The organism is Micromonospora sp. NPDC048999 (genome assembly GCF_040649295.1).
Lineage (GTDB): Bacteria > Actinomycetota > Actinomycetes > Mycobacteriales > Micromonosporaceae > Micromonospora.
On record NZ_JBEZFI010000025.1, the window covers coordinates 1 to 56,283 of the forward strand.

The 56,283-nt window shown below is 70.9% G+C and carries 52 protein-coding genes, 2 pseudogenes and 3 riboswitches (1 of these 57 only partly in view); of the genes and pseudogenes, 27 read left to right on the forward strand and 27 right to left on the reverse strand.

Features of this window, described 5'->3' with window-relative positions; all coding sequences use genetic code 11:
- Positions 1-90: 90 nt before the first annotated feature.
- Together AB0C02_RS22555 and AB0C02_RS22560 are read right to left on the reverse strand one after the other, a co-directional pair.
- Positions 91-876 (reverse strand): annotated as a pseudogene (locus AB0C02_RS22555) (FAD-dependent monooxygenase); the annotation flags it as partial.
- 403 nt (positions 877-1,279) lie between these two features.
- Positions 1,280-2,275 carry a GNAT family N-acetyltransferase gene (locus AB0C02_RS22560; protein WP_357550662.1) on the reverse strand — a complete coding sequence of 332 codons (996 nt, stop codon included), beginning with the start codon at positions 2,273-2,275 and terminating at the stop codon, positions 1,280-1,282.
- A 290-nt stretch (positions 2,276-2,565) separates the two neighbouring features.
- Between AB0C02_RS22560 and AB0C02_RS22565 the strand changes: the two genes are divergently transcribed.
- Together AB0C02_RS22565 and AB0C02_RS22570 are read left to right on the forward strand one after the other, a co-directional pair.
- Positions 2,566-2,724 (forward strand): hypothetical protein, encoded by a 159-nt coding sequence (locus AB0C02_RS22565; protein ID WP_357550663.1) that lies wholly within the window; start codon positions 2,566-2,568, stop codon positions 2,722-2,724.
- Between the two features lie 903 nt (positions 2,725-3,627).
- Positions 3,628-4,233, forward strand: coding sequence for a hypothetical protein (locus AB0C02_RS22570; protein WP_357550664.1), 606 nt, complete (start codon positions 3,628-3,630; stop codon positions 4,231-4,233).
- Between the two features lie 233 nt (positions 4,234-4,466).
- Here AB0C02_RS22570 and AB0C02_RS22575 read toward each other — a convergent pair whose 3' ends face one another.
- The 3 genes from AB0C02_RS22575 to AB0C02_RS22585 all read right to left on the reverse strand — a co-directional run bounded on the left by AB0C02_RS22575 (position 4,467) and on the right by AB0C02_RS22585 (position 8,098).
- Positions 4,467-5,330 (reverse strand): hypothetical protein, encoded by an 864-nt coding sequence (locus AB0C02_RS22575; RefSeq protein WP_357550665.1) that lies wholly within the window; start codon positions 5,328-5,330, stop codon positions 4,467-4,469.
- Complete coding sequence (locus tag AB0C02_RS22580) at positions 5,327-6,502, reverse strand: DUF916 domain-containing protein (protein ID WP_357550666.1); 1,176 nt, start codon at positions 6,500-6,502, stop codon at positions 5,327-5,329. Before AB0C02_RS22580 ends, AB0C02_RS22575 begins: the two co-directional genes overlap by 4 nt.
- Before the next feature lie 90 nt (positions 6,503-6,592).
- Complete coding sequence (locus AB0C02_RS22585; protein ID WP_357550667.1) at positions 6,593-8,098, reverse strand: HtaA domain-containing protein; 1,506 nt, start codon at positions 8,096-8,098, stop codon at positions 6,593-6,595.
- A gap of 196 nt (positions 8,099-8,294) precedes the next feature.
- Here AB0C02_RS22585 and AB0C02_RS22590 point away from each other — a divergent pair, with 196 nt between their 5' ends.
- The 10 genes from AB0C02_RS22590 (at position 8,295) to AB0C02_RS22635 (ending at position 16,954) form a co-directional block, all read left to right on the forward strand.
- A complete protein-coding gene (locus AB0C02_RS22590; RefSeq protein ID WP_357550668.1) occupies positions 8,295-9,119 on the forward strand; it encodes a hypothetical protein in 825 nt (274 codons plus the stop codon).
- Positions 9,116-10,174, forward strand: a complete 1,059-nt coding sequence (locus AB0C02_RS22595) for an ABC transporter substrate-binding protein (RefSeq protein WP_357550669.1) — start codon at positions 9,116-9,118, stop codon at positions 10,172-10,174. Before AB0C02_RS22590 ends, AB0C02_RS22595 begins: the two co-directional genes overlap by 4 nt.
- Complete coding sequence (locus AB0C02_RS22600; RefSeq protein WP_357550670.1) at positions 10,171-11,256, forward strand: iron ABC transporter permease; 1,086 nt, start codon at positions 10,171-10,173, stop codon at positions 11,254-11,256. Before AB0C02_RS22595 ends, AB0C02_RS22600 begins: the two co-directional genes overlap by 4 nt.
- Positions 11,253-12,137 (forward strand): heme ABC transporter ATP-binding protein, encoded by an 885-nt coding sequence (locus AB0C02_RS22605; protein WP_357550671.1) that lies wholly within the window; start codon positions 11,253-11,255, stop codon positions 12,135-12,137. The genes AB0C02_RS22600 and AB0C02_RS22605 overlap by 4 nt, the downstream gene beginning before the upstream one ends.
- Before the next feature lie 3 nt (positions 12,138-12,140).
- Positions 12,141-12,815 carry a biliverdin-producing heme oxygenase gene (locus tag AB0C02_RS22610; protein ID WP_357550672.1) on the forward strand — a complete coding sequence of 225 codons (675 nt, stop codon included), beginning with the start codon at positions 12,141-12,143 and terminating at the stop codon, positions 12,813-12,815.
- Positions 12,812-13,117, forward strand: a complete 306-nt coding sequence (locus AB0C02_RS22615) for a DUF2470 domain-containing protein (RefSeq protein WP_357550673.1) — start codon at positions 12,812-12,814, stop codon at positions 13,115-13,117. The genes AB0C02_RS22610 and AB0C02_RS22615 overlap by 4 nt, the downstream gene beginning before the upstream one ends.
- 129 nt (positions 13,118-13,246) lie before the next feature.
- Positions 13,247-13,420: riboswitch (cobalamin riboswitch) on the forward strand.
- Positions 13,421-13,450: 30 nt separating this feature from the next.
- Positions 13,451-14,437, forward strand: coding sequence for an ABC transporter substrate-binding protein (locus AB0C02_RS22620; RefSeq protein WP_357550674.1), 987 nt, complete (start codon positions 13,451-13,453; stop codon positions 14,435-14,437).
- 56 nt (positions 14,438-14,493) lie between these two features.
- Positions 14,494-15,498 carry an iron chelate uptake ABC transporter family permease subunit gene (locus AB0C02_RS22625; protein ID WP_357550675.1) on the forward strand — a complete coding sequence of 335 codons (1,005 nt, stop codon included), beginning with the start codon at positions 14,494-14,496 and terminating at the stop codon, positions 15,496-15,498.
- Entirely contained in the window at positions 15,498-16,259 is a 762-nt protein-coding gene (locus AB0C02_RS22630; RefSeq protein ID WP_357550676.1) for an ABC transporter ATP-binding protein, read from the forward strand. The genes AB0C02_RS22625 and AB0C02_RS22630 overlap by 1 nt, the downstream gene beginning before the upstream one ends.
- Positions 16,256-16,954 carry a (2Fe-2S) ferredoxin domain-containing protein gene (locus AB0C02_RS22635; protein WP_357550677.1) on the forward strand — a complete coding sequence of 233 codons (699 nt, stop codon included), beginning with the start codon at positions 16,256-16,258 and terminating at the stop codon, positions 16,952-16,954. The genes AB0C02_RS22630 and AB0C02_RS22635 overlap by 4 nt, the downstream gene beginning before the upstream one ends.
- 50 nt (positions 16,955-17,004) lie before the next feature.
- On the opposite strand, the gene AB0C02_RS22640 is transcribed toward AB0C02_RS22635, so the two are convergent.
- Positions 17,005-17,580 carry a histidine phosphatase family protein gene (locus tag AB0C02_RS22640; protein WP_357550678.1) on the reverse strand — a complete coding sequence of 192 codons (576 nt, stop codon included), beginning with the start codon at positions 17,578-17,580 and terminating at the stop codon, positions 17,005-17,007.
- A gap of 17 nt (positions 17,581-17,597) precedes the next feature.
- A riboswitch (cobalamin riboswitch) is annotated at positions 17,598-17,735 on the forward strand.
- A gap of 32 nt (positions 17,736-17,767) precedes the next feature.
- Between AB0C02_RS22640 and AB0C02_RS22645 the strand changes: the two genes are divergently transcribed.
- From AB0C02_RS22645 to AB0C02_RS22655, 3 genes are all read left to right on the forward strand, one after another.
- Entirely contained in the window at positions 17,768-17,986 is a 219-nt protein-coding gene (locus tag AB0C02_RS22645) for a CbtB domain-containing protein (protein ID WP_357550679.1), read from the forward strand.
- Positions 17,987-18,003: 17 nt separating this feature from the next.
- Complete coding sequence (locus AB0C02_RS22650) at positions 18,004-18,759, forward strand: CbtA family protein (RefSeq protein ID WP_357550680.1); 756 nt, start codon at positions 18,004-18,006, stop codon at positions 18,757-18,759.
- Positions 18,760-18,852: 93 nt separating this feature from the next.
- The gene (locus tag AB0C02_RS22655; protein WP_357550681.1) at positions 18,853-19,632 is read left to right on the forward strand and encodes a cobalt-precorrin-6A reductase; all 780 of its coding nucleotides are present in this window, start codon (positions 18,853-18,855) and stop codon (positions 19,630-19,632) included.
- Here AB0C02_RS22655 and AB0C02_RS22660 read toward each other — a convergent pair.
- From AB0C02_RS22660 to AB0C02_RS22670, 3 genes are read right to left on the reverse strand one after another with little or no spacing between them, the layout of a single operon-like run.
- Positions 19,620-21,134, reverse strand: a complete 1,515-nt coding sequence (locus tag AB0C02_RS22660; RefSeq protein WP_357550682.1) for a precorrin-2 C(20)-methyltransferase — start codon at positions 21,132-21,134, stop codon at positions 19,620-19,622. The genes AB0C02_RS22655 and AB0C02_RS22660 overlap by 13 nt on opposite strands.
- A gap of 2 nt (positions 21,135-21,136) precedes the next feature.
- Positions 21,137-21,766 carry a precorrin-8X methylmutase gene (locus AB0C02_RS22665; protein ID WP_357550683.1) on the reverse strand — a complete coding sequence of 210 codons (630 nt, stop codon included), beginning with the start codon at positions 21,764-21,766 and terminating at the stop codon, positions 21,137-21,139.
- Positions 21,763-22,962: a precorrin-3B synthase gene (locus tag AB0C02_RS22670; RefSeq protein ID WP_357550684.1), complete on the reverse strand. Its 1,200-nt coding sequence runs from the start codon at positions 22,960-22,962 to the stop codon at positions 21,763-21,765. Before AB0C02_RS22670 ends, AB0C02_RS22665 begins: the two co-directional genes overlap by 4 nt.
- Positions 22,963-23,029: 67 nt before the next feature.
- Positions 23,030-23,112, forward strand: a riboswitch (cobalamin riboswitch).
- A 51-nt stretch (positions 23,113-23,163) separates the two neighbouring features.
- Between AB0C02_RS22670 and cobN the strand changes: the two genes are divergently transcribed.
- Positions 23,164-26,802 (forward strand): cobaltochelatase subunit CobN, encoded by a 3,639-nt coding sequence (cobN, locus tag AB0C02_RS22675; protein WP_357550685.1) that lies wholly within the window; start codon positions 23,164-23,166, stop codon positions 26,800-26,802.
- 93 nt (positions 26,803-26,895) lie between these two features.
- Here cobN and AB0C02_RS22680 read toward each other — a convergent pair whose 3' ends face one another.
- From AB0C02_RS22680 to AB0C02_RS22700, 5 genes and pseudogenes are all read right to left on the reverse strand, one after another.
- Positions 26,896-27,720 carry a GNAT family N-acetyltransferase gene (locus tag AB0C02_RS22680; RefSeq protein ID WP_357550686.1) on the reverse strand — a complete coding sequence of 275 codons (825 nt, stop codon included), beginning with the start codon at positions 27,718-27,720 and terminating at the stop codon, positions 26,896-26,898.
- A 38-nt stretch (positions 27,721-27,758) separates the two neighbouring features.
- Positions 27,759-28,484 (reverse strand): uroporphyrinogen-III C-methyltransferase, encoded by a 726-nt coding sequence (cobA, locus tag AB0C02_RS22685; protein ID WP_357550774.1) that lies wholly within the window; start codon positions 28,482-28,484, stop codon positions 27,759-27,761.
- A 171-nt stretch (positions 28,485-28,655) separates the two neighbouring features.
- Positions 28,656-30,041 (reverse strand): annotated as a pseudogene (locus AB0C02_RS22690) (cobyrinate a,c-diamide synthase); the annotation flags it as partial.
- Positions 30,035-30,649 carry a cob(I)yrinic acid a,c-diamide adenosyltransferase gene (gene cobO, locus AB0C02_RS22695; RefSeq protein WP_357550687.1) on the reverse strand — a complete coding sequence of 205 codons (615 nt, stop codon included), beginning with the start codon at positions 30,647-30,649 and terminating at the stop codon, positions 30,035-30,037. The pseudogene AB0C02_RS22690 and the gene cobO, both read right to left, overlap by 7 nt.
- A complete protein-coding gene (locus tag AB0C02_RS22700; RefSeq protein WP_357550776.1) occupies positions 30,649-32,691 on the reverse strand; it encodes a magnesium chelatase subunit D family protein in 2,043 nt (680 codons plus the stop codon). Before AB0C02_RS22700 ends, cobO begins: the two co-directional genes overlap by 1 nt.
- 306 nt (positions 32,692-32,997) lie before the next feature.
- Here AB0C02_RS22700 and cbiE point away from each other — a divergent pair, with 306 nt between their 5' ends.
- The 5 genes from cbiE (at position 32,998) to AB0C02_RS22725 (ending at position 37,227) form a co-directional block, all read left to right on the forward strand.
- Positions 32,998-34,215 carry a precorrin-6y C5,15-methyltransferase (decarboxylating) subunit CbiE gene (gene cbiE, locus AB0C02_RS22705; protein ID WP_357550779.1) on the forward strand — a complete coding sequence of 406 codons (1,218 nt, stop codon included), beginning with the start codon at positions 32,998-33,000 and terminating at the stop codon, positions 34,213-34,215.
- Positions 34,212-34,982 carry a precorrin-4 C(11)-methyltransferase gene (cobM, locus tag AB0C02_RS22710; protein ID WP_357550688.1) on the forward strand — a complete coding sequence of 257 codons (771 nt, stop codon included), beginning with the start codon at positions 34,212-34,214 and terminating at the stop codon, positions 34,980-34,982. Before cbiE ends, cobM begins: the two co-directional genes overlap by 4 nt.
- A gap of 5 nt (positions 34,983-34,987) precedes the next feature.
- Complete coding sequence (cobF, locus tag AB0C02_RS22715) at positions 34,988-35,758, forward strand: precorrin-6A synthase (deacetylating) (RefSeq protein WP_357550689.1); 771 nt, start codon at positions 34,988-34,990, stop codon at positions 35,756-35,758.
- Positions 35,759-35,994: 236 nt separating this feature from the next.
- Positions 35,995-36,732 (forward strand): hypothetical protein, encoded by a 738-nt coding sequence (locus AB0C02_RS22720; RefSeq protein ID WP_357550690.1) that lies wholly within the window; start codon positions 35,995-35,997, stop codon positions 36,730-36,732.
- A gap of 159 nt (positions 36,733-36,891) precedes the next feature.
- Entirely contained in the window at positions 36,892-37,227 is a 336-nt protein-coding gene (locus AB0C02_RS22725; protein ID WP_357550691.1) for a hypothetical protein, read from the forward strand.
- On the opposite strand, the gene AB0C02_RS22730 is transcribed toward AB0C02_RS22725, so the two are convergent.
- Both AB0C02_RS22730 and AB0C02_RS22735 read right to left on the reverse strand, forming a co-directional pair.
- Entirely contained in the window at positions 37,208-38,497 is a 1,290-nt protein-coding gene (locus tag AB0C02_RS22730) for an MFS transporter (RefSeq protein WP_357550692.1), read from the reverse strand. The genes AB0C02_RS22725 and AB0C02_RS22730 overlap by 20 nt on opposite strands.
- Positions 38,498-38,518: 21 nt before the next feature.
- Positions 38,519-39,514, reverse strand: a complete 996-nt coding sequence (locus AB0C02_RS22735; RefSeq protein ID WP_357550693.1) for a LacI family DNA-binding transcriptional regulator — start codon at positions 39,512-39,514, stop codon at positions 38,519-38,521.
- A 207-nt stretch (positions 39,515-39,721) separates the two neighbouring features.
- On the opposite strand from AB0C02_RS22735, the gene AB0C02_RS22740 reads away from it, so the two are divergent.
- Positions 39,722-40,378, forward strand: coding sequence for an NAD(P)H-dependent oxidoreductase (locus AB0C02_RS22740; protein ID WP_357550694.1), 657 nt, complete (start codon positions 39,722-39,724; stop codon positions 40,376-40,378).
- Here the strand turns inward: AB0C02_RS22740 and AB0C02_RS22745 are convergent.
- Genes AB0C02_RS22745 through AB0C02_RS22770 form a run of 6 tightly spaced genes read right to left on the reverse strand, consistent with a single transcriptional unit; the run spans position 40,321 to position 45,448 of the window.
- Positions 40,321-40,857 carry a hypothetical protein gene (locus tag AB0C02_RS22745; RefSeq protein WP_357550695.1) on the reverse strand — a complete coding sequence of 179 codons (537 nt, stop codon included), beginning with the start codon at positions 40,855-40,857 and terminating at the stop codon, positions 40,321-40,323. The genes AB0C02_RS22740 and AB0C02_RS22745 overlap by 58 nt on opposite strands.
- Entirely contained in the window at positions 40,847-41,239 is a 393-nt protein-coding gene (locus AB0C02_RS22750) for a carboxymuconolactone decarboxylase family protein (protein ID WP_357550696.1), read from the reverse strand. The genes AB0C02_RS22745 and AB0C02_RS22750 overlap by 11 nt, the downstream gene beginning before the upstream one ends.
- Before the next feature lie 3 nt (positions 41,240-41,242).
- Positions 41,243-42,460, reverse strand: a complete 1,218-nt coding sequence (locus AB0C02_RS22755) for an MFS transporter (protein WP_357550697.1) — start codon at positions 42,458-42,460, stop codon at positions 41,243-41,245.
- On the reverse strand, positions 42,457-42,969 hold the full coding sequence (locus tag AB0C02_RS22760; protein WP_357550698.1) for an aromatic-ring-hydroxylating dioxygenase subunit beta: 513 nt from the start codon (positions 42,967-42,969) through the stop codon (positions 42,457-42,459). Before AB0C02_RS22760 ends, AB0C02_RS22755 begins: the two co-directional genes overlap by 4 nt.
- Entirely contained in the window at positions 42,966-44,285 is a 1,320-nt protein-coding gene (locus tag AB0C02_RS22765; protein WP_357550699.1) for an aromatic ring-hydroxylating dioxygenase subunit alpha, read from the reverse strand. Before AB0C02_RS22765 ends, AB0C02_RS22760 begins: the two co-directional genes overlap by 4 nt.
- Positions 44,282-45,448 carry a glycosyltransferase gene (locus AB0C02_RS22770; RefSeq protein ID WP_357550702.1) on the reverse strand — a complete coding sequence of 389 codons (1,167 nt, stop codon included), beginning with the start codon at positions 45,446-45,448 and terminating at the stop codon, positions 44,282-44,284. Before AB0C02_RS22770 ends, AB0C02_RS22765 begins: the two co-directional genes overlap by 4 nt.
- Positions 45,449-46,070: 622 nt before the next feature.
- Between AB0C02_RS22770 and AB0C02_RS22775 the strand changes: the two genes are divergently transcribed.
- The gene (locus tag AB0C02_RS22775; RefSeq protein ID WP_357550703.1) at positions 46,071-47,321 is read left to right on the forward strand and encodes a DUF6271 family protein; all 1,251 of its coding nucleotides are present in this window, start codon (positions 46,071-46,073) and stop codon (positions 47,319-47,321) included.
- A gap of 99 nt (positions 47,322-47,420) precedes the next feature.
- On the forward strand, positions 47,421-48,662 hold the full coding sequence (locus AB0C02_RS22780) for an MFS transporter (RefSeq protein WP_357550705.1): 1,242 nt from the start codon (positions 47,421-47,423) through the stop codon (positions 48,660-48,662).
- Between the two features lie 48 nt (positions 48,663-48,710).
- Here the strand turns inward: AB0C02_RS22780 and AB0C02_RS22785 are convergent, their stop codons facing one another.
- The 5 genes from AB0C02_RS22785 to AB0C02_RS22805 all read right to left on the reverse strand — a co-directional run bounded on the left by AB0C02_RS22785 (position 48,711) and on the right by AB0C02_RS22805 (position 54,241).
- On the reverse strand, positions 48,711-50,339 hold the full coding sequence (locus tag AB0C02_RS22785) for a GNAT family N-acetyltransferase (RefSeq protein WP_357550706.1): 1,629 nt from the start codon (positions 50,337-50,339) through the stop codon (positions 48,711-48,713).
- Between the two features lie 95 nt (positions 50,340-50,434).
- Positions 50,435-51,235: an ABC-2 family transporter protein gene (locus AB0C02_RS22790; RefSeq protein ID WP_357550707.1), complete on the reverse strand. Its 801-nt coding sequence runs from the start codon at positions 51,233-51,235 to the stop codon at positions 50,435-50,437.
- Positions 51,236-51,240: 5 nt separating this feature from the next.
- A complete protein-coding gene (locus AB0C02_RS22795) occupies positions 51,241-51,999 on the reverse strand; it encodes an ABC-2 family transporter protein (RefSeq protein ID WP_357550711.1) in 759 nt (252 codons plus the stop codon).
- A gap of 77 nt (positions 52,000-52,076) precedes the next feature.
- Positions 52,077-53,093: an ATP-binding cassette domain-containing protein gene (locus tag AB0C02_RS22800; RefSeq protein ID WP_357550714.1), complete on the reverse strand. Its 1,017-nt coding sequence runs from the start codon at positions 53,091-53,093 to the stop codon at positions 52,077-52,079.
- The gene (locus AB0C02_RS22805; RefSeq protein ID WP_357550716.1) at positions 53,081-54,241 is read right to left on the reverse strand and encodes a glycosyltransferase; all 1,161 of its coding nucleotides are present in this window, start codon (positions 54,239-54,241) and stop codon (positions 53,081-53,083) included. Before AB0C02_RS22805 ends, AB0C02_RS22800 begins: the two co-directional genes overlap by 13 nt.
- A gap of 297 nt (positions 54,242-54,538) precedes the next feature.
- On the opposite strand from AB0C02_RS22805, the gene dcd reads away from it, so the two are divergent.
- The 3 genes in view from dcd to AB0C02_RS22820 are tightly spaced (each overlapping or abutting the next) and all read left to right on the forward strand, a layout consistent with a single transcriptional unit that may run on beyond the window.
- The gene (gene dcd, locus AB0C02_RS22810; RefSeq protein ID WP_357550718.1) at positions 54,539-55,066 is read left to right on the forward strand and encodes a dCTP deaminase; all 528 of its coding nucleotides are present in this window, start codon (positions 54,539-54,541) and stop codon (positions 55,064-55,066) included.
- A complete protein-coding gene (locus tag AB0C02_RS22815) occupies positions 55,063-55,587 on the forward strand; it encodes a deoxycytidine triphosphate deaminase (protein WP_357550719.1) in 525 nt (174 codons plus the stop codon). Before dcd ends, AB0C02_RS22815 begins: the two co-directional genes overlap by 4 nt.
- Positions 55,584-56,283 carry the 5' portion of a glycosyltransferase family 4 protein gene (locus AB0C02_RS22820; RefSeq protein WP_357550720.1) on the forward strand. It continues 389 nt past the right edge of the window, so the window shows 700 of its 1,089 coding nt (coding positions 1-700); the start codon lies at positions 55,584-55,586; its stop codon lies off the right edge, out of view. The genes AB0C02_RS22815 and AB0C02_RS22820 overlap by 4 nt, the downstream gene beginning before the upstream one ends.

Below are 56,283 nucleotides of genomic sequence, written 5' to 3' on the forward strand. Positions count from 1 at the left end.
CACCGCCACAGCCTGACCGCCGCGACGCCGCCCGGCCGACAGGCCGAACGGCGTGTCATCCAACACCGCGAACGTTCGTGGTCACGGCACTAGCCGTGTGGCATCCCCGAAGCGGGACAACCAGCGCGGGGAGTGCACGCCGAAATCGGTTCCGGCGATGGTGCGCAACTGTTGTTTGAAATCCTCGAGGGTGGGCGGCACCGCGCGGTCGCTGACTCCCGCGGCGGGGACCACGACGCTATAGACCCCAACGCCTGCGGGCCGGAGCCAGAATGGCCGATGGGTCTCGCGGATTCCGGTCACCTTGGCGGCGATCTCCTCCTGCGGCACGCCCACTTCCATCTCGCCCATCAGCGTCTCGGTCCGTGAGGGCTCGCCGGGGAAGCCGACACCGAGCAGTTTACGCACCGTGCTGCGCCCGCCGTCACAGCCGACGAGGTAGCGCGAATGCAGCTGTTCCCCGTCGGCAAGCTCGACGGTCACACCGTCGCCGTCCTGCTCGAAACCGGCAACCGCGCAACCGCGCCGGACCTGCGCACCCAGTTCGATCGCATGTTCTTCGAGCAGGTGAACGATGACCGGCTGCGGGATACCCACCAGATAGGCGTACGCGGAATCCAGGCTCTGGGGCGCGGGTTTGTTGATGGCGGCGAAGAAGCCGGCGGCCGGACGCTGTCTGCCGCGTTCGAGAATGCGCTCCAGCAGCCCGCGCATTGCCATCAGCTCGATACTGCGAATATGCAGACCGACTATGCGGACGAACGACGCGGGTTCGGTTTCCTTCTCCAGAACGAGCACCCGCACGTCGTGCAGCCGCAGTTCGGCAGCCAGCATCGCACCGGTCGGCCCGCACCCGGCAATGATCACGTCGAACATGAGGGGCGCACGATCGGCGCCGGAGGCCAGCGATGGGAGTCCTGGGACGTCGCCCACGGTGAAGTCACGCTCGACCGTATCGTTCGACGACGGCTCGGCGGTGAACTGCAGAGAGTGCATAGGTGTTGCCTTTCGGGAGTGCCTTGTTGGCGAGGCGCTCCCGGCGACACCTACGACATTCGCCCGGCCGCGACGGGAAGGGGGAGCACCCACATCGATACAGCGTTCATGGGTCTCACCTCCTCGGGCGGTGTCACGGGCAACTGCAAGCTACAAGGCCGAGCATCATCCCGTCCAGTCCTTTCCCCGCCGCGTCATACATCACGTGCGTCGCCAGCGGCGATGAACGCCAGCCCACCCGGAGCCACAGATCCGGACGTTTGCTTGGCGACGGCGCGCCCTGTCAGTCGGGTGGCGCCGGGCGTTGTTTCTGCAGGATGATCTCGCACTCAACCGGCACGAAGCCGAGTTCGTGGTTGATGGCACGCATCCATACGTTCTGGTCGTCGCTGCTGGTCCGCACGTGTCGGCAGCTTGTCTTGTCGCGAGCGACAAGGAGAGACGCGACCTTGACGGCACGGCCGAGACGTTGGCCACGGTGCTCGGCGAGGACCATGGTGCCTTCGATCTGCGCCGGACGTGCGGGGTCGGCGGCCACGACCAGGCAGGTCCAGGCGACCACGTCATCGTCCGGGCCGAGTGCGATCGCTTCGACGGCCGTGCGTCCCTGCGCCTGCCAGAGTGAGATCTCGTCCTGGTAGTCCCGGGCGGTGACCGGAGTGGGTTCCCACCCAAGCTCGCCGTTGGGTGCCTCTGCGTCAACCAGCCCTTTGAGCACGCCGACCTGGGCACGCAGCTGTTCGGGGACACCATTGAGGTACGTAGAGACTGTGTATCCGTCCGCCGGCAGATGCGCGGGAAAGTCGGCACCGACCAGATCGAGCTCGACCACAGTCTCGGTGCTGGCTGCGGCGTAGCCGAGGGGCCTTGCGGACCTGTTAGCCAGGCCCTCGATCTCGGAAGCAGTGGCGCGGTAGGCACTCGCAACGAACCGGCTCGCGCCTTCGGGACTCGCGTTCTCCGCTGCGGCCACGAGCCGGGTGCCGATACCCCGGCGTTGGTGCTGCGGAAGCACGGCAACATCCACCCAGGACGTGTCGGGAGTGTCGTGGGCTGTCCAGGAGCTGGCGAAACCAACCAGAGTCTCACCCTCGAAGGCACCGACCAGGCGACGGGTCCACCCGTTATCGGCGCGCCATGCCGCGATTCGCGCCGTCGCCCCGAGCGGAACCCACCCCGGCCGGGCCTGGGCGGTCGCCTCGCACTCAACTGCGTATGCATCCGCCAGCGCGGACTTGTCGTCGAGATCCAGCGACCAGATACCCACCGCGAGAACCATGAAGTCAACTCCCGTTCGGAGAATGGAACTGATGCCGATCTTGCCTCAAGCAGTGGAGAGTACCCAGGCCGCGCCGGTCAAGGGGCATGTGCGCGGATCGCGGCCGCTGCGAACGTCGCGCCGCGCTGTTCGAGGCGGGCTACGGCTCGGCAGGATCGCGGGACCTGTTGGAAAACAGAGTCAGGATTGTCGGCGTTATCGGCTGCGGTGACACGCCGAAGTCCCAGGCGGTCGAACGCCGCCGCGAGAAGACCGCCCCACGCCGCGTTGTCGCAGCATAAGCTCCGGAGATGCTGCTGCGCGACGTGGAGGCGGCCGACCTCGATGCATACATCGGTATGCGCTGCGATCCGCTCATGATGACGGAGCTCGGCGGTCCGCAGCCTCGTGAACGCATTCCCGGTCAGCTCCAGCGCGGCATCGAGACGGTTCGCGAGGACAGCGCCTAATTCAAGATGATCGTTCCCGACGGATCAGCTCAGGCGGCGGGAACGGTGACGGTGGGCGTTTCACCTTCGCCGCCGGTGTCGGGCCGGCCCTGACCTTCGTTCGCACCCGGTCATGAGCGACCGCGCGCGGACCGCCGCATGATGCAGTCCGGGGCGAGGCCACCTTGCCTCTCGCCCCGTCTCAGGCCCGTGACGGGAGGAGTTGCCGGAGTAGCCCGCTGGAAGGATCGGATCCAGGTACCGGACCGGGACGCGATCGTGAACGGTGATTTTGCTGAAGCGGTCGCCGGGAACGGAGGCGACCAGGAGCCAGATGTCGAGGAGTTTGCCGTTGGCAATGACGCGGAACTTCCCGTCGCCGATGCTGGCGAGGCCGGAATAGCAGTGGGTGCAGCGGAACCCGGGCAGGGGAAGGCGCGGGCGCTGAACGGTCCAGGGCAGCACGATATGAGGACGCGTAGACATGATCTCTCTGAAGACTTGACGGAAGGCATGGGAAACGAGCCGACGGCGACGTCGGCGACCGATGCACGGGGAAGGTGTCAGGTCTAAAGAGCAGGCGGCGTCACGCGGGGTGAAGTCCTCTCGTGAGCGGGTGGGAGAAGAAGATCTAGTTGCAAGGTAGGGCGGAACGGGCTGGCGAGGCCACCCATTTTTGTCCTGGTGCGGAGCGCTGAGGGGCGGGGTCGGCGAGCTGGGCGTCGACCACGCGCCGATCGCCCCCGCGGCCCCTTCCGGCCGCTCGTTACCCGTGGGACTTGTTTCTCCCGCTGGCCTTCGCCCTGTCCTTCGGCAGCTTCGCGGTAAAGCCCTGAGCCCGGACATCCGTCGTCGTCACGGCGGCGCTCGCATCGCGGCCATGAGCGGATATCGACTACCCCGGGCGTCGTCGCTCCTGACGCTGTGAGCGCACTGACGCCGGCCTGTGATAGGCACGTGATGGGGGCCAGCGAGGATTCCACCATGAGGCGGTCGGTCGCAGTGGCAGCAGCTGTGGTCATGGCATGGAGTTCGCTGGGCGCCTGTTACCTTGGTCCGCTTCCGGTGCAATATGCGGCCTTGGCCATGGTCGCTGGGCGGCCGACGGCAGTCATCGGCGTCTGCGAACGATCAACAGTCAGCGTCGAGCTGTACCTGAATGAAGACACCATGGACCGTGACTTGCACCGGTGGTCCGTCACGGTCACGCTGCCGAAGCGGGTTCAGGACGTCGAGGTGGAGCTGCTTGGCCCGACGCGACCCGGCTGGGAAATCACCTCCAACGAGGAGGAGGTCATCGGCACCGGCCTCGACAGCTTCAAGGTTGTACCGCTGATATCGATCGATCCCGGACGTCATTACACCCTCGACTCGTCGACCATCGGCCCTGAAGGTACGAGGGCACCGGCAGTCACCTTCACCACCGATGACCTGTCGAAGATCGGAGCAGGCCAGGTGCTGGCCCCGATCGACCAGAAGCGTTCCAAGGTGGTGTCACGCGACTCGTTCGTCAACGAGCGTTGTGGCTAACACTTCACGTCCAAGGGCGCACTCACATCGGCAAGCCCGGGCGTCGGCTCCGTTCGCTCGACATGACGTTCCGCAACGCCCGGATCGCCGCGAATGAGCGCGGGCCAAAGCTGCGCCACCCAGGGCCACCGATTCGAGCAGTCTCTCTGAGTTTGTAGGCGGCGACGGGCAGGACACGTGACTGCCCCGGCTCGTCCGCCGCGTGCCATCTTGAGGCGGCCGCAACGGGCGATCTATGCCTCGGGTCGCCCCTCCGCAGGATGTCGCTGATGCCGAGGGCGGGGCGATCGCGGCCGGAGAGCGACCGGTGTGGCGGCCAGAATGGCAGCCAGCACGAGCAGACCCCAGGGGTACCGGGTGGTTTCGATCACGAAAGCGACGGGACGCTCAGGCAGGTCGACTCGGCCGTGGAGTTCATGTTTTCCGATGACGGCGAGGTCCATCGGCACCCGGATTTCATACTCCCGCGCTTGTCCGGGTTCGATGGTGCCCAGGGCCGGGGCAGCGACGATGGTGTGTGCCTGTCCAGCCGGGCCGAACAAGAGCGTGAAGGCTGGGTCGACCACGTCAGCCGGGCCGGGGTTACGCAGGGTGAGATGTACGGTCAGTTCCTCGGGGAACCCGAACCAGCCCCGCAGCGGGCCGCGTTCAGCGACGCGCAGCTCGTCGACGGCCAGCTCGGGCGAGCTGGTCGGGGCCGGGGCCGGTGGCGCGGTTACGCCGGCCAGCGGCAGCGTGGCGGTGGCCTGTACGGCACCGGTGAGGTTACGGGCCCGCAGCAGGCAGGGGCAGGCAACCGGTGGTGCCGCCACCAGGATCGGCGTCACCGCCATGCCGGCCGCCGGGACCTGGGCGTGGGTGGCCTGATCATTGGCGCAGTCGAGTGCGCCGCGGCGGGCGTTGTTGCCGCAGATCTCCAGTTGGACCGTACCGGCCGGCCAGTGGTGGAGGGTGACTGTGATCTGCTGCCCGATCGCCAGCGGGCCGGGCGGTACGACGATCTCGGGCCGTGTTTGCACGACGGCGGATGTGGTGGGAGGCGGAGTCGGGGCGGCCAGCGCCAGCATCGCGACCGTGGCCGGCAGCAACGGGTTCACCGGGCGCCGGCCGCTGCTTCGTGTGCTGCCTCTTCCGTCGTGGGTGGTTCGGCCATGGGCGGGGCCGGGCGGGGGCGTCTGCGCCAGCGTAGGTAGAGCCAGGCTACGGCCGTCGCCAGCAACGCGACGAGCGGCCACGGCAGCGCCCAGACGCTCGCGGCGCGCTGCACCGGCGGCAACGCGGTGTCGACCGTGGTGGGTGCGAGGTCCACCGTTGCGGTCAGCCGCAGTGCGGGTGGTACTCCAACGACTTGCTCGGTGACGGTGAAGGCGGCGCCGGGTAGCAGCTCGGGCAGGTCGACCGGGGTGGTCCGGGCCAACGTCCAGCCGACCGGCCCGTCGACGATCACGGTGCCGGTGCCTCCAATGCGGACGTTGCCGCTGTTGCGGATCCGGTAGGTGACCGTCATGTCGCCGCGTCCGGCCGGATTGACCGGGGTGTCGTAGCCGACGTGTACCGATTCGACGGTCACGGCGGGGCGGATCTCGCCGCTCACGCGGAGATAGACCCGGGCCGCGACCCGCTGGTCGAGCCGGACCTGCCGCCCGTCGGCGGTGACGCCGACCTGGGCGATGGCGGCGATCACCCCGCCGGCGTGGTCGCCCGGCGTGGCATTCCGCGGCACCGCCAGCCGGAAGGGGATGTCGTGTCGTTTCCCCGGTTGGACGGTCCAGCTCTGCCGCTCGACGCTGATCCAGGTGCCGATGTCCGTGGCGGCCTGGTCCGACGGCAGCAGCGCGAAGGCGCCGTCGGTCGTGGTGTACGCGTCGGTGCCGTACACCGTGAAGGTGAGCGGCCGGTCGCTGAGGTTGGTCACCCCGACCTGGTCGGTGATGGTGCTGCCGGGTGCCAGGTCGTAGATGAAGTAGTTCCGGCCGGTCGGGCACTTCGGTCCGGACGGTTGCACCGCCCATCGGACGGCGCGGTCGGTGGCGCCTGGGACGACGGTTGCCGATGGGGTGGGTGCCGGCCGGGTGCCGGCGGGCCGGAGCATGGGTGTGGCCTCGGCGGCGGCCGGTGGCCCGAGCAGCGCCGTGACCAACATGGCGGCGAGCGAGGCGCCGGCCCGGGCAGCCAGGGTGGCGGGCGTGGCTCGGGGCTGGGCAGCCAGGGTGGCGGGCGTGGCTCGGGGCTGGGATCGGATCCGGGAGGCGAGCGTGACGAGGGGCATACCGTGCTCCGGGGCGAGACGATCTCGGTGGACAGGCTGGTGGGGCGCGGGCGAATGCCCACGCCCCACCAGGTCAGGCCCTGCTCTGAGTCAGGAGAGGGTCAGGGTGAGGGTCGCGGCGTAGTCGCCCGCCGCGGCGGACGCCGGCACACCGAGGTTGAGCTCGGCGCCGCAGGTGAAGATGCCATTGCTGGCCCCCGCCGCTGATGTGCACAGGGCGCGGGCCTCACCGAGACCGGCCCCGGGAGCGGCGACGGCACCCGGGGTTACGGCTGGGTTGGCGCCACCGAGCGGGTCGTTGACCACGGTCGCCGTCGGCGTCCAGCCGAGGTAGTTCCCGGCGATGACGCCACCGCCGGCCGAGGTGAGGTCGGAGACCTGACCGACCAGGCTCCACCCGGTGCCGATGCCCCGCAGGTCGGCCACCGTGGCCGGGTTCAACGCCGCCTGGGCGTACTCGCCCTTGCCGACCGCGGGCAGCTCGACGGCCGAGCCGGCGACGCTCAGGGTGAGCGGCCCGCCGGTCACGGTGCCGGTGATCCGCTGCTGGGCCGTGTTCCCGCCGCCACCCGTGCGGGTGAAGGTGAGTGGGGTGAAGGTGTCCTGGCTGCGGTCGGCGGAGCCGCGGGCGGCAAAGGTGATCACGTAGCACTGCACCTGGGTGCAGTCGACCTGGTTACCGTTGCGGTCGGTGTAGACCGCGCTGATCGGCAGCGTGGTGGTGAAGCTGCCGTCAGCGGCCATGCGGTCCCGGGCGTCCGTCGGCTCGTTGGTCTTGTTCACCCACTTGGTGACCTGCAGCACGCTGGCGTTGGCCCAGTGCTCGTCGACCTTGGGGCCGAAGGAGACGTAGATGCCGGCTCCGTTGTTGGCGTCCGGGTCGAAGCCGGTGCCCCGTACGGTGATCGTCGCGCCGGCCGGGTCGAGCCCTTGGGTGGGGGTGACCGTCACGGCCGCTCTGGCCGGCCCGCCGTTGCCGGTGGTGAAGGTGAACGAGACCGGGTCGAGCGTCTCACCCGCGCCGTAGAAGCCGTTGAACGCCGTGGCCCCCTGGCTGGTGAGCACCGCCGCGAGGCTGCTGCCGGTCACCGTGTTTCCGCTGGTAGCGGGGTTGCCGCCGGAGACGGTGAGAGTGGCGATGGTGGCCTGCTTCACCGACACCGGATCCGTCTCCGTGGTGACCAGGTCGACGTCCGCCTTTAGTGCGGCGGTGCCGCCGGTGATGGCGACCGTCGGGTTGGCCAGGGTGATGGTGAAGAAGTGCGCCGGGTAGGAGAAGACCACCTTGCCGCCGTAGGTGGCACTGGTCGTGCCGCTGCCAGCGTCGTGCGTGCCTCCTGTGGACGGGAAGGTGAAGGTCCCGTCGGTGTTGACGGTGGCGCCATTGCCCACCGAGATCGGCGGGTTCCCGTTGCCGGTCTTGACGTAGCTGCGGAAACTCGCCTTGAACCCCCAGGTGAGGCTGCCGCCCGTGATGTCGGCCTCGGCTGCCGAGGCGGGGCCGGCGCCCACGAGCGCGGCCGACGCGCCGAGGGCGGCCACCGCCATCCAGCGCATCGACCGGTGCCGGACGGCACCGGCTCTGGATCTGAGCATGCTGTTGCCTTTCGAAACAGTGAAAGCGAAGCCTTAGGTTAGGCAAACCTAACAACGATGTGTCATCCTCGGGGCGTCCGGAGATCTTGAGCCGGAGAGCCCCTTGCAACCTGCCGCTTCGTAACTTAGGTTAGCCAAACCTAAGTTACTGCTTGCGGTCGGGTGCGCCGACCGTCCATGTCGTGTGAGGAGCCCGATGCGAGCGCGGCACTGCGCCATCCTGGCCGCGGCCTTGGTCACCGCGGCTGTCGCCGTCGTCCCGGTACCGGCGTACGCCCGTACCGGCAGCGGTGCCGGCGGCCAGACCCTTACCGTCACCCCGAGCACCGGCCTGAACAGGGCAGGCGCGACCGTATCCGTCTCCGGCCGGGGGTACGACGTCACCAAGGGCATCTATGTCGCGTACTGCGTGGACAACGGGGCCGGTGCGGTCCCGACCCCGTGCGGCGGCGGCGCCGACACGAGCGGCAGCCTCGGCGCCTCGCACTGGATCTCGTCGAATCCGCCCTCCTACGGTGAGGGCCTGGCCGTGCCGTACGGCGCCGGTGGATCGTTCACGGTGACGCTGAAGGTGACCGCCACCATCGGCGATGTCGACTGCACCGTCCGCCGGTGCGCGGTTATCACCCGGGCTGACCACACCCGCGCCGCCGACCGTTCCCAGGACGTCCGGGTGCCGGTGACCTTCACGGCCGCCGGCACGCCGACGAAGGCCACCCCGGCACCGGCGACCACCACCGCGCCGCAGGTCGCCGCCACCACCCGCAGCGCCCCGAACACGTCCGCATCGGCCGCGGCGGCACCCACCTCGGGCGAGCCGCCGGCCGCGGACGCCGTCGCGGATGGCGGTACCCCGTCGGCGATGGCCGCCGCCGGCGCCAACGAACTCCACGTCACCCGAGTCAGCGACGCCTCCAGCGCCGGACGCGGCTGGACGATCGGGCTGGCCGCCCTCGGGCTGGCCATGGTGACACTGATCGGCCTCGGCCGGTGGCGGCGCCGCCGCGGTGCCACCCGATGACCCGCCCACGCCGGCCCCGCCGGATGACCAGCCAGCGGCTCCTCGACCCGCTCCTCGCGCTGGTCGCGCTGGCCACCGTCGCAGCCACCGGATGTGCCGCACCGGAATCCGGTACGGCGTCGACATCCACCGCCGGCTGCGGGCCGGTCACCGCCACCCTGGACAGCACCGACGTCGAGCCGCTGCGCCCGGCGCCGACGCCCGTCCTACCGGCCACCGTGCCCTCCAGCGACGGCCGGACGGTGACGGTCACCGACATCAGCCGCATCCTCCCGGTCAACCTCTACGGGTCGATCGCCGAGATCGTCTTCAGCCTCGGCCTCGGCGACAACGTCATCGGCCGGGACACCTCGACCACCTTTCCCGCCGCCGCGCACCTGCCCGTGGTCACCCCGGCCGGACACGACCTCTCCGCCGAGGCGGTGCTCGACCTGAACCCGAGCGTCGTGCTCGCCGACGACAGCATCGGGCCACCCGAGGTGCTGCGCCAACTCCGCAAGGCCGGCATCCCGGTGGTCCTGGTCCAGGCCGAGCAGACCCTCGACGCCGTACCGCGACACATCCGCGCGATCGCCGCGGCGCTCGGCGTATCTGCCGCCGGAGAACAACTCGTGACCCGGGTCGAGAGCGAGATCACTGCGGCTCGGCGCATTGTCCAGGCAGGCCGAGCACCGCGGATCGCGTTCCTCTACCTACGCGGCACCGCCGGGGTCTACCTGATCGGCGGCCGCGGCGCCGGCTCCGACGCGATGATCGAGGCGATCGGCGGGGTGGACGCCGGCAGCGCCGCCGGCCTGTCCAAGTTCCGCCCGCTGACCAGCGAAGGACTCATCAACGCGGCACCGGACGTGATCCTGGTGATGACCGAAGGCCTCGCCTCCGTCGGCGGGGTCGACGGCCTGATGAAACTGCCCGGCGTCGCGCAGACCCCGGCCGGGGCGAACCGGCGCGTCGTCGACATGGACGACGGCGCCCTGCTCACCTTCGGCGCCCGTTCCGGCCGGGCTGTTCAGGCCCTGGCCCGCGCCGTCTACTCCTGCCAGGACCCGTCGTGACCGCGGTACAGGCCCGCCCCGAACCCGCCACCGACACCGTCCGGCCCAAGGGCCTGCGCGGGCCCGCGCTGTTGGCCGGACTCGGCGTCACCCTGCTGTTGGTCGTCCTGCTGGCGGCCGGACGCGGCCAGGTGGACATTTCCCCCGCCGAGGTGATCGGCTCCGTGCTGCACCGCCTCGGCCTGGACATCGGTCCGCTGCCGTCGGCCGTGCAGGGCGAGAACGCCCTCTGGATCGTCCGCTTCCCCCGGGTGCTGCTGGCGGCCATCGTCGGCGCCGCCCTCGGCTGCGCCGGCACCGTCATGCAGGGCGTCTTCGGCAACCCGCTCGCCGAGCCCGGCGTCATCGGGGTCTCCGCCGGGGCGGCCGTCGGCGCGGCCCTGGCCATCGTCACCGGTGTCACCGTCCTGGGTGGGTGGACCGTGCCACTGGCCGCCTTCGCCGGCGGCCTCGCCACCACCTACCTGGTCTACGTGCTGGCCCGCTCCGGGGGCCGGACCGAGGTGGTGACCCTGGTCCTGACCGGCGTCGCCGTCAACGCGGTCGCCGGATCGGTGATCGGGCTGCTCATGTTCGTCACCGACCAGTCGGGCGTACAGGCCATCGCCTTCTGGAACCTCGGTAGCCTCGCCCAGGCCAACTGGTCGGCCGTCAGCCTCGCCGCGCCGTGCCTGCTGGTCGGACTCGCCGTCGCCCACGCCGACGCCCGCCGGCTCGACCTGCTCGCCCTCGGCGAACCCGCCGCCCGGCACCTCGGCGTCCACGTGGAACGCCTGCGGATCCGCATGATCGTCATCACCGCGCTGCTCGGCGCCGCCGCGGTCGCCTTCACCGGCATCATCAGCTTCGTCGGACTGGTGATCCCCCATCTGATCCGGATGATCGCCGGACCGGGACACCGGGTGCTGCTGATCGCCAGCGCCCTCGGCGGGGCCATCGTGGTGATCACCGCCGACCTCGCCGCCCGTACCCTCGTTGAGCACCAGGAACTGCCCCTCGGTGTGCTCACCGCGGTCATCGGCGGGCCGGCGTTCTTCTGGCTGCTGCGCCGCACCCGCAACCGGGCCGGAGGCTGGGGATGAGCCGACTCGCGACCGCCCGCCCGCGTACGCTGCGCCGGTTCTCCGCGGCCCGCACGCCGGAACCGGTGCCGGCCGGGCACCCCCGCGTCCAGGTCGTCGGGCTGCGGGTCGAACGTGCTGGCCGGGCCGTGCTCGACCAGATCGACCTGCAGGTACGCGCCGGCGAAGTGCACGCCCTGGTCGGACCCAACGGAGCCGGGAAATCGACCCTGCTCGCCGCGATCAGCGGCGACCTTCCGGCCGCGGCCGGCCGCGTCGAGGTCGACGGGCTGCCCCAGGATTCGTGGAGCCCCGTGGAGCTGGCGTGGCGCAGGGCGGTGCTCACCCAGCGCAACACCCTGAGCTTTCCGTTCACCGTCAACGAGGTGGTCCGGATGGGGCGGGCGCCGTGGGCCGGGCGGCCCGAGCAGGAACACGACGAGACCGTCGTCACCGACGCGCTCCAGCGCTGCGACATCGCCCGCTTCGCCACCCGACCGTACCCCGCGCTCTCCGGCGGTGAGCAGGCCCGCGCCGCACTGGCCCGCGTCCTGGCCCAGCAGGCCACCACGCTGCTGCTCGACGAGCCGACCGCCGCCCTCGACCTGCGCCACCAGGAACTGGTCATGCAGATCGCCCGGGAACGGGCCCACGCCGGCGATGCCGTGGTCATCGTGCTGCACGACCTGGCCCTGGCTGGGGCGTACGCGGAAACGGTGACCCTGCTCCGCGACGGGCGGGTACGGGCCGCGGGGCCCCCGGACGCGGTCCTCACCGCGCCATTGCTGAGCGAGGTCTACCGGCACGACATCGAGGTCGTCCCCCATCCCCGTACCGAACTGCCGCTGATCGTTCCCCGACGCAGCCGGCAGGTGGAATCGCATGTTGGCAAGGAGAAATAGCAGATGAACCCACCCGACACCGCGTTCTCGGCTCGGCTACGAGCCGAGACCCGCGAGGCGCACCAGACAGCCGAGTCCCAGCGCTACATCTCCGCGCTCACCGCCGGCGAGCTCGGCGTGGCCGGTTACACCACGCTCGTGGTCCAGCACTACGTGATCTACGAGGCGCTGGAGAGCGTCGCCGAGATGATGCGCCACGACCCGCTGGTCGGCCCGTTCGTCGACGACGCGCTGACCCGGCTGCCCGCGCTCGCCAAGGACCTTCAGTTCCTGCTCGGGCCCGACTGGCGGCAGCGGATCGAGCCGACCCCGGCCACAACCGCCTACGCCGCGCGCATCAACGCGGTCTGCGCCTCGGCCCCCCACTTCATCGCCCACCACTACACCCGCTACCTTGGGGACCTTTCCGGCGGGCGGCACATCGGGCGGTGCGTCTCCCGGTACTACGGGATCACCGGCGATGCCGGTGCGGCGTTCTACCGGTTCGACGAGATCACCGACCCGAAGTCGTACAAGGAGACCTACCGGGCCAGGCTCGACGCGCTCGCGCTCGCGCTCGACGCGGCCGGTCGCACTGACCTGCTCGACGAAGTCCTCGTGGCCTACCGGCACAACACCGCGGTCTTCACCGACCTGGCCCGACTCGCCCCAGCCACCACGCGGGAGGGGGCTGCATGAGCGCCGGGTTCCCGCCGGAGGTGGTCGCCGCCGTCAGCCGGCACATGAACGACGACCACGCCGACGACGCGCTGCTCATCTGCCGTACCCTCGGCGGCCAGCCGTCCGCCGCCCAGGCCCGGACCACCGGCCTGGACGCCGACGGCATCGATTTCGCCGTCACCGCCGACGGCGCCGAGGTGCCGGTACGCATCCCGTTCGCCCACCGGCTGACCGAGCGGGCGCAGATCCGCCAAGAGGTGGTGCGCATGTATCGGGAGGCCTGCCAGCAACTCGGGGTTCCACCACGGTCGGCCGACTGACCGTCGCCAAGACAGCACAGGGGGGAGGTCGTCCACCGCCGACGACCCCCGCACCTCTGCCGGCTGGTGGAATTCCAACGTGGTCTCCGACCATGACCTAGGCCACGGTGACGGTGCGGTCTGGTTTGGTTAGGGTGGCCTCGCCGTGGTGTTCGGGAAGCCGGTGTGAGACCGGTGCGGCCCTCGCCACTGTGATCGGGATGCTGGAGGCCACCGAAAGGTCACTGGGCGCATGCCTGGGAAGGCCGGCCACCGGCGCACCACCCGTCAGCCAGGAGACCGGCCACGGCACCTGTACGACCCGTCCACGAGGTGCTGGAAGGTGGTCCCGCTATGCGGTCCCCTGTGTCCTGGCGCGTTGCCGCGCCGCTGTCCGTCATGCTCGCCCTGCTCGGCGGCTGCGCCACGACCGGCGACAACAAGCCGGCCACCACGGCGTCCGCCGCGGCCGGGCCGGTCACGCTCACCAACTGCGGCACACCGGTCACGATCACGAAGCCCCCGGCGCGGGCGGTGACCATGAACCAGTCCGCCACCGAGATCATGCTGGCGCTCGGTCTACAGGACCGGATGGCCGGCACCGCCTTCCTCGACGACCAGGTGCTGCCCGAGTACGCCGCCGCGTACTCGAAGGTGCCGGTACTGGCCAAGGAGTACCCGTCGAAGGAGAAGCTGCTCGACATCGCGCCGGACTTCGTCTACGCCTCCTTCGCGAGTGCGTTCAGCGACGAGGGGGTCGGCGACCGCGCCGATTGGCAGAAGCTGGGCGTGGGCACGTACATCTCCGCCGCGGGTTGCCCGAAAGACACGCGGCCGGCGAAGCTGACGATGGATGACGTGTTCGCCGAGATCCGTGAGATCGCCGCGGTCTTCGGCGTCGCGGAGCGGGCCGAGACGCTGATCGCCGACCAGCAGGAGCGCATCGCGAAAGTCTCAGCGGGCGCGAAGGGCACGCGGGTGCTGTGGTGGGACGGCGGCAACGACGCGCCCAGTGCCGGCGCCTGCTGCGGCAGCCCGGCGATGATCATGTCCGCGGCCGGGGTCACCAACATTTTCGCCGACCTGAACGGCAGTTGGGCCGACACCAGCTGGGAGACCGTCGTCGAGCGCAACCCGGACGTCATCGTGCTCGTCGACGCGAGCTGGGATACCGCCGCCGCCAAGCAGGCGTTCCTCGAAAAGCACGCGACGCTCAAGGACCTGCCCGCCGTCAAGGGCAAGCGGTACGTCGTCCTGGACTTCTCCTCCACCTCCGCGGGCGTGCGGAACGTGCGCGCCGTGGAGGCCCTGGCCCGTGGTGTCGGCGGGGTGGGCAACTGACCACCCCTACCACCCGGCCGGCCGAGGCCTCGGCGCGGCCGGTCCGGGCGGTACGCATGGTGGCCCTGGTGGTCGTGCTCGCGGGTGGCCTGTTGCTGTCGGTGGCTGCGGCCGTGACGGTGGGGCCGGCGGACCTGTCGCTGGGCACCGTGTGGCTGGTCATCACCGACCATCTCGGCCTGACGAGCGCCGACGTACCGCTGCTGCGCGATCACATCGTGTGGGAGCTGCGGCTGCCGAGGGTGCTGGGCGCCGCCGTGGTCGGGGCCGGGCTCGCCGCATCCGGGGCGGTCATGCAGACCGTCACCCGGAACCCGCTCGCCGACCCGTACCTGTTGGGCGTCTCCTCCGGGGCGTCGCTGGGCGCCGTCGCCGTTCTGGTCCTGGGCTTCGGCGCGGGTGCTGCGGCGCTCACCGGGGGCGCGTTCGCGGGGGCGCTCGCCGCGTTCGCCGTCGTGGTCGCTGCCGCCGGCCGGCGAGCGGTCCTGCGACCGACCCGGGTGGTGCTGGCCGGCGTCGCCGTCGCGCAGCTGTGCGCCGCGCTGACCTCGTTCGTGATCATATGGACGGCCGACCCGCACGCGACCCACAGCATCACCTTCTGGCTGTCCGGCTCGCTCGCCCGCGCCGACTGGGCCGCACTCGGATGGGCGACGCCGGTGCTCGCGGCGGTGTTCGCCGTGATCCTCTGGTTTGCCCGTGCGCTCAACGCGTTCGCGTTCGGCGAAGAGGCCGCGGCCGCCCTCGGTGTTGACGTCGGGCGTGTCCGCTGGCTGCTGCTGGTCACCACGGCGCTGCTGACCGCTGTGCTGGTCGCGATCAGCGGCGCGATCGGCTTCGTCGGCCTGATGCTGCCGCACGCCGCGCGGTGGTTCACCGGCCCTGATCACCGGCGGCTGCTGCCGGTCGTCGTCCTCTCCGGAGCGATCTTTCTGATCTGGGTGGACACCGCCGCCAGGACCCTGTTCGAACCCCGTGAGCTGCCGGTGGGCGTGCTGACCGCCCTGCTCGGGGTGCCCGCGTTCGTGCTACTGCTGCGCCGAGGGGATGGGAACGCCTGATGCTCGACATCCGCGACGTCTCGTGGTCAGTGCCGGCCGCTCGCCTCCTCGACCGCGTGACCTGCTCGGCGCCGCGCGGCAGCCTGGTCGGCCTGCTCGGTCCGAACGGGTCCGGCAAGACCACTCTGCTGCGGGTCGTCGCCGGCTTGATCGCCCCCGGGTCCGGGACCGTGACCGTCGCGGGCGACGACGTGGCCGGGCTGTCGCGTGCCGCCGCGGCGCGGCGGATGGCGCTGCTCGCCCAGTACGCCGAGACCGACCTCGACCTGACCGCGCTCGACGTGGTGCTGCTCGGCCGCACCCCGCACCGCCGCTCCCGCTGGTCGGACAGCGACACCGACCGGGCGGCCGCGACCGACGCGCTCGAACGCGTCGACATGTCCGGGTACGCCCACCGCAAGTGGCAGACGCTGTCCGGCGGGGAACGCCAACGGGTGCAGCTCGCCCGAGCCCTCGCCCAGGAGCCGCAACTGCTGCTGCTCGACGAACCCACCAACCACCTCGACATCGGCCATCAGCTGCAGCTGCTGCATCTGGTCCGCCGCAGCGGCGTCACCGCCCTCGCCGCCCTGCACGACCTCAACCTGGCCGCGATGTTCTGCGACCTCGTGGTGGTGCTGCTCCACGGCCGGGTCGTCGCCTCCGGACCGCCTGTCGGCGTGCTGACGTCCGCGCTGCTCGCCGACGTGTACGCCGTGGACGCCGACGTCGCCGTGCACGACGGACGCCCGGTCATCACCTACCGGGCACCGGCAGCATGAACGTCCTGCTCGTCTCACGCGGGGCGACCCACCACGGCGGCCACGACGCGGTCCACCGCCTCGCCGCGGCCGTCGCCGAGGCCACGGGCGTACCGGTGCGGGCGTGTTTCCTCGACGGCGCCGAGCCGTCCCTGCACGCTGCCCTCGATGCCGTACCGGAGGATGGCGAGGTCCTGCTCGTGGCCACGCACGTACCGCCCGACCGATACCTCGACACCTGGATCCGCCGCGCGGTCGCCCACTGGCGCACCACACGGGACCGGCAGACACGAATTCTCGTCGCCGCGCCGCTGGCGGCGCAGCCCGCGCTGGTCACCGCAGTCTGCGATGCCATCACCGGCGAGCACACCACCCTCGACGGCAACCCCGGACCGTTCCGCAGCCCGGCCTGGTCACAGATCACCCGACACCGCCGGCACATGCTGGTCTGCCGCGGGCCGCGCTGCACCGCGTACGGCGCCGACCAGGTCGCCGCGACCCTCGGCAACCGCCTGAAGGAGCACGGCCTCGGCGACGACGACGTCCTGGTCACCGCGACCGGCTGCCTGTTCCCGTGCAACCTCGGCCCGCTCGTCGTCGTGTATCCCGACGACACCTGGTACGAACACGTCGACGCGGGCCTCGCCGTCCGTATCACCGACGAGCACCTGCGCGACAGCGTGCCGGTTGACGGCAGGCGCCCACGCGACTCGTGAATGCGTAGCCATCGGCTCCATCAGGCACCGGCGCCGAATGTGACAAGGCGCTACCGGCAGGCCAACGGACCTGCCGTCATCCGCACCGTCCAGCGCCCGGAGTCGCCCCGCAGGACGGTCCGGGTGAGCGGCGCGACGTCGATCCGCCAGAACGAGGCAGGTGCGGCGCCTATCGCGCTCACGATCAGGGCGCGGATCACCATCGGATGGGTGACCGCGACGAGCGTCCGCGCGGTGCCGGGCAAGGCGCCAAGCCAGCGGCCAGTCCGGTCGAGCAGGTCGTGCAGAGACTCGCCGCCGTGCGGTGCTGCGGCCGCGTCGGTCAGCCAGGCCGCAACCGCGTCCGGTTCCGCAGCCGCGACATCGTCCAGCGTATGACCGGCCCAGCGGCCGAGATCGGCGTCGCGCAGCCCCTCATCGGTCCGTGGCACGAGCCCGAACGCGGTGGCGGTCTGCACGCAGCGCAGCGCCGGCCCGCAGCGGACCTCGTCGGCACGGGGCAGCGCGTTGGTGAGCGCCACCGCGTCGGCCAGCCCGTGCGCGTCGAGCGGCTCGTTCTGGGGGAAGGCGGCCGCCCGGGTGGCCGTGGTGGGTGCGTGGCTGACCAGTATGAGGCGACTGCTCACGTTGACACTCCTAGGCCGTCGGCCGTAGCGTCCAGGGCACAGCGTGATGGTGGAGGAAGCCGGTGAGACTCCGGCACGGTCGCGCCACTGTAACCGGTTGAGGGCTTGAGCCCACATGACCGGGAGTCAGACCCTCCCCGTCGCCAAACCCGCTATGGGACGCGTTGATCCCAAGGAGGTACCTGTCATGGCAGACGTGTCACTGCCCACCCCCACCGCCGTACCCCTTCCGGCCGCCATTCCGTTGCGTCAGATCATGCCCTGGGCTGTCTTCGGCGCGGTGCTCGCGGCCGTGCTGCTGTACTTCGTCGGCGTGGAACAGGGTGTGCTTTCCGTGTTCTCCGGCGAGACGGTGCACGAGTTCGTGCACGATGGTCGCCATCTGCTCGGCTTCCCCTGCCACTGAGAGCGGTGGGAGACTCCGTGTTTTCCGCACGCACGCTGCTTGTCCGGGGGATGATCGTCGGCCTCGCCGCCGGCGCCGCCGCCTTCGTGTTCGCCACCCTCTTCGGTGAGGGTCCGGTCGGGCAGGCCATCGACTTCGAGGCCACACATGCCGGCGGCCACGACCACGGCGATGAGCCCGAACTGGTCAGCCGCACCATACAAAGCACGCTCGGCCTGGCCACGGGCACCCTGGTGTACGGCGTCGCGCTCGGCGGCCTGTTCGCCCTTGCCTTCGCTGTCGCGTACGGCCGGATCGGCCGCTTCAGCCCCCGCGCGACCGCCGCTCTCGTCGCACTCGGTGGCTTCGTGACCGTCGCGCTCGTACCGTTCCTCAAGTATCCGGCCAACCCGCCGGCCACCGGTAACCCGGACACGCTCGGCCAGCGGACCGGCCTGTATTTCCTGATGATCGTGATCGCGGTCGCCGGCGGGCTTCTCGCCCTCTCCTTCGGGCGTTGGCTTGGGCCCCGCTATGGTGCCTGGAACGCCAGCATCGCCGCCGTTGGGGCATACGTAATACTGATCGCTGTCGTCGAGTTGGCCCTTCCGACGATCAGTGAGGTCCCCGACGGCTTCCCCGCCCTCGTGCTCTGGAAGTTCCGGCTCGCCTCACTCGGCACCCAACTCGTCACCTGGACCGTGCTGGGGTTGCTCTTCGGCGCGCTCATCCGACCCCGTACGCACGCACGTACGGTCCCGGCGGAGAAGGCAGCGGTCGGCGCCGGCCGGTGAGGCCGTAGCGCATGCGGATGCAGGAGCGGGCCGGGCATCGCGGTCGCCACCGAAAGAGCTGCCCTGGCCCGCACTGTTCAAAGCATTGATTGGATGAGCACCATCGCAGCTTCCGCTCCCGAACGACGAGTACTCATCCTCGGCGGCACCGCCGAGGCGCGGGCCCTCGCCGCCCTGCTCGCCGACCAGCCGGCGATCGCGGTGGTGTCCTCCCTGGCCGGGCGGGTCGCCGATCCCCGCCTACCGGTGGGCGAGGTACGCATCGGCGGGTTCGGCGGTGCCGCCGGGCTGACCCGCTGGCTCACCGAGCACCACATCGACGCCGTGGTGGACGCCACCCACCCGTACGCCGCCCGGATGCGGGCCGCCGCCGTCGACGCCGCCACCACCGCCGGGGTGGCTCACCTGCGGCTCGAACGACCCGGATGGACGGCGCAGCCGGACGACCACTGGCACCGGGTCCCTGACGTGGACGCCGCGGTGCGGATGCTGCCGGCGCTCGGGCGGCGGGTGCTGCTGACCACCGGCCGGCAGAGCCTCGCGGCGTTCCTGCCGCTGAGCGGGCTGTGGATCCTCGCCCGGGTCGTCGACGCGCCGGCGGAGCCGGTCCCCGCCCACGTGCAGCTGCTGCGCAGTCGCGGCCCCTACACGCTCGCGGGCGAGCTGGAGCTGATGCGCACCCACCGGATCGACGTGCTGGTGACCAAGGACAGCGGTGGTCCGCTGACCGAGGCGAAACTCGCGGCCGCGCGCCGACTCGGGCTGCCGGTGCTGATGGTCGACCGTCCCACGCCGCTCGCCTCCTCGACGGTGGTGACCACCGTCGAGGAGGCGGTGCGCTGGCTGTCCGGTCTGCCGGCTCAGCTGGGATAGGTGCGCGGGGTCCAGACCACCGTGGACCCGTCGCCTCTGGTGCTGACCTGGGTCGTCGACGAGCCGACGATGAGCAGGCAGCGCATGTCCACCATCTCCGGGTCCACGTCGGCCAGCGTGGTGACGGTGATCGTCTCGCCGGGGCGGCCGACGTCGCGGGCGACCACCACGGGTGTCTTCGGATCGCGGTGGCGCAGCAGGACGTCGCGGGCCGCGCCGACCTGCCAGCGACGGCTGGCCGAGGCCGGGTTGTAGAGGGCGAGGACCAGGTCGGCGGCGGCCGCCGCAGCGAGCCGGGACTCGATGATCGGCCACGGCTTGAGCCGGTCCGACAGCGACAGCACCGCGAAGTCGTGTCCGAGCGGGGCGCCGATCCGGCTCGCCGCGGCCTGCGCTGCGGTGAGGCCGGGCAGGATCCGCACCGGTACGGCGGCGAAGCGGGCCTGCGCGGTGGCCACCTCGTAGACGGCGCTGGCCATCGCGAAGACTCCGGGATCGCCGGAGGAGACGACCGCCACCCGGGCTCCGTCGAGCGCGAGTTCCAGGGCGTGGGCGGCCCGTTCGGTCTCCACCTGGTTGCCGGAGGTGTGCCGCTGCTGGCCGGGGCGCACCGGCACCCGGTCGACGTAGGGTCCGTAGCCGACCAGGTGCTCGGCCTCGCGAAGCGCCCGCGCCACCTCGGGGGTCAGCCAGCGGGGTCCGGCCGGGCCGACGCCGACGACCACGACCTCCCCCGCCCGCTGCGGGGTCGGGGCCGGTGGCTCGTCCCGAGTGGCGGCGCTGGTCGGGCTGGGCAGCAGGGCCAGGGAGAAGTACGGCACCTCGTCGGCCGACACGTCGGCCAGGAGTGCGTGGCGTTCCTGCGCCGAGGTGGCTCGCTCCACGTACCACGTCTCGGGCAGCCGGCCGGCGTCGGTGACGGCGGCGCGGACGTTGTCGAAGGTGCGGCCCAGTTTGAGTACGGCGGCGGCGTCGGTGTCGGCGAGCCGCCGGGCGAGTTCCTCGGCGGGCAGCGTGCCGGGCAGGATGGTCAGCACCTCGTCGCGTTCGACCAGGGGCCGGCCGAGTACGGCGGAGGCGGCGCTGACCGACGTGACGCCGGGCACCACCTGGGCGGGGAACCGGTGGGCGAGGCGCTCGTGCAGGTACATGTAGGAGCCGTAGAACATCGGGTCGCCGGCGCAGAGCACCACGACGTCGCGGCCGGCGGTGAGGTGGGCGGCGAGCCGCTCGGCGCTGTCGTCGTAGAACTGGCGGATGACACCCTCGTAGCCGGCTGGGTCGTCGGTGTCCTCGGTGGTGACCGGGTAGACCAGCGGCTCGTGGATGTGCTGCTCGCGCAGCAGTCCGGCGGCGATGGTACGGGCGATGCTGCGGCCGTGCCGGGCCGAGTAGTAGGCGATCACCTCAGCCTCGGCGATCAGCCGGGCGGCCTTGACCGTCAGCAGTTCCGGGTCGCCGGGTCCGACGCCGACGCCATAGAGCGTGCCGGGCTGTGCCATCGTCACTCCACCTCGCTTGCGATGCCGTTCACCGCCGCCGCGGTGACGGCGCTGCCGCCGCGGCGGCCGTGCACGACCAGGTACGGGACCCCCGCCTGATGTGCGGCGAGGGCCTGCTTGGATTCGGCTGCGCCGATGAACCCGACGGGCACCCCGATGATGGCGGCCGGCCGGCCGGCACCTTCGTCGATCATCTCCAGCAGCCGGAACAGCGACGTGGGCGCGTTGCCGATGGCCACCACTGCTCCGTCGAGCCGGTCCCGCCACAGCTGCATCGCCGCCGCGCTGCGGGTGGTGCCCAGCTTCCGGGCCAGGTCCGGCACCGCCGGGTCGCGCAGCGTGCAGAGCACGTCGTTGTCGGCGGGCAGCCGGCTGCGGGTGATCCCGGCGGCGACCATCGCCGCGTCGCACAGCACCGGCGCGCCCGCTTTCAGCGCCGCGTGGCCCGCAGCGACGACCTCGGGGTGCGCGTCCACGTCGTTGACCAGGTCGACCATGCCGCTGGCGTGGATCATTCGAACCACCACTCGGGACACGTCGACGGAGAACCGGGACAGGTCGGCCTCGGCGCGGATGGTGGCGAACGATCGGCGGTAAATCTCCGCGCCGTCGCGGACATAGTCGTAGCTCATGAAGGTCTCCGTGCCTGTGCCACCCGCTCGGGCAGCGGGCCGTGATGATCCCCGCGGGGACTCGCGACACGGTAACCGGCGTCGGTGGCCACGGCGACGGCGGCCGGGCCGGCGGGCCGCCCGCAGCAGCGGTCGCAGCCGGCCCAGTGCAGGGGAAGCGCACCGGCGACGGGCGGGTCGGCGGCGATGAGGGTGGCCGCCGCGTCGGCGCGCACGTCGGCCAGGGCGTTGCCGCAGCCTGGCCGGCCGGTGCAGGCGGTCACGCCCACCCAGGGCGACGCCGGATCGACGATGAGCCCGACCTCGGCCAGCCGGGGCATCGTCGCCGTGGGCGGCCCGGGCACGACGATGGTGCGCCACGGGGCCACCACCACGGGCGCGTCGGCCAGGGCGGCCACGGTGTCGGCCTGATCGGCGGTGAGCCGGCCCAGTGGTGCCGCCGCGACGACGAAGCCGTGCGGGTGTGGGCCGACCTGAGGCGGGGTGCCGTGCGGCGGGTCGAGCGGGTCGGCGTGCGGGCCGCCGAGCGCGGCGACGATCGCCGCGGGCGCGTGCGGCAGGTCGGCGAGACGCCACACATCTGGCCGCCCGCCGCGCTGGTGCAGGAACGCCCGGGCGGCGGCGACCAGTGCCTCGGGGACCTCGGCGGCGGCGGCCCGCAGGCCGAGGTCACGGCCGGCCAGCAGCAGCGCGCCGCGGCCGGCGATCCAGCACAGGTCGGCGCCGAGTGCGGCGACGTCACCGCGGCCGTCGTCGAGGGCGATCAGGAACCGGCCACTGAGCTCGGTGAGGTCGTCGGCGGCGCAGATCGCCGCGTCGACGGCGGCCACCAGGGGCCGCACGTCGAGGTGGCCGACGGTGTCCAGGCCGCTCAGGGGTGAGGCGACGATGTTGCGGACCCGTTCGTGGGTGGCGCTGGGCAGCAGCCCGGACTCGACCAGAACGGCGGCGACCCGGGCGACGGCACCCGGGTCGGGGATGCCGCGTAGCTGCACGTTGCCGCGGGAGGTCAGCTCCAGGGTGCCGTCGGCGTCGTGTCGGGCGGCGGCGGCCAGGCGGCGTAGTTGCGGGACGTTGAGCCGGCCCCCGGGGATGCGTACCCGCACCAACAGCCCGTCGGCAGCCTGATGGGCCCGCAGCAGGCCAGGGCAGCGGTCGCCGTCGAAGCGGCCGGGTGGGGAGGAGACAGCGGGCACCCGCTCATCGTAGAGTCGGGCTCTCGGCGCGGATCCGCGTCGAGATCAGCATCACGCGGTCGGCGTGGAGGAACCCGGTGCGAGTCCGGGGCGGTCCCGCCACTGTCACCGGCTCGGCACACCAGGTGCCGGGTCGGGAGCCAGACACTCCGGTCGACCGCGACCGACGACCTCGGGCGCGGACCCGGGGAGGAGTCAAGCATGATTCTTTTGCTGTCCACCTCGGATACCGATCTGCTCAGCGCCCGGGCCAGCGGTGCGGCGTATCGGCTGGCCAACCCGGCCCGGACAGGTGAGGAACCCGAGGCGTTGGCCGAGCTGCTGGCCGGTGTCGACCTCGTGGTGGTGCGCATCCTCGGCGGCTACCGGATGTGGCAGCGCGGCCTGGACGAGCTGCTCGGCGGTGATCTGCCGGTGGTGGCGCTGGGCGGCGAGCAACTGCCGGACGCGGACCTGATGGCCCGCTCCACGGTGCCGCAGGGCATCGCCGCGCAGGCGCACGCCTACCTGGCCCAGGGCGGGCCGGACAACCTGCGGGAGCTACACGCCTTCCTCAGCGACACGGTGCTGCTGACCGGGTACGGGTTCGCGCCGCCGGTCGAGCAGCCCAGCTGGGGGGTGATGCCGCGTCCGGCGGCGACGGTGGCCGGCCCGACGGTGGGGATCCTCTACTACCGGGCGCATCAGCTCAGCGGCAACACCGCCTTCGTGGAAGCGCTCTGCGCGGCGGTCGAGGAGGCCGGCGGCGTGCCGCTGCCGGTGTTCTGTGCCAGCCTCCGTAGCCCCGACGCGGGGCTGCTGGAGACCCTCGGCCGCGCCGACGCGCTGCTGGTCACGGTCCTCGCTGCCGGGGGCACCCGGCCGGCGGAGGCGTCCGCCGGCGGAGCCGACGAGTCCTGGGATGTCGGTGCGCTGGCCGCGCTGGACGTGCCCATCCTGCAGGCGCTGGCGCTGACCCAGGACCGGGCGACGTGGGCCGACAGCGACGACGGGCTCAGCCCGTTGGACGCGGCCACCCAGGTGGCGGTGCCGGAGTTCGACGGCCGGTTGATCACGGTGCCGTTCTCGTTCAAGGAGACCGACGCCGACGGGCTGCCGCACTACGTCGCCGATGCGGAACGTGCCCGCCGGGTCGCCGGGATCGCGGTGCGGCACGCCCGCCTGCGGCACGTTGCGCCCGCCGAACGGCGGATCGCGGTGGTGCTGTCGGCGTACCCGACCAAGCACGCCCGCGTCGGCAACGCCGTCGGGTTGGACACCCCGGCCAGCGCGGTGCGGCTGCTGCGGGCGCTGCGCGAGCGGGGTTATGACGTTGGCCCGGTCGAGGGTCCCGACGCGCTGCCCGGCCTGGTGCCCGGCGGCGACGGTGAGGACGCCGACGGTGACCGGCTCATCCACGCGCTGATCGCCGCAGGCGGGCAGGACCCGGAGTGGCTCACCGAGGAGAAGCTGGCCGGCAATCCGGTACGGGTGCCGGCGGCCGCCTACCGCCGCTGGTTCGACGCGCTGCCGGCCGAGCTGCGGGAGGCAATGACCGCGCACTGGGGGCCGCCGCCGGGCGAGCTGTTCGTCGACCGGTCCGGCGGCGGGGACGGTGAGATCGTGCTGGCCGGGCTGCGCGCCGGCAACGTGCTGCTGATGATCCAGCCGCCGCGCGGGTTCGGGGAGAACCCGGTGGCGATCTACCACGACCCGGATCTGCCGCCGACGCACCACTATCTGGCCGCGTACCGGTGGTTGGACGAGCGGTTCGGCGCGCACGCCGTGGTGCACCTGGGCAAGCACGGGTCGCTGGAGTGGCTGCCCGGTAAGAACCTCGGCCTGAGTGCGAGCTGCGGTCCGGATGCGGTGCTGGGTGAGCTGCCGCTGATCTACCCGTTCCTGGTCAACGACCCGGGCGAGGGCGCGCAGGCCAAGCGGCGGGCGCATGCCACCATCGTGGACCACCTGGTGCCGCCGATGGCGCGGGCGGAGAGCTATGGCGACATCGCGCGGCTGGAGCAGCTGCTCGACGAGCACGCCAACATCGCCGCCATGGACCCGGCGAAGCTGCCCGCCATCCGGGGGCAGATCTGGACGCTCATCCAGGCCGCGCGGCTCGACCATGACCTGGGGTTGGAGCAGCGGCCGCACGACGCGGAGTTTGACGACTTCCTGCTGCACGTCGACGGGTGGCTGTGCGAGGTCAAGGACGCTCAGATCCGCGACGGCCTGCACATCCTCGGTCACGCCCCCACCGGCGAGGCGCGGGTCAACCTGATGCTGGCCATCCTGCGGGCCCGTCAGGTGTTCGGCGGGCAGGCCGATGCCGTGCCCGGGCTGCGCGCCGCGCTCGGCCTCGACGAGTCCGCGGCAGAGCAGACCGCCGAGGTGGACCGGATCGAGGCGGTGGCCCGGCGGCTGGTCGAGGCGATGGAGGGCCACGGCTGGGCGTCCGAGGCGGTGGAGCTCGTCTGCGCCGAGGTGCTCGGCGCAGACGACCCGCGCGGCGACACCGTCCGGCGGGTGCTCACCTTCGCCACCACCGAGGTCGCGCCGCGGCTGGCCGGCACCGCCGGGGAACTCGACGCGGTGCTGCACGCCCTCGACGGCGGCTATGTGCCCGCCGGGCCGAGCGGCTCGCCGCTACGCGGGCTGGTGAACGTGCTGCCGACCGGCCGTAACTTCTACACCGTCGACCCCAAGGCGATCCCCAGCCGGCTGGCCTGGGAGACCGGGCAGGCCATGGCTACCTCCCTGTTGGAGCGCTACCGGCGCGACACCGGCGACTGGCCCCGCTCGGTCGGGCTGTCGGCGTGGGGCACGTCGGCGATGCGTACCGCGGGCGACGACATCGCCGAGGTGCTCGCGCTCATCGGCGTACAGCCGATCTGGGATCCCGCGTCGCGGCGGGTCACCGGCTTCGAGATCATTCCGCTGGCCGACCTGGGCCGGCCCCGCATCGACGTGACGCTGCGCATCAGCGGCTTCTTCCGGGACGCTTTCCCGCACGTGGTGCTGCTGCTGGACGACGCGATCCGCGCTGTGGCAGCCCTCGACGAACCGGACGAGGACAACTACCTCGCCGCGCACGCCCGCGCCGACGCCGCCCAGCACGGCGACGACCGCCGCGCCACCACCCGCATCTTCGGCTCCAAGCCCGGGGCTTACGGGGCGGGACTGTTGCCGCTGATCGACAGCGGCAACTGGCGTGACGACGCCGACCTGGCCGAGGTGTACACGGTGTGGGGTGGTTTCGCCTACGGTCGCGACCTCGACGGGCGGCCGGCCCGGGAGGACATGGAGTCGGCGTACCGGCGGATCGCGGTGGCGGCGAAGAACACCGACACCCGGGAACACGACATCGCCGACTCCGACGACTACTTCCAGTACCACGGCGGGATGATCGCCACGGTGCGGGCGTTGACGGGGCAGGCGCCGCGCGCGTACATCGGCGACAGCACCACCCCGGACGCGGCGCGGACCCGGTCGTTGACCGAGGAGACCGCGCGGGTGTTCCGGGCCCGGGTGGTCAACCCGCGCTGGCTCGCCGCGATGCGCCGGCACGGCTACAAGGGTGCGTTCGAGATGACCGCCACGGTGGACTACCTGTTCGGTTACGACGCGACCGCCGGGGTGGTCGCCGACTGGATGTACGAGCAGCTCGCCCAGAGTTACGTGCTGGACCCGGAGAACCAGCAGTTCCTGCGCCGGTCGAACCCGTGGGCGCTGCGTGGCATCGTCGAGCGGCTCACCGAGGCCGCCGACCGGGGGCTGTGGGCCAAACCCGACCCGGCGTTGATGGACGCGCTGCGGCAGGCGTACCTGGACGTCGAGGGTGACCTGGAGGACGCCGGCTGACACCTGCACCGTCCCCGGGGCCGCTCCGGCCCCGGGGCCCTGTGGGTCTGGTCAAGTGGTAACTCGTGCTGCTGCCCGGGGCGATGTCTGGTTTTAGGGAGTGATGGCGTACTCGGTAAAGCGGCCGCAGGGTTGGAACCCGAGCCGGCGGTAGACGGGTTCGCCCTCGGAGGATGCTTGCAGGACCACCGTGCGGTAGCCCGCGTCGTACGCGGTGTGCAGGGTCGCCAGGGTGATGGCGCTGCCGTAGCCGCGTCGACGGTCGGTCGCCAGGGTAGCGATGTTGTAGATCCCAGCGACTGCTGAGTGGAGGAAGACCTCGGCCGAGCAGACGGGACGGCCGTCGACGTAGCCGACCAGGTAGCGAGCGGGGCAGTCGGGGGCGAGGGCCCAGTCGGCGGCATCGGCGAAGAAGCGGCGCACCGTGGCGGCCGGTGGGTTCCAGTTCGCAGCCAGGACGGTCGCGTAGTCGGCGAGTTGCCTGGGGGTCCTGACCCGGCGGATGGTCAGGTCCACCGCGGGTTGCTGGGGTGGGGTCGCACGGAGGTCGTGCCACATGCCGGTCTCGGTCTCGGATGCCTGGAGCCCGGCGTTTTCCAGGAGCGAGGCGAGATCCGCTGGTGTGGAGGCCGGGCCCACCCACCACGAGAAGGGACGCCCGGTGGTGGCCAGTGCCTGCAGGGTCTGCGTGATCCGGGTCGGGGCGGTGTCGGGCGTGAGACGCGCCGCCGCGACGATGTTGAAGGTGTCGTCGTCCAGGCCGCTGTCGGCGATCAGGAGGTCGTCGGTTTCGATGACGGTCGCGCCCGCCACATGCCGGTGCAGGTGACAGGCATGTTCGGCGAGGTTCTGCTCCATGGCGATCATCAGGTCTGAGCGACCGCCGAGGGGCTGTTTCCCTTCGTTCACAGGGTTCATCACCTCAGTCTGTTCGCTGGCACCGAACCGGGTGGTGCTCAGGCGTGCGTGAGTTGCGTGGCGTCGGCGAACGCCGCGACCTGGCCCACGACGGTGATGGCGGGTGCGCGCAGGCCGTGGGTGGCGGCGACGGCGGCGATGTCGTCCAGGCGGCCCCGCAGGATCCGCTGCTGGTCGGTGCCGCCGTTCTCGACGCTGACCGCCGCGGTGGCGGGGTCCATCCCGTGTGCGAGCAGCGCCGCGGTCACTTCGGGCAGCGTCTGCACGGCCATCAGCAGCACGATGGTCGTGCGGGATCGGGCTACGCCGGACCAGTCGACGGTGCTGCCCGGATCGTCGGGGGGCAGGTGGGCCGACACCACGGTGAAGCCCTGGGTGAGTCCACGGTGGGTCACCGGCACCCCGGCCAACTCCGGTACGGCGATGGCGCTGGAAATTCCCGGCACCACCTCCACCGGCAGGCCGGCGGCCCGGCACGCCTGCACCTCCTCCATGCCCCGGCCGAAGACGAACGAATCGCCGCCCTTGAGTCGCACCACCCGATGCCCGGCGTGGGCCTCGGCGACGAGGATCTGGTTGATCCGCTCCTGCGGGACGAACGCGCCGCGCGGCACCTTCGACACGTCGATGACCCGTACCCCGGGGCGCAGCTCCCGCAGCAGGGCCTGCGGCACGAGCCGGTCGGCGACCACCACGTCGGCCTCGGCGAGGCGGTCCAGCCCCCGCTGCGTGACCAGTCCGGGATCGCCGGGGCCGGCACCCACGAGGGTGACCCGCCCGACGGCGGGTGAATCGACGGTGGCGGCGGATGCCGGAACGGGCGGCGATGCTGGTCGGTGGGCTGGTTTTCCACCGGCTGCCGGGCCGCCGCGGGTCGCCGCGGCGCTCGGGCGGGTGCCCGGTGCGGGCGGCGCCGATCCGGTGGCCTGCCGGTGGATGGCGGCGGCGAACCGGCCGGCCAACTCCGGATGCCCGGCCCAGTGCACGTGCAGGTAGGAGGCGTGCACGTTGCCATCCGGACCGCCGACGATGCCGTCAAGGGTCGGCGCGGCGGTGCCGTGCGCCGCGGACGGGCGGGGCCGGAACCGCCAGGCGGGCGCCGCCCCGGGGTCTGCCTCGACGCGGGTGCGGTGGAACTCGTGCCCCGTGACCGGGTCGTCGACGTCGGCGATGATGCTGACGGTGGCGGCGCGGGCCTCCCGGTAGCCCAGCACCAGCCGGTCGGTCATCCGGGCGTGCACGGGCAGCACCCCGGTCATCGCCGCGCCGTCGAGGTGCTGGCCGAGGTAGAGCAGCCCGGCGCACTCGGCCACGACCGGTAGGCCGGCCGTCGCGGCGCGGGCCACCGCCTGGCGCAGCGGCGCGTTCTCCGCCAGCCCGCCGGCGTACACCTCGGGGAAGCCGCCGCCGAGGTAGAGCCCGGCGGTGCCGGCGGGTAGGGCCGGATCGTGGAGGGGGTCGACGGGCGCCAGGTGGAGGCCGGCGGCGGCGAGCAGTTCGTCGGTTTCGGCGTACCGGAAGGTGAACGCCGCTCCCGAGGCGACTGCGACGGTTGCGTCGAGGCGGAGGCCGCCGACCTCGGCGGTCGGGTCCCAGGCGGGGCCGGGGAGCGCGGGTGCGCGGCGGGCGACCGCGACGACCGCGTCCAGGTCGACGCCGGCCGCGACGTGTGCGGCGAGGGAGTCGACGGTGCGTTGCGCGGCGGCGATCCGCTCGGCGGCCGGCACCAGGCCGAGGTGCCGGCTCGGGGTGTCCAGGGTCGGGTCGCGGCGCAGCGCCCCGAGCACCGGGACGCCGGTGGCGGCGAGTGCTTCCCGGATCTCCGCCTCGTGGGTCACCGAGCCGACCTTGTTCAGGATGACGCCGGCGACGGTGAGCTGCGGGTCGTACGTGGCGAAGCCGTGTACCAGCGCGGCGATGCTGCGTGAGGCGCCGGAGACGTCCACCACGAGCAGTACGGGGGTACGGGTCAGCCGGGCCACGTGTGCGGTGGAGGCGAACCCGGACCGGCCGACGGCACCGTCGAGCAGGCCCATCACGCCTTCGATGACGGCGATGTCGGCGGGTGTCCCGACCGTGGCGCCGTGCCGCAGTAGCGGCAGGATCCGCTGCTCGCCCTGCAGGAACGGGTCGAGGTTGCGGCCTCGGCGTCCGGTGGCCAGTTCGTGGTAGCCGGGGTCGATGTAGTCCGGGCCGACTTTGTGGCCGCTGACGGTCAGGCCGCGCTGTCGCAGGGCAGCCATCAGGCCCGTGGCCACGGTCGTCTTGCCCTGCCCGGAGGCGGGGGCGGCGACGATCACCCGGGGTGGGACGGTCACCATTCGATTCCCCGTTGGCCCTTCTGTCCACTGTCCATCGGATGTTTGATCTTGGTCATCTCGGTGACCAGGTCCGCAGCGTCGATCAGCCGTGGGTCGGCGTCACGGCCGGTGATGACGACGTGCTGGTGGCCGGGTCGCTGTCGCAGCGTGTCCACCACGTCGTCGACGTCGACCCAGCCCCACTTCATCGGGTACGTGAACTCGTCGAGCACGTAGAGGTCGTGCTCGGCGGCGGCGAGGCGACGCTTGATCTCCGCCCAGCCCTCGGCGGCCTGCGCTGCGTGGTCGTCTTCGGTGCCGCGGGTGCGGCTCCAACTCCATCCGGCGCCCATCTTGTACCAGGCCACCGGGCCGCCCTGCCCGGTCTGGTCGTGGACCTGGCCGAGGGCGCGCAGCGCGTTCTCCTCTCCGACGGTCCATTTGGCGCTCTTGACGAACTGGAACACCGCGGTCGACCAGCCCTGGTTCCAGCCGCGTAGGGCGAGCCCGAAGGCGGCGGTGGACTTGCCCTTCATCTGGCCGGTGTGGACGATCAGCAGCGGCCGGTTGCGGCGCTGGCGGGTGGTGAGCCCGTCGTCGGGGACAGTGACCGGTTGGCCCTGTGGCATCAGGCGGCTTCCCTTCGGTGCCGGGTGGCGGTGTGGGATCGCACCGCGTGGGTGAGCGTGTCGGCGGCGACACCTTCCAGGGGCAGGTGTTCCCCGCTGAGGGTGACGGCGAGGTCCGCGGCCAGCCGCATCCGGACCCGGCCCTGCTCGCAGTCGACGACCACGGCGGGGGTGCCGTCCGCGGCAAGCAGCCGGGCGGCGTGCTGGGCCCGGGCCACGGCGTTCGGGCCGGCGGTGGCGCGCCCGTCGGTGACGACCACCAGCAATGGACGTCGTCGCGGGTCGCGGATCCGCTCGACGCGCAGTACCTCGCGGGCGCGTAGCAGCCCCTCCGCAAGTGGTGTGCGGCCCCCGGTCGGCAGGGTCGCCAGGCGGGCGGCGGCCACCTCCACGCTGGCGGTCGGTGGCAGGGCCACCTCGGCGGCGGCGGCCCGAAAGGTCACCAGCCCGACCTTGTCGCGGCGCTGGTAGGCGTCCAGGAGCAGGGACAGCACCGCGGCCTTGACCGCGGCGACGCGCTGCCGGGCGCCCATCGAACCGGAGGCGTCCAGGCAGAACAGGATCAGGTTGCTTTCCCGACCGTGCCGTACGGGCATGCGGACGTCGTCGGGGCGGAGCAGGATGCCGGGGCCGCGCCGACCGCGGGCCTGCTGGTGCGGGGCGGCGGCGCGCAGCGTCGCCACCAGGTGCGGCCGGCCGGTCGCCGCGCCGGCGGGGCGCCGCGCGCCGACGGTACGTCCGCTGGTGGTCAGGGCCGGGGATCGGCGCCCGGCCACACCGGCGCCGGTCCCGGTGACCTGCAACAGTCGTGCCCGGTAGGGCGCGGCGGCCGGGACCGGCGTGGGACGAGGCTGGTCACCGCCGGTTTCCGTGGCGGGTGGGGCGTCGGGGCGCTGCCGGTACGGCCGCTCGTCATCTCGCCCGTTCTGCGCCGGGCCCCCCGGTCCGCCGCCGTCGGGTGGCTCGGGCGGGCCGTCGGGGCCATCCGGGCCATCCGGGCCGTCCGGATTGTCGGGGTCCGGTGGTCCGTCCGATGGCGGATTCGGGTCGTCCTCGGGCTCGTCCAGGCCGGCGTCGTTGAGCGCGCGGTCGAGGTCCGCGGCGTCCTGCTGGGGAGGGTCGAACGGGTTGCGGCGGCGACGGTGGGGCAGGGCGAGCCGGGCGGCGACCCGCACGTCGCCGACAGCCACCTCGGTGCGTCCGCACCAGGCAGCGTGGGCGATCGCGGTGCGGGCGATGACCAGATCAGCGCGCATCCCGTCGACCTCGGCGGCGGCGCAGAGCGCGGCGATGCGGGTCACCATGGCGTCGTCGAGGCGCACCGCCGGCAGCAGCTTCCGGGCATGCGCGACCTGGGCACCCAGCGCGGCGTCGGCTTCGGCGTAGCGGGCAGCGAAGCCGTCCGGGTCGGCCTCGTACGCCAGGCGCCGGCGCATCACCTCGGCCCGCACCTGCGGGTCCCGGCTCGCGGCGACCTCGACCGTGAGACCGAAGCGGTCCAGCAGCTGAGGCCGCAGCTCCCCCTCCTCGGGGTTCATCGTGCCGACCAGCACGAACCGGGCCGCGTGGGTCACCGACACGCCTTCGCGTTCGACGGTGGCACGTCCCATCGCCGCCGCGTCGAGCAGCACGTCAACCAGGTGATCGTGGAGCAGGTTGACCTCGTCGACGTAGAGCAGGCCACGGTGGGCGGCCGCCAGCAGGCCCGGGTCGTACGCGGTCACGCCCTCGCTGAGGGCCCGTTCGAGGTGCAACGCGCCGAGGACCCGGTCCTCGGCGGCTCCGACCGGTAGCTCCACCAGCCGTGCGGGACGCGTGTGGGCCGTCGGGGAGGCCGGGTGCGGCCCGTCCGGGCAGTGCGGGTCAACCGCCGCGGGATCGCAGGAGAAGCGGCAGTCTGCCACCACCTCGACGGGTGGCAGCAGGGCCGTCAGGGCCCGGACGGTGGTGGATTTCGCTGTGCCCTTCTCACCCCGCACGAGCACGCCGCCGATCGCCGGGGAGACGGCACACAAATTCAACGCCAACGCCATGTCGTCCATGCCGACGACGGCGGAGAACGGGTACGACCGCACGGTCACACCTTTCACCTCGCGTGGGTCCTCGCCCACGGCCGGTCAATGACCGCGCCGACGAAGGGCGGCGCGGTACGGCTCAGCGAGTGTCTGGCTTCCGATCCGGCACAGGCCGGACCGGTCACAGTGGCGGGACCGCCCCGGAGTCGCCGGCCCTGCTCGGGCCGACCCACCGGTGTTCCTCACCGCGCCGTCGCCGCCGATGATGTCACACCCGCCCCCGGGGCGGCAGGGCCCCGACCTGCTGGACTACCGTTGCGCCGCGTGAAGTCCATGACACCCGATGAGCGGGTCACCGTCGTCGGCATCGGCGCGGACGGCTGGGCGGGTCTCGACGAAAGCGGACGCAACGCCCTTCAGCACGCACAGGTGATCCTGGGCGGGCAGCGGCACCTTGACCTGCTGCCGGCGACCGTGCCGGCCCAGCGGGTGCCCTGGCCGACGCCGCTGCTGCCCGCCCTGCCCGATCTGTTGTCCGCGCATGCCGGGCGACGGATCTGCGTGCTGGCCAGCGGCGATCCGATGTGGTTCGGCATCGGCAGCCACCTGGTGCGGCTACTCGACGCCGAGCGGATACGCGTGGTCACCCACCCCTCATCGATCGTGTTGGCCTGCGCGCGGATGGGCTGGCCGGTGGAGCAGGTCACGGTACGCAGCGCGGTAGCGCGCGACCTGGACGCCATCCGCCGCGACCTCGTTCCAGGGCAGCTGCTGCTGGTGCTCAGCCAGAATGCCGCCACCCCCGCCGCCGTGGCCCGCATCCTCACCGACACCGGGTACGGTGCCAGCGAATTGACCGTCCTCGCCGCACTCGGCGCCGATCGGGAACACCGGGTCGACGGGTGCGCGCAGGAGTGGACCGCCGAGCCGGGCGATCCCCTCAACGTCGTCGCGGTCCGGGTCGCCGCCGCGACCGGCACCCGCGTGCTTCCCACGGTGCCGGGGCTGCCCGACGACGCCTTCGACCACGACGGTGCCCTCACCAAACGGGAGGCGCGGGCGCTCGCCCTGTCCCGCCTGGGCCCCGCCGCCGGGGAACTGCTCTGGGACATCGGCGCCGGTAGCGGCAGCATCGCCATCGAGTGGCTGCGCAGCGACCCCACCACGTCGGCGGTAGCGGTGGAAAGCCGCGACGACCGCGCCGACCGCATCGTGGCCAACGCCCGCAGCCTGGGCGTACCACAGCTGCGCGTGGTCCGCGGCCGAGCGCCGGACGCCCTCGCCGGGCTGGCCCCACCCGACGCGGTCTTCGTCGGCGGCGGACTCACCACTCCCGGGATCTTCGACGCCGCCTGGGCCGCGCTGCGCCCCGGCGGACGGCTCGTCGCCCACGCCGTCACGCTCCAAGGCGAACGCGAACTCGCCGACCAGGCGGCCCGACACGGCGGGGACCTCACCCGGATCTCGATCGAACGCGTCACGCCGCTGGGCAGCTTCACCGGCTGGCAACCCGCCCGACCCGTCGTCCAATGGGCGGTGAGCAAGCCGTGACCGTCTACTTCATCGGCGCAGGACCGGGCGCAGCCGACCTGATCACCGTGCGCGGGCAGCGGATCCTCGCCCACGCCGAGGTCTGCCTTTACGCCGGCAGCCTCGTCCCCGCCGACCTGCTCGCCACCTGCCCACCCGCAGCGCGACTGGTCGACACCGCCGACCTGACCCTCGACCAGATCATCGCGGCGATGACCGACGCGCACCGCGACGGCCACGATGTGGCACGGCTGTGCTCCGGCGACCCCGCCGTCTTCAGCGCCGTCGCCGAACAGGCACGCCGCCTGGACGCGGCCGGCGTGCCGTACGAGATCGTCCCCGGCGTGCCGTCCTACGCCGCCGCGGCGGCCGCACTGCGCCGGGAACTGACCGTGCCAACGGTCGGGCAGACCGTCATCCTCACCCGCACCCAGGCCCGCTCGACACCGATGCCCCCGGGCGAGGATCTTGCCGAACTGGGACGCAGCCGCGCCACCCTGGTACTGCACCTGGCCGTCGCCCGTACCCGCCACCTCGCCGACCAGCTGACCCCGCACTACGGTGCGGACTGCCCGGTCGCCGTGGTCGCCAATGCCAGCCGCCCCGACGAGATCATCCTGCGCGGCACCCTCGCCGACATCGCCGACCAGGTCGAGGCACACGGGATCCGCCGCACCGCGGTCATCATCGTCGGCGCCGTCCTCGCAGCCGATTCCTTCCCCGACAGCTACCTCTACTCCCCCGGCCGGGATCGCGACGCGAAGCGCCGGGCCGAACCGGCGAGGTGACCCACATGCGCACCGTCCTCGTCATCGGCATCGGTGCCGGCGACCCCGATCAGCTCACGCTGGCCGCCGCAACGGCGATGCAACAGGCCGACGTCTTCTTCCTGCTCGACAAGGGCGCCGAGAAGCACGACCTGATCGCGTTGCGGCAGGACCTCATGAACCGCTTCGCCCGCCCTGACCACCGGGTCGTCGAGGTGCGGGATCCCGACCGGGATCGCACGACCGACGGGTACGTCACGGCGGTGGACGACTGGCGGCGGCAGCGGGCCGACCTGCTGGAGACGGCCATCGCCGAGCATCTGCCGGACGGCGGCTGCGGCGCCTTCCTGGTCTGGGGCGACCCCGCCCTCTACGACAGCACCCTGGCCATCATCGAGGACATCCTGGCCCGCCGGCGCGTCGCCTTCACCTACACGGTGATCCCCGGCGTCAGCAGCGTGGCGACCCTCGCCGCACGGCACCGGATCAGCCTCAACCGGGTCGGCCGGCCGTTCCTGGTCACCACCGGCCGCCGCCTGGCCGCGCAACTGCCGCACGATGTCGACGACATCGTGGTGATGCTCGACGCGCACTGCACCTTCGCCCGCTACGTGGACGAGGACCTCGACATCTTCTGGGGCGCCTACCTCGGCACCCCTGACGAGATCCTCATCGCCGGCCACCTCGGGGAGGTCGCGGAACGGATTGTGCGGACCCGCTGGGAGGCCCGGGAACGCAAGGGCTGGATCATGGACACGTACCTGCTGCGCCGCCGGGACAGGCCGGCCGGACCGTAACCAGAGAGTTGGGTCCCGGTGGTGGAGGCGGAAGGCGGTGAACAGACCGGCCGGGACGCGAGGCATTCCCGCTGCTGGGCCTGGTATGGGCCGACGTCGGCTATGTCAACCGCGTCGATGCCGCTCTGCTGGGCTGGGCGTCCACGCCGGGATCGAGTTGTGGATCGTTTCAGCGGGCGGGGATCCTCTCGGATCCCCGCCCGTCTCTGCCATACCCCTGGTGCAGACTGCGTGGCGTGGACCTGACGTTTGCGTTCGCCGTCCTGCTCGGGCGGCCCGACTTCCCTGCCGGCTCCTACGACGCCTACTACGGCGGCGACACCCTCGACGAATTCCTGCTCCCGGCCCGCTGGCTCACCCCGGCCACCCTCGCGTCGTGCGCCCCGGTCGCGTTACCAGCCGTCGACGCCTGCTACCTCGACGACGACCATCAGGCCCTCGCCTGGGAGTTCGACCTGGCCAATTCGCTGTTCGCGGTCGAGTGGGCCGACGACGTACTGCCGGCGGCGTTCCTCGCCGACGTACGGGCAGCCGATGCCGACATGCTCGTGCGCGGCGCCGACCTGGGCGTGCTGCTCGCCCGTCACGGACTCGACCTGACGGCCCAGTCGGCGAAGCAGCTGAACTATCGCATCTCGGCGCTGCTGCGCCTGGCCACGGACGGCACCCTGCACGACGCCATGCGCATGGCGACGTTCACGCACCGCCTGCCGGAGCTGGCCTCGTTCGGCTCGGGAGGCCCGCGGCGGGTCGAGGAGGGCTGGGAGACGGCACTGGCCGCGGTCGAGCCGCCGGAACTGCGCGGCCACCTGCGCCTGCACTGCCTGGAGCCGTTCTGGTCACGGGACGCAGGCGCCCGCTACCTGGGCGCGGACGAGTGGCCGACCGGCACCTCGGCCCTCGACGGCCGACGCAAGCTGCTGGCGGGTTGGGAGTTCGGCGAGTCTCAGTCGGGGGTGGCCGTGGTCGCCTGAGAGAGCATTGTGATACCTCGGCGTGATCTTCGTTGAGCGTGTCAACAAAGATCCGCTGTCGGGCCAACAGATCTTACGAGTGGCCGAGTCCCCCGAACCCATGCATCGTCGCCTATGGATTTCGACAATGATGGTTGATGTGACGTGGAAGGAGGGCTGGTGCAGTACGCGGCGGGACTCGATGGCCCTGACCTGCTCGGCTGGTGGATGCGGCAGCCGACCCGGCGGGACCGTCTGCGGACGCGGCGCCCGGCAACACCGAAGCCGCCGGGCACCCGGTTCGCGTTGGGCGGCCGGATGTCGACCCGGGAGTTCCAGGATCGGCGGTCGTCGGCGCGGTGGCAGCGCGACTTCGCCGAGGACGTCATCGACGGCCGGGGCCGCCAGCACGACGAGTTCCAGGCACCTGCTCAAAGACGTCGAGATCCCGAGCCCGCGAGCGGTCCGACGATGGTCGAATTCCAGAACAACGCGGTCAGCCCGGGGTGGGCGTAGGTGTGATGCCAGCCGGCCGTGACCTGGCTCCTGCCGAGCGGCTCATGACGGCCAGGCCGATCACAGCGAGGAGTCCGAGCGCGGCCGGGATGAGGAAAAGCAGGGGTAGTCCGATGGCGGCGGCTCCGAGTCCTCCGGCGGCTCCGCCCAGGGCGGAGGCCACGGATGTGGAGCTGAGGAATATGGCGGAGGCGGTGGCGACGGCGGTGGGGAGAAGGCGCTGGGCGACGATGATCCCGAGTGCGGCGAAGACTCCCCATACGCCGCCCATGAGGATCTGCCCGGCGAACAGGCCGGCGGCGGTGCCGGTGAGGGCGAAGCAGATGTTCGCGGCGACGCCGAAGCCAGCCCCGATCACCATCAGCTGCATCATTCCGATTCTGCGTGCCACGAGCATCGCCAGCGGCATAAGGATGATCTCGACTAGTGGCTGGATCCCGATGATCGCGCCGCTGAGCCCGGCGGGGAAGTCGAGCTGCGCGTTCATGTAGATCGGCAGGTACGCGTACTTGATCGGTTCTCCGGCGTACACGAGTACGTAGAGCGCGGTGAACATGAGCAGCGGCAGCATGTCTCGCACGCTGGGCCCGCCCGTGGCAGCTTCCGATGCTCGATGCGCAGAGGTGGTGGCCGGTGGTGTCCTGAGCATCCCCAGCGGGACGATCTGTGCCAGCGTGCAGGTCGCCGTCGCCAGGAGCATGGCGTGCAGTGAGGTGTGGGCGGCCAGGAACGATCCGGCTACCGGGCCGACCACCCAGCCGCCGGTCAGGGCCATCCGAACCACGGCGACCACCCCGTCGTTGCTCGGATTCGGGTGGGCTACCTGCTCGTCGTGGATGGCGGCGAACAGCTGAGAGGTGGCGGCGCCGCCAAACGCGCCGATGACGGCGCTGATGACGTAAGGCATCCAGAGGTGAGTCGAGTAGGCGATGCCCACCCAGCCCACGAAGCCCAGGACGGCACAGAGGCGGAACAGGCCCAGACGTCGGCCGGTGCGGTCCGAGCGCCTGCCGATCAGATACCCGGCCAGGGGCGAGGTCAGGCTCGTGAGGTAGAACAGCCCGGCGGCGCCGAGTGAGGCGCCGAGGTCGTTGACGAGGAACGACGCGATCTGCGGTGCGGCGGCCGAGAGCCCGAGAGCGGACAGGAACACCGAAATGGTGGCGCCTCGGTAGAGCGGCGAGGCGAGCGTCAGCCGCAGCGCCGATGTGCGTACCGCAGGTTCGGCCACCGCCGCGTCGGTCGCCGCGGCCTGCTCGCTGAGTGCCATCGCTGCCGCCCTTTGCGGGTTCTAGTGTCGAGTGCTGTCGCGAATGACGAGGTCGACCGGGAACCGCTGTCGGTGGCCGGGCGTCGGGTTGCCCTGCAGGAGCAGGCGGGTGGCGGCGGCCGCCATGTCCTCGACGGGCAGGCGCATCGTGGTCAGCGGCGGGTTGGTGCACACGGCGGCGATGCTGTCGTCGAAGCCGATGATGCTCACGTCGTCGGGGACGCGTCGGCCGCAGGCGGTGATCGCCTGGACGGCTCCGGCGGCCATCAGGTCACAGGCGATGAACATCGCATCGATGTCGGGGTACTGCTCGAGCAGCTGTTTGGCGGCGTGGTTGCCGCCTTCGCGGTGGAAGCCGCCGTCGGCGCTCACCTCGGTCAGGCCAAGGTTTCGGACGGCTCGCAGGTACCCGGTGCGGCGGTCGATGGCACAGGGGTTGAGGGCGGGCCCGTTGATGGCGGCGATCCGCCGGCGGCCAAGCTGGTGCAGCTGGTTGACCGCGGTGTACGCGCCGCCGATGTTGTCGGCTTGCATGGCGGGGACGGATGAGGCGGTGGGCACCATCGAGACGGTGCGGCGGCACCGGCTGTAGAACCGGGTCGCCAGGGACGGTGTGATGTCGGCGAGGACAGCGCCGAGGGTGGTGTTCGCAGCGATCCCGTCGATCGTTTCGGCGGCCGTCTCAGGGCGAATGGCGTGCAGGCGCAGTTGTGCGTTGACACCTTCGAGGACGGGCATCATGCCGGCCAGGACCCGGCTGAAGTACGGGTGTGTCCCGAGCCAGCCGATGCCGGGGCCGTAGGTCACCGCGATGAGGTCGACGGCGTGTTGGCGGCCGGTGGCCAGGGCCCTGGCTGTCTCGTTGGGCTGGTAGCCCAACTCGGTCACGGCCGCGTGGACCCGGGTGCGTAGCGGCTCGGACGCGCCGGGCGCGTTGTTGATCACGCGGGATGCGGTCGCGGGGGACACGCCGGCCACGCGGGCGACATCCGCGATCGTGGGCTTGAGCCTGTTCATGGGGGCCTGCACCTTCCGTCACGGCGCCTTGAGTGCCGCAGCGTTCGAACCATAGGCCCGAAACCGCTCTCAGGTGAAGCGGCCGTAGTGCGGGTGGACCCGTATCGGTGGTGCTCGATTGCAGGTAGGTTGACTTCGTTTGCGGCCACGGGACCTCGTCAGGTGGCCGGCTTGGGTGGCGCAGAGCGGACCGGGGAGGCCCTTCGGATGAAGATCGTTGCGTTGTCCTGCACGCAGAAGCGTCTCCCGTCGCTGACCGACGCGCTGCTCGATGCGGCGATCACCGGCGTCGTCCGGGAGGTCAGTGACGCGGAGATCCAGCGGATTCGGTTGATCGACCATCGCATCGCGATGTGCGAAGGCGAGGACACCTGCCTTGATCCCGAGGTGGGCCGGTGCACGCTCGATGACGACTTCGAGCATGTCGTCGATCTGGCCGAGGGTGCGCAGGCGATGCTGCTGGCCATGCCGGTGTACGCGGGGAACGTACCCGCGGTGCTGAAGATCTTCCAGGAACGCTTGAAGAGCTTCATGAACGCCAGGCAACGCCCGTTCGGCAACCTGCTGGTGGGGACGATCGTGCATTCGCGCACGATGCTGACCGAGCCTGCACTGGGATCGTTGTTCCCGTGGTACCTGCGCCTACGGAACAAGAACGTGGCGTCGGCGTGTTTCACCCAGAACGATCATCAGGACCTGACCCGCACCGCGGCGCTCGACCTGTGTGTGGCCGTGGGCCGGCAACTCGGCATGACGCTCGAGGGCAGCCGGTCGCCGGCCAACGGCCGCACGGCGCTGCCGTTGGTTCAATCACCGGCTCGTCCGCGCTGCGGTGACCCGGCCGTGTCCTCTCCTGGGGCGTGAGGAGATTCCGCGCGCCAGGTGCACCCGTCGCCCGCCTGTTCGCACGACACCGTGACGTCCGGTTCCACGTAGCGGGCGGCGATGGCGGTGTTCAGTTCCTGGCAGTACGGGCAGGGTGAGGAGAATGTCAGTACGACGCCGGCGCGGGCGGCCCGTTTGCGGTACCGGAGGATGCCACAGTCGGCGTTGCGCAGGACGGTGCCCGAGGGCTGGGGTTCACTGGTCACTGCCGAGTCGTACAGCATCAGCTGCCGCTGCAGTCGGGTCATGAAGTGATCGGTGGCGGATACCCCGGCGGGCCGTTGCGCTTGTAGTAGCTCCGCGGTGATGCGGGAGTTTGCCTGGATCCACGCGGCCAGGCCTTCTTCGCCGTGCTCTCCCAGGATGAACTCCTCTGCGGCCGCCTGCGCTTCGAAGAACCGCTGGCGCCACAGGTCGACCTTTTCGGCCGGGTCGAGGGGAGGCGGTTCACTGGTCATGGTCCCTGTCCCTCCTGGTGGCGTTGTCCAGTTCGGCGAAGACCTCCTGGGCGACGCGCAGCCCGTTGTTGGCGACCGGCCAGCCGCCGTAGTAGGCGAGCTGAATGATGACTTCGATGATCTTCTCTCGCGGCATCCCGAGGTGCAGAGCGGCACCGATGTGGCCGCGCAACTCCCAATCGGTGCGCGCCAGCGTGACCGCGGTCAGCGCGACCAGTTCGCGCTCCTCGACGCTCAGGTGCGGGCGGGTCCAGATCTCACCGAACAAGTGGTCGACGGTGATCTGCAGGAACTCCGGGTAGGAGCCCGGGCGCGGTTCGCGGCCGAAGACCTGCTGGAACATGGCCTCACCCCGCTCATGTCGGGCAGACGGCTGATTCATCGATCAACTCCTTCGTGTTGGCCGAACAGTTGTCAACGTCAATGACGCCATGAAGGCGACGACCAGCAGCGCGGCGCCGCTGCCGAAGGCGGCCGGAACATTCACCCGCTCGGCGATGAGCCCGACCACGACGGGTCCGACGACGGCGCCGACATCGGTGCACATCGAGAAGACGGCGACGCCGCTGCCGGTCCGGCCGGCGACGACGTCACCGATCAGCGCGGCCGGCGCGGCGTTGAGCAGCGCTGATCCCGCCGCGTACACACTGAGCAGGACGACGAGCCAGGCGTATCTGTCCACGAACACCATGGCTGTGATCGCCGCCGCGGCCACGCCGGTGCCGGCGATCATGGCGGGCCGGCGGCCGGCCCGATCGACAATCCGGCCGGCCGGCATGATCAGCAGCGCCTGGACGACGGCGGATATCGTGAACGCCCACCCGACCCACGTCACGTCATGTCGCCATGCCACGACCACCGTGGGGACCAGTGCGCTGCGCAGCCCGAACAAGACCCATCCCTGCGCCAGCGCGGCGAGGCAAGCCACCAGGTAGCGTCGGTCCCGCAGCAGGGCCGGTAGCCGGACCATGTCACGGCCGGGGTCTGCGCTGGCAGTGCGGCCGGTGCGGAGCACCGCCAGTGTCAGCACCGCGGCGGCCAGCAACAGCACGGCGTACGCCACGAACGGCGCGGACAGGGCGATGAGGGCGAGGAGCCCGCCCAGTGCTGGTCCGCAGATCCCGCCGAGCAGGAAGCCTGCGTCGAACACGGCGCTGGCGCGGCCCCGCTGGTCGGCCGGCGCGATCGCCAGGAGTGTCGCCAGTGCGGATACCGAGAACAGCACTGAGCCGACGCCGCCGAGGCTGCGGAACACGAGCAGCTGCCTGTAGGACCCGGCGAACGCCGTCAGGGCCGAGGAGACCGCACATAGCAGCAGGCCGGCGACCAGGACTCGCCGTTCCCCGAAACGAACTCCGAGCCGGCCGCAGAACGGACTCGTGGTCAGCCGCATCAGCGCGAACAGGGCGACGAGCGCTCCGATCTGGGTGGGTCCGGCCCCGAACGTCGTCGCGTACACCGGGAGCACCGGGAGCACCAGTCCCAGGCCCAGCATGACGCAGCCACCAACGACACTGAGGACGTAGACCTCGCGAGGGAGACTCGGCTGGGCGGCGGCAACGGGTGGGACGCTGCCAGGGCCGGCCGCCGTCTGTCCGATCACAGGATGATGCTGAGCTTTCCGTGCTCGTACAACGTCTCGTGGTCGAGCACCACGACCCGTCTGCGGACCCGGAACGACTCGCCCTCGACGACGAGCTCGAACCGGTATTTTCCGACGTATGCGTCAGTGCGCCCGTGTCCGAACCGGTACACGATGACATTCGCCGCCACGTCGAGGTGGGTGTCCCGTTCGGTCAGGATCTCCACATTGCTGATCGTCCGATTCGTCCGCGACCGAGGGTTCTCGCACCACACCTCACCGTTGAGGAGTTGTTCGATCCGCTGGCGCAGCCGGGCAGCATCGTCGTCGATGAGCCCGAGCGCGTCGGCCGTCTCTGCGCGGACGTCGGTGGCTGGCACCGAGTAGCGGATGTCGTCGGTCAGCATCTCGTCGTACCACTCGAGCAGGCGCCACTCGTCGAGCAGCCGCGCCTCGCGGAAAAGGAACTGGCTCACCCGGTGCCACAACCGCACCTGGGCCGCTTCGTCGACCGTCAGCTCGGTGGTCATCGTGGTTGTGCCCCTTGCATCTCGGCCCGGCGAGCGACGTCGAGGTGACCGTCGTCGCCGTGCATCAGCCGGTCCCACTGTCGCCAGAACTCGCGGGCGGGAAGCTCGTCGGTCGTCTCCGGGACCTCTTTGTTCATGCCGCGTGACAGGTCCGAGTAGCGGACCGTGCGGTTGAGATAACCCCGCTGGCACGACTCGATGATCTCGATGTCGTCGGGGGTGGCGAAGCCGGCGGGGCCGAGGAACGTCAGGTAGTGGCTCTTGCGGAGTTCCCGGATGTCCGGATCCTCGTCCTTGGGGGCGAGGGCGACCGAGGTGATGGCCATCTGGCCGGCGCCGATCGGGTCGATCTTGCGGATCGTGATCGCGATCGCGTCGATGATCATCAAGTTGGGGAAGATCAGCACCGCGCGATTGGTGCCGGTGATCCGTTCGGCGCGTTCGCCGCCGAACCGGTCGACGAACCGTGCGGCCGTCGCCTCGATCCGCGGCCGGACCTCGGCGCCGAACATCGGCGTCCAGTAGGCGAGCGGGCGGGCTGCCGCCGGTGGCAGCTCGTTGGCTCCATGCCCCAGTCCGAGGGCGCGGCCGAAGCCGCCTCGTCGTCGTGGTGGCACCGACCCCAGCGACTCCATGTAGCTGACGTAACGCTTGTGCAGGGCCCGGAAGTGGTAGATGTCGACGCTGTTCTCCATCATGAGCTTCCAGTTGGCCCGAGCCCCGTGCAGTTGCGCGCCTTGGATCACCTCCATCCCGACCTCGGACTGGTCGTCGATGAGATCGAGGTACTCCGTCGCGCCCGCCAGGTACTCGGTCAAGGTGCGCGGCTGCTCGGGATCGAAGGTGACGAACACGAAACCGCGGTAGCTGTCGCTGCGGTGCTGCGCGAGGCGGAAGTCCGCCTTCCGGAAGGCTGGCCCGTACCCGTCTGGGATCGGGACCCCGACCAGGTCGCCCTGGTTGGAGAACGTCCAGTCGTGATACGGGCACCGGAACGATTTGGCCTGCCCGGCCGGCTGCGAGCAGATCAGAGCCCCGCGGTGCGTGCAGCTGTTCGCGAACACCCGGATCACCCCGTCGGACCCGCGCGCCATGACCACCGGGCGCCCGCCGACGTCGCGTGCCACGTAGGAGCCCGGCCCGGGCACCTCCGATTCGTGCCCGACGTACAACCAGCAGCGATCGAAGATCCTGGTCATCTCCTGTGCGGCCAGGTCGTCGTCGGTGTAGGCGCGGCGATCCACCCGGAACGAGAGACGTTCAAGATCATCGACCACGATCGGGTCGCCCACCGGCCGCTGCAGTTCGATCGTCACTGCTGCCCCTTTCGCTGTAGCGTCTCGACCGTGCTGATGACCAGCTCGGCGGTGCGCACCGCAGAATCGCCGCACTCCGGCTGCGCGGCGCGCAGCCGGGCCCGGTAGTCCCGGGCGGGATCGAGCAGATCGGTGACAGCGTCAGTGACCGCCTGCTCGGTGACGCCGGCCGGCTCCAACACCGTCCCGAAGCCCGCGCTACCCACGAAGTACGCCTGGACAGGCTGATCCACGGCCAGCGGGATCACCAGCATCGGTGTCGTCGCCCGGATCGATTCCGCCACGGAGTTGTAGCCGCCGTGGGTGATGAACACGTCGGCGCGCTCGAGCACCTCACGTTGCGGCAGATACGGGGCGGTGAGCACGTCGTCGGGCAGCGCGAGCTCCTCGGCGAGATCTCCTACCGCGGCGATCACCTGTGCACCGGTCGCCGCCGCCCCGGTGATCACGGTGCGCAGCAGGTCCGGTCGCCGGTAGAAGATCGTGCCGAAGGAGACGTACACCACCGGGCGGTCGGGGTCGATCCGATCCAGGCCCGAGAAGGCGACCTCGTCGCCGCGGGTCCCCGCCGCACCCGGCAGCCCAACCAGCTGCACACCGTCGTCGGTGACCGCGTCGTCCCCGACGAGAGCAGGAATCGTCGGCATCACATTGAGAATCGGCGAACGCGCCGAATGAGTCCGGGTCGACCACAACACCCCGTGCCTGGTCAGATAGTCGCCGACCTGCTCGTCGTACGGCCAGCGACCTCGTCGATGCTCGCTGGGGCATACGCCACCCAGGTTGGCCCAGATCATCCCGTACGGCACGCCGGACGCCTGTGCGCCGGCCATGGCCGACGCCGTGACCGGCAGCGAATCGACAAGCACGAAGTCCGGTGCCGTCGCACGGAGCGCGTCAGCTGTCTGTTCTGCCACCGGTGATGACTGGAGCATCGGGCCGATCTTCGCCGGGTCGCCGCTCCACGGTGCCATCTCGACCTGCCCGATCGCGTGGACCTGCGCCTTGCCCAAGGCTTCGCGGCGCTGCTCGTCGAGCGCGCCACCGTCGGCGGACAACAGCAGCAGCGCAACCTCACTGCCGGCAGTTCGGAGCGCATTGACCACCGGAACATACGGGTTCAGGTGACCATGCTGAGTCGTGGTGAGGAGGGCGACGCGCATCAGATCTCCGATCCATCGAAAGAAGACGACGAACGGCAGAACTTCGCCCCCCGGACAGGCGAGAACGCCCGGCAGGCGAAAGGGACCGTCGACGTCCAGGTACTGCTACGAGGCTCTACGCATTCCCCACCATCGCTGATGGGATACATCGATCGGCGCCACTCGGAACAACCTCGAAACAACCGGGTTCACCACCCCAGTCAGTTTCGCAAAGCCTGCCGGGATGCGCGATCGATGTCAATGCCTCGCGCCTGTCAGCTACCACCATTCTGGACGCAACTTCGACCGGACTCCGGCAAGGTTGTCATTTGACCGTTTCAGGCGAGTCTGAATAGTTGGAGTGGCCGGTCTGGATTTCGGCTGTTGTGGCGCAGGGCTGCAGCGATGGTGGTGATGCCGGTCAGCCGGAGCAGGCCGATCGCCGTGTTGCGCGGAGTGGCCATGACGCGGGGTGCGTTGCCGGCGCGTAGGCGGCCGGCGTCCTCGACGTATGTGGTGTCGCGGATGCGGTGCAGGGTTTCGACAGTTGCGACACACCGCTGCCCTTGTGTGCCCGGCCGGATACGCACTAGGTTCATAACGACGGCAATCAATGGCGTGAACCGTGGGAACGGGAGTAAAGTTGAACGGCTTCGACGCCCGTCGCCGGGCCTGTCTCGTGGTGCCTACCAACCGGGAGTGCTCCGCGACGTTGACCGAGGTGATCGCCGAGGCGGACCATGCCGTCCGCCGTTGCGGCACCGACGTCCGCCTGCTGGTCCTCGACTCGTCCGACGCGTTCGCGGCACACGCCGAGGTGCTGGCCGGCTCCGGCGACGTCGTGCACCTCGACGAGACGCAGCAGCGCCGGTTTCTGCGACGGGTCGTCGAGCGGGCCAGCGTCACCCGGCCCGAGCTGCTGCTGGACCTGCTGCTGCCGGCCGAACTGTCGTACGGCGCCTGCACCAACCGGGCCTTCCTGATCGCGGCGGCGCTGAACTGCGAGTCGGTGCACCGCCGCGACTCCGACCTGTACTTCCAGACGTACGCCGGCCGGAAGGTCTTCCCCATCGAGGCTGAGCTGTCCGCGCTCGGCCGGCCCGCCCGTGACGTGACAGCCACCGAGGACCATCTCGACCCGGATCGCCACGACCTGACCGTGGCGATGGCCGGTGCCTCGTTCGTCGGCGAGATGTCGGTCGACATCGAGGACGTCCGCGACCACGAGGCCTACTACGACCTGGTCAGCCTCTGGGCCGCGCCGGGCAGCACCGAGGCGGAGAAACGCGCGCTTGTCGACGAGTCGTTCACCGGCAGCGCGCCGTTCGAGGGCGACCGGACGCTGCTGTCGGTCGTCGACCCGATGCGCGTCGACATGCACAACATCGCCTTCCACGGCCTGCACGAGCGGGTGCCGCTGCCACCGGCCACCAACACGATCGGCAGCGACTATTTCCTCATCCACGTGGCGCACCGGGCGGGGCTGCCGGGCCTGCTGCATAACCGGCACATCGTCAACTTTCACACCGCGGAACGCAAGAGCGACGCCGGGTTCCGGGCGTACCAGATGCGGTTCGCCAAGTTCATCCTGTCGATGTACTACTTCCACTTCATCTACCAGCGGATGACCACCGACGACCCGCGTGACATCGCCGCGATCGTCCGGGAGAGCACCTGGCAGCCACGCGGGCCCAACGAGGAGACCGCCGAACTGCTGGAAAAGGCGTACCGGCGACTCGGCGGCCGGTTCGCCATGGTGGCCGACCAGGTCCGGGAACGCCGCGACACGCTGCTGCTCGAGGCTCGCCGCGACATCGAGGAGTACGCACTGTTGATCGACGACTGGGCAGCCCTGATCGCGGCCGCCCGCGAGACTCCCCTGCACCATGGCTGACATCGCGCGGTCCCCCGCCCGTCAGCGAATCTCGCCGGCCCCGGCCGACGGCCCCGGCGCCCCTCGCATCTCCCGCGACCTCGATCGGTAGGCCCCGCCTTGTCGTTCCGCCGCTCCCAGCTGTCGATCGCCGTACTGTTCGGCGCCCTCGGCTTCCAGTACTCCACCTGGGCCGCTCGCATCCCCGCCCTGGCCGAGCGCCTGCACCTGTCACCGGCCCAGGTGGGTGTCCTGCTGCTGGCCGCCGGAGCCGGCTCGGTCCTGGCATTCCCCCTGGTCCCCAGGCTGATGGCGCGGTACGGTTCCCGCCGCCTCGCCGCGGCGGCGATCCTGACCCTGGCCGCGGCCCTCGCCGGCCTGGCCGTCGCACCCACCTATCCCCTGCTGCTGGCGGTGCTGCTGGCCGACGGCGTGGCGGTCGGCTGCCTGAACGTGGCGATGAACGCTCAGGGCGCGCTCCTGGAGAACACGTCCGGGCGCAGCACCATGGCGAAACTGCACGCCACGTTCAGCGGCGGCATCTTCGGCGCGGCCCTGCTGGCAGCCCCGGTCACCGCCGTAACCGCCTCGGTCACGCTGCACTTCCTCCTCTGCGGCGTCCTCCTGCTCGCCCTGCTGGTCGCTGCCTGGCCCGGGTTGCTCGACGGGGACCTGCCACCGGCGCCGAAACCGGCGGGCGGCACCGGCCGGGCCGTGCCCGCCGGAGGCGTCCTCCTGCTGGGCTTCACCATGCTGTTGGCGACCGTCACCGAGGGCGCGATGACCGACTGGTCCGCCCTGTACCTGAAGGACGTCGCCCACGCGCCCGGCCACCTGCTCCCGCTGGGCATCGCGGTCACCTCAGGAATGATGATCGTCGCCCGTCTCTTCGCGGACGGTTGGCGCGACCGGTGGGGCGACAAACGGGTCGTCGTCACCGGCTGCCTGCTGGCCGGCACCGCGCTGGCGCTGGCCCTGGCGGCTGGCGGCCTCTACCCGGCTCTGGCCGGATTCGCCTGTGTGGGCCTTGGCATGGCCGCGGTCAGCCCTTGCCTGTACGTTGCCGCCGCCCGGCACGGCTCGTCCGCGCTGTCCGTCGCCGCCGCGATGAGCACCACCGGCCTGCTCCTCGGCCCGCCGGCGATCGGCTTCGTCGCCGAGGCCACCACGCTGACCTGGGGCCTGGCCATGGTGGCCGGCACCGCCTTGCTGATCATTGCGTGCGTCCTCCCGGCCCGGTGGTCACTCGTGACCGGCCCCGCGTCCGAGGCGACCACGCGGGCCGGCGCCGGACGTCAGGCGCCGTTACCGGCTTCGGCTTCTCCTTCGGCAGGCGGCAACGCACCAGGGCGAACGGCATAGCAACCCATTGACAGGTTCATGACCTCCCCCGTTGCGGGGGCCGGGAAATCACTTATTGGCGGTGATGCTGCGGGACATGTAGACGGCGCCGGGGCCGTATCCGGCCGGCACCGCAACGCCGGGCTGGGGCCGGAATCCGTGCGCGGACCAGAACCCGGTGGTGCCGCCCACCGCCACCAGCGAGATCCGGTCGAACCGGGATGAACGGGCGGCGTTGGTGAGGTGCCGCACCATGCGCCTGGCCCAGCCGCGACCGCGCAGACTCCCACCGACGACGATGTCGTGCAGATGCAGGTTGGACGAGTGGTGTGCGGCTTCCTCGGCACGGGCCGGGTCCGGGAACTGGAAACGCGGGTAGGGCAGGGCGAGCAGGTACCCGCCGACACGTCCGCCGACCTCCAGGACGAACGAGGTCGACGGCGAGACACGGGCGCGGGATTCGAGCACGGCGCGGGACTCGGACAGGCCGATTCCGCCGTACGCTTCGGTTTCCAACGCGGTGATGCCCGGCCAGTCGCCCGGCCGGATGGAGCGCAGGCGCTCGGCCCGGACGGCGACGCAGGGCAGCGGGGCGAAGCCGTTGAAGCCCTGCGTGGCGTAGCCCACGGTGTACGCGCCGGCGGAGTGGATCCACACCGGATCGCCCGAGGCGAGAGCCGCCGGCACCGGCACCGCCGCACCGCCGAACGTGTCGTCGCTGTCACAGGTGGGGCCGGCGACGACGGCGGGGACGGTCCGGCCGCCGCGCCGGGTCGGGAATTCCAGGCGGTAGCGCAGCTGGTCGGCCTCGTAGAGCCCATTGAAGCGACCGCAGCTCAGGTAGAGCCAGGGCTGCGGTCGCTTCGTCAGTCGGGCGACATGCGCACGGATCACGCCGTGGTCGGCGACGAGGTACCGCCCCGGCTCGATCACGAAACCCAGACTGTCGCCGGCCAGCTCGCGTAGGCGGTCGACGCCGTCCCGGATCGCGGCGAAGATGCCTGCGGTCGGTGGGGTCATCGGGGAGCCGTCGCGGTTCAGGTAGCCGTGCGCAGGCAGGCCGCCGCCGAGGTTGAGGCGATCCACATGAATACCGCGCTTGAGCAGTCCGAGCACTGCGGTGGCCAGGCCGTCGAGAGCCTCCCGCCAGCCGGCGACGGTCATCTGCTGCGAGCCGGCGTGGAGCGAGAGACCGGCCGGGACGAGTCCGAGGCGACGGGCCTCCTCGAGCACGGCGGCCGGGTCGGTCGCGCCGAACTTGCCGGTGAGGCCCCACACCGCTCCGGTGCCGCTGGTCGTCAGACGGCAGTACACGCGGGCGCCCGGAGCATGCCGGGCGACGGCACGGACGTCCTCGGCGCTGTCCGTGGCGAATGTGGTGATGCCGTGCTGGTGCGCTGCGGCGATCTCGGCGTCGGACTTGACGGTGTTGCCGTAGTGCACGCGTTGCGGGGCAACGCCGGTACGCAGGGCTTGGCGGATCTCGCCCGGACTGGCGGCGTCGAAGCCGGCGCCGCGGTCGGCCAGGCAGGCGAGCACCTCGTCCACCGGGCACGCCTTCATGGCGAACCGGACCTCGATGTCGGGCAGCTCGGCACGGAGGGTGTCGTACTGCCGCTCGATGCCGGTCAGGTCGTAGACAATCTGGTCGTGGCCGGCGTCGCGCAAGGCCGACCGTAGGTGTTCCGGTTCAGACATGGGTGTTCACCCCCGTGATAATGGCAAGAAGAATTTACCATCATCACTGCCTTGGTAGGGCAAACAATGTGCCTCAGATTGCCAGTTATTGCCGGTCAGGCACCGACGCTCTGATATCCGCGCACCTGGTTGCGCCACCACCGGTAGGCGACGAGGAACCAGCACAGGCCGACCAACGGCGCCGCGATCGCCACCGCCCCCGGAACATGCAGGTCCCCGGTCCGCCCGAGGAGCACACCGGCCGGCAGGTAGGCCACCACGGCGACCGGCACCACCCAGGTCAGGGCCCAGGTCATCGCCGGGCCGAAGATGCTCGTCGGGTACGACCCGAACATCAAGTAGATGCTGTCGGCGAGACGGCTGGCCGCCCAGGTCTGCACGAACCGGAAGCTCAGCGACGAGACGCACACCTTCGCGGCCCCCTCGGCCAGCGCTCCGCCGATCACGGCGAATATCAGGTACAGGATGTGCACCGGTGAGAAGTCGATCGAGACCAGGTTGACCGCGAGGACGAACATGACGACCGCCGCGAGCACGTCGCCGATCACGTTCATCTGGAACCGGGTGGTGATGACCTGGAGGAACGGGTTCAACGGGCGGACCAGATAGCGGTCGAAACGCCCTTCGCGGATCGTGCCGTCCATGAACTCGAGTTGGTGGAAGGGCACCGCCCAGGCCGCGTGCGCGAGCAGCCGCAGCGCGTAGAGGAACGCCACCTCGCCGAACGTCCAGCCGGCGATGGTGTCGAAGGTCCGCAGCATTACCCAGACGAACGCGATGCCGCTGCACTGGTAGACCACCCCGAGCACGCACATCAGCAGGAAGTTGAGCCGGTACTGGCGTTCGGCGCGGATGGCGATCCGGTAGAGCTCCAGGGTGAGCCGGAGGTCGTTCATCGCCGTCACCCGCCCTGCACCACGACGCGGTGCTGCGCCCGGGACCAGACCAAGCGGGCGACCAGCGCGAGCACGGCGATCCACACCAGCTGGACGCCGATCGCGCGGATCGCATCGGCGCCCTCCAGGTGCCCAACGTAGATCGCCACCGGCGTGTAGGTCGTCGCCTGGAACGGCAGGTGCTCGGCAACCGTGCGCAGCAGGCCCGGGAAGTAGCTCAGCGGCACGAAGACACCGGCGAAGAACTGGCTGATCAGGGAGAACAGCATCATGGTCCCGTTGATCTCGGTGGTCCAGAACGCGCTGAGGCAGATCATCAGGTTCAGCATGACGGCGACGCCGATGCCGCACAGCAGGCTGACCAGCCACAGGCCGAACGCCGCCGGGGAGGCGGGCGCGCCGAGTGTGCCGATGATCGCGACCACCGGCAGCGCCACCACGGCGAACGTCGTCATCATCAGTGCGCTGCCGACCAGCTGGGCGATGACCTGCGGGATGAACCCGGCGGGACGCAGCAGGTCGAAGGCGATCCGCCCCTCGCGGATCCGTTCCCACAGGTAGGAGCAGACCGTGGCGTCCTGCACCGCCCACCCCTGCAGGTTCGCCAGCGTCAGGTAGAGCAGCATCTCGGACAGGGGGATCCCGTTGACTGTCCCGGCGTCGCCGTACAGCGCGGTCCAGACCCGGCTGAGGATGAAGATCTGGACGATGACGATGCCCAGGGTGAAGACGGCGTTCTGACGGTAGGTCAGGGCCGTCTTCATCCGGCTTCGGATGATCTGAGCGTACGCGGGAACGTTGCGCCACGGCCCGTCCTGGCGGGTGGCGGCTCCGACCGGCATCAGGCGGCCCCGCGGTCGCCGTAGAGGGTACGGACCACGTCCTCGAGGTCGGGTTCGACGATCGTGAGGTCGGCCAACGGGCATTGCTCGTTGACCGCGGCGATGATCTCCTGGGCGCTGACCCGGGCCGCCTCGAAACGGACCCGGAGCACACCGTTCTCCTCGGAGATCACCTCGCCGGGGATGCCGGAGGACCGCAGGGTCCCGGCCCGGGTGCCGGCCGGCACCGGTTCGGCGGCGAGCTGGGCGACCAGGATGCGGTGCGGGGCGTACCGGGCCTTCAGGTCGGCGAGCTTCCCGTCGTACAGCACCCGCCCGCTGTCGATCACCACGACCCGGTCGCACAGCGTCTCGACGTCGACCAGGTCGTGCGTGGTCAGGACCACGGTGGTGCCGTTGTCCCGGTTCATCTCGGCGACGAAGTCCCGCATCCGGACCTTGGCGACCGCGTCCAGGCCGATCGTCGGCTCGTCGAGGTAGAGGATGCGCGGCTCGTGCAGCATGGCGGCGGCGAGGTCACCGCGCATACGCTGGCCCAGGCTGAGCTGGCGTACTGGCTGGTGCAGGAACGGCGTGACGTCCAGCAGTTCGACCAGGCGGTCCAGGTTGCGGCGGTACGTGGCGTGCGGCAGCCGGTACAGCTTGCCGAGCATGGCCAGCGAGTCGATCAGGGGCAGGTCCCACCAGAGCTGGCTGCGCTGGCCGAACACCACGCCGATGTGCATCGCGTTGCGTTCCCGGTCGCGCCAGGGAACCGTGCCGTTGACCTCCAGCAGACCGCCGGTGGGGACCAGCACGCCGGTCATCATCTTGATTGTGGTGCTCTTGCCGGCGCCGTTCGGCCCGAGGTAGGCGACCAGCTCCCCGGCCGACACCGTGAAGTCGACGCCGTCCACCGCCCGGGTCTCCTCGTACTGCCGGGTCACCATTGTGCGCAACGTGCCGAGGGGACCGTCGAAGCGGCGGGGCCGCCGGAAGTGCTTGGTCAGGCCCTCGGCACGGATCACGGGTGGCACGCGGTATCCCCGGTCGGCGCGGTGATCCGGTGGGCGGCCAGGATCGCGGCGCGGTCCTCATCGGCCGGGCGGTTGAAGTACGACAGTTCCCGCGGCGAGTCGAGACACTGGACGGTGGCGGCGAGCTCGCTGTCGCCGGTGTGGTCGAGCACGAGCAGATCCGCGTTCTTGGCCCGCTCCGGCAGACCGGACAGCACCTCGGCGAGGTTGCCTGTGTTGACCTCGATCAGCTCGTAGTTGGCACGTTCTGGCAGCCTGCCGTCCAGGGCCCGCACCGCCGCCTCGAAACGACGGCAGCACTCCAGCCAGGTGAGGTCGCCATTCACCCGCTTGAACACGCGGTCCATCACCCACTGCGCGATGACGGCGGGGTCGTTCGGGTATTTGCCGGTGAACCGGACAAGGTTGGCAAGCCACTCCCGGTACATGTCTTCGTTCAGGATTTGGGGATGCTGGTGGAAGACGATGGTGTCCCGGCTGTACGCGAACGAGAGCCCCAGCCGGTGCAGGCGGTAGCCGAGCTCGCTGTCCTCCAGGCCCCAGCCGGTGAAGCTCTCGTCGAAGCCGCCGGAGGCGAGCAGGTGCTCGCGGCGCACCGAGACGTTGCAGCTGAACGTGAAGTGCCAGGCCGTTGCCAGGTTGTTCAGGTTGTCCGACAGCACGGCGAACACGTGGTCGCGCAGGTCCGCGCCGGCGAGCGGGACCAGCTCCGCCCAGGCCTCGGCGGTGTCCGGGCCGTCCGGGTCGATGTCCACGTCGGAGAACCAGCCGCGCGGCCCGGTGACCACCAGGTCCGGTCGACGGCGGTGGTAGTCGAGGTGGGCGGCCAGGGCGCCTGGCGGGAGAAGCACGTCGGCGTCGACGAGCACCACGACCTCGCCGGTGGTCTGCCGGATGCCGTGGTTGCGTGCCGCGGAACGCCCGGACGCGGCGGTCCGGGGCAGGAAGTGGTAGCGCAGGTCGAAGGTCAGGCCGGGACGGCTCGCCACGTCCTGGACGACGTCCGCGGTGCCGTCGTCGGAACCGTCGTCGACGACCACCACCTCCAGCGTGTGCTCACCGCCCAGGTCTTGCCGGGTCAGGGTTGCCAAGCAGGCACGTAGCTGTGGACCGTCGTTGTACGAGGGGATGACGACGCTGACCTTCATTTCCCAGCTTTCCCTGTCGGTGGCTCGCGGCAAACGCCAGCGGATCACCGCGATCGATCCGCTCGTGGAGCATACCCGAGCCCCTGAATGCGTCAAAGGTCCACGATGGATCGTAAACCGGATGCAATTCGGTTATCGACAGAGATCCATTAGGGCAGTAGTATGCGTCCAGCTCGGCCATACACGGGGAGGTACGCCGATGCGGCGACGTTTTGCGGCAGTCAAGCGACTTTCTCGAGGAACCGCGCAAGCGAACGTCCAGCGCCACGCCGGTCCCGGGAAAGCCATGATGCCCGTATGATTCTCACTGGTCCACAAATCATCGATTCCACGACGAGCGGGCGTATCCGGATATCACCGTTCGAGGCTGCCCAGGTGAACCCGAACAGCTACAACGTGCGTCTGGGCAGCACGCTGCGCACGTACCAGACCGACGTCATCGATGCCTACCGGCCGAACCCGACGCGATCGATCACGATGGACAACGACGGCTACGTGCTGCGCCCCGACGAGCTGTACCTGGGGCACACCGTCGAGGAGGTCGGTTCCGACTACTACGTTCCGCTGCTGTTCGGCCGTTCCTCGGTCGGCCGACTCGGTCTCTTCGTGGAGATCACCGCTCCGATCGGGGACATCGGCTTCCACGGCCAGTGGACCCTGATGCTCTCCCCGGTACGTCCGCTGCGGGTCTACCCTGGCATGAAGATCGGCCAGATCATGTTCTTCGAGTCGTACGGCGAAATCGAACTGTACTCCGGCAAGTACCAGCGGGCCGCCGGTCCCCAGGAGTCGCGGTACTGGCACGACGTTGTGGGGACGATGTGATCCTGACCGGACCGGAGATCCGCAAGGCCGTCAGTTCCGGTGACATCAGCATCGAGCCGTACGACGCCGGTCGGGTCTCGCCGAACGCGTACGACTGGCGGCTGGGCGACACGATCCGGGTCTGCGACTCGGACCTGGACGCGGCCCGGCCGTCGACGTTCGTCGAGCAGGTGATCCCCCCGGAGGGCATGGAACTGCTCCCGGGGAACCTGTACCTGGGCGTGACGCACGAGCGCACCCATTCCGAGCTGTACGCCCAGTTCATCAACGGTGACCACAGCCTCGGTGCCCTGGGCGTGTGGGTGCACGTGTCGGCGCCGCTGGGCCACACCGGTCACGGCATCCGCTGGACCTTGGAGATCCGGGTGGCCCGGCGTACCCGGATCTATCCGCGGATGACGTTCGGGAAGATCATCTTCCTGCGAACCAGCGGCGCGATCGTCAGCTACCAGGACATCGGGCAGAAATACATCGCCAGCACCGGTATCGACGTGTCGCGCCTCTACGAGGAGATGCGGTGAGGATCCTCACCGGGATCGACCTCCCGTACGGCACGCCGGGCGGCAGCGTCGAGCTGCTGCTCGACCTCTACCTCGGCGACCGTCCGCTGATCCGGTCGGACGTTTTCATGCTGGCACCGGCGGATCCCGGGGTTGCCGTCCCCGGGACCGGGCCCGTGGTGCTGGAGGTGGAGGGCAAGACGCTGGACGGCACGGCGTTCCGGGCGTACACCGAGAAACTCGCCGCAGCCGTGGGCGAGCGTTTCGAGCCGGGGCAGCACGACGTCCTGCACCTGCAGCACCTGGCGTTCGGCGCCACGCCCGCGCTGCGGCGCGCGTTCCCCGGTCTGCCCGGGATCGCCGTCGTGCACGGCACCGACCTGCTGTTCGCCGAGAGCCACCCCACCCAGGCCGAGGTGCTGCGGCAGACCGCCGCCGAGGCGGACGCGGTCGTCGTGCCGACCCTGGCGATGGCCGACCGGCTGATCGCCCTGGGCGCGCCGCCGCGCGGGCCGGTCGTGCACATACCGTGGGGCGTGCCGGACGCGTTGATCGCCGCCGGGGCGGGCGAGCCCCGCGACCGGGAGGGGCCGCTGCGGATCCTGTACGCGGGACGGCTGACCGCCGAGAAGGCAACCGCGCCGATCCTCGCCCTGGTCGCCGGGCTGGACGGGGTACGGCTGTCGGTCGCGGCCCCACCCGGGGAGTACGCGCGAC

Bases quoted from the DNA above. Each gene is read 5' to 3' on its own strand.
- AB0C02_RS22560 (WP_357550662.1), bottom strand. From the start codon at position 2,275: ATGGTTCTCGCGGTGGGTATCTGGTCGCTGGATCTCGACGACAAGTCC.
- AB0C02_RS22565 (WP_357550663.1), top strand. From the start codon at position 2,566: ATGCTGCTGCGCGACGTGGAGGCGGCCGACCTCGATGCATACATCGGT.
- AB0C02_RS22580 (WP_357550666.1), bottom strand. From the start codon at position 6,502: ATGCCCCTCGTCACGCTCGCCTCCCGGATCCGATCCCAGCCCCGAGCC.
- AB0C02_RS22585 (WP_357550667.1), bottom strand. From the start codon at position 8,098: ATGCTCAGATCCAGAGCCGGTGCCGTCCGGCACCGGTCGATGCGCTGG.
- AB0C02_RS22590 (WP_357550668.1), top strand. From the start codon at position 8,295: ATGCGAGCGCGGCACTGCGCCATCCTGGCCGCGGCCTTGGTCACCGCG.
- AB0C02_RS22595 (WP_357550669.1), top strand. From the start codon at position 9,116: ATGACCCGCCCACGCCGGCCCCGCCGGATGACCAGCCAGCGGCTCCTC.
- AB0C02_RS22605 (WP_357550671.1), top strand. From the start codon at position 11,253: ATGAGCCGACTCGCGACCGCCCGCCCGCGTACGCTGCGCCGGTTCTCC.
- AB0C02_RS22610 (WP_357550672.1), top strand. From the start codon at position 12,141: ATGAACCCACCCGACACCGCGTTCTCGGCTCGGCTACGAGCCGAGACC.
- AB0C02_RS22615 (WP_357550673.1), top strand. From the start codon at position 12,812: ATGAGCGCCGGGTTCCCGCCGGAGGTGGTCGCCGCCGTCAGCCGGCAC.
- AB0C02_RS22620 (WP_357550674.1), top strand. From the start codon at position 13,451: ATGCGGTCCCCTGTGTCCTGGCGCGTTGCCGCGCCGCTGTCCGTCATG.
- AB0C02_RS22625 (WP_357550675.1), top strand. From the start codon at position 14,494: ATGGTGGCCCTGGTGGTCGTGCTCGCGGGTGGCCTGTTGCTGTCGGTG.
- AB0C02_RS22630 (WP_357550676.1), top strand. From the start codon at position 15,498: ATGCTCGACATCCGCGACGTCTCGTGGTCAGTGCCGGCCGCTCGCCTC.
- AB0C02_RS22635 (WP_357550677.1), top strand. From the start codon at position 16,256: ATGAACGTCCTGCTCGTCTCACGCGGGGCGACCCACCACGGCGGCCAC.
- AB0C02_RS22645 (WP_357550679.1), top strand. From the start codon at position 17,768: ATGGCAGACGTGTCACTGCCCACCCCCACCGCCGTACCCCTTCCGGCC.
- AB0C02_RS22655 (WP_357550681.1), top strand. From the start codon at position 18,853: ATGAGCACCATCGCAGCTTCCGCTCCCGAACGACGAGTACTCATCCTC.
- AB0C02_RS22660 (WP_357550682.1), bottom strand. From the start codon at position 21,134: ATGGCACAGCCCGGCACGCTCTATGGCGTCGGCGTCGGACCCGGCGAC.
- AB0C02_RS22665 (WP_357550683.1), bottom strand. From the start codon at position 21,766: ATGAGCTACGACTATGTCCGCGACGGCGCGGAGATTTACCGCCGATCG.
- cobN (WP_357550685.1), top strand. From the start codon at position 23,164: ATGATTCTTTTGCTGTCCACCTCGGATACCGATCTGCTCAGCGCCCGG.
- AB0C02_RS22680 (WP_357550686.1), bottom strand. From the start codon at position 27,720: ATGAACCCTGTGAACGAAGGGAAACAGCCCCTCGGCGGTCGCTCAGAC.
- cobO (WP_357550687.1), bottom strand. From the start codon at position 30,649: ATGCCACAGGGCCAACCGGTCACTGTCCCCGACGACGGGCTCACCACC.
- AB0C02_RS22700 (WP_357550776.1), bottom strand. From the start codon at position 32,691: ATGGACGACATGGCGTTGGCGTTGAATTTGTGTGCCGTCTCCCCGGCG.
- cbiE (WP_357550779.1), top strand. From the start codon at position 32,998: ATGACACCCGATGAGCGGGTCACCGTCGTCGGCATCGGCGCGGACGGC.
- cobF (WP_357550689.1), top strand. From the start codon at position 34,988: ATGCGCACCGTCCTCGTCATCGGCATCGGTGCCGGCGACCCCGATCAG.
- AB0C02_RS22730 (WP_357550692.1), bottom strand. From the start codon at position 38,497: ATGGCACTCAGCGAGCAGGCCGCGGCGACCGACGCGGCGGTGGCCGAA.
- AB0C02_RS22735 (WP_357550693.1), bottom strand. From the start codon at position 39,514: ATGAACAGGCTCAAGCCCACGATCGCGGATGTCGCCCGCGTGGCCGGC.
- AB0C02_RS22740 (WP_357550694.1), top strand. From the start codon at position 39,722: ATGAAGATCGTTGCGTTGTCCTGCACGCAGAAGCGTCTCCCGTCGCTG.
- AB0C02_RS22745 (WP_357550695.1), bottom strand. From the start codon at position 40,857: ATGACCAGTGAACCGCCTCCCCTCGACCCGGCCGAAAAGGTCGACCTG.
- AB0C02_RS22750 (WP_357550696.1), bottom strand. From the start codon at position 41,239: ATGAATCAGCCGTCTGCCCGACATGAGCGGGGTGAGGCCATGTTCCAG.
- AB0C02_RS22760 (WP_357550698.1), bottom strand. From the start codon at position 42,969: ATGACCACCGAGCTGACGGTCGACGAAGCGGCCCAGGTGCGGTTGTGG.
- AB0C02_RS22770 (WP_357550702.1), bottom strand. From the start codon at position 45,448: ATGCGCGTCGCCCTCCTCACCACGACTCAGCATGGTCACCTGAACCCG.
- AB0C02_RS22785 (WP_357550706.1), bottom strand. From the start codon at position 50,339: ATGTCTGAACCGGAACACCTACGGTCGGCCTTGCGCGACGCCGGCCAC.
- AB0C02_RS22790 (WP_357550707.1), bottom strand. From the start codon at position 51,235: ATGAACGACCTCCGGCTCACCCTGGAGCTCTACCGGATCGCCATCCGC.
- AB0C02_RS22795 (WP_357550711.1), bottom strand. From the start codon at position 51,999: ATGAAGACGGCCCTGACCTACCGTCAGAACGCCGTCTTCACCCTGGGC.
- AB0C02_RS22805 (WP_357550716.1), bottom strand. From the start codon at position 54,241: ATGAAGGTCAGCGTCGTCATCCCCTCGTACAACGACGGTCCACAGCTA.
- dcd (WP_357550718.1), top strand. From the start codon at position 54,539: ATGATTCTCACTGGTCCACAAATCATCGATTCCACGACGAGCGGGCGT.